Annotated in this window: 52 protein-coding genes (1 of these 52 running past the window's edge); 26 read left to right on the plus strand and 26 right to left on the minus strand. The window is 62.7% G+C overall.

What is annotated here, in order from left to right:
- Nucleotides 1-39: 39 nt before the first annotated feature.
- The gene (gene oleC, locus ABB27_RS06590) at nt 40-1,683 is read right to left on the minus strand and encodes an olefin beta-lactone synthetase (RefSeq protein WP_057627574.1); all 1,644 of its coding nucleotides are present in this window, start codon (nt 1,681-1,683) and stop codon (nt 40-42) included.
- A gap of 104 nt (nt 1,684-1,787) precedes the next feature.
- On the opposite strand from oleC, the gene ABB27_RS06595 reads away from it, so the two are divergent.
- Nucleotides 1,788-2,219 (plus strand): YkgJ family cysteine cluster protein, encoded by a 432-nt coding sequence (locus ABB27_RS06595; RefSeq protein ID WP_057627575.1) that lies wholly within the window; start codon nt 1,788-1,790, stop codon nt 2,217-2,219.
- A 56-nt stretch (nt 2,220-2,275) separates the two neighbouring features.
- On the opposite strand, the gene ABB27_RS06600 is transcribed toward ABB27_RS06595, so the two are convergent.
- The 5 genes from ABB27_RS06600 to ABB27_RS06620 form a co-directional block, all read right to left on the minus strand.
- Nucleotides 2,276-2,965, minus strand: coding sequence for a phospholipase D-like domain-containing protein (locus ABB27_RS06600; RefSeq protein WP_057627576.1), 690 nt, complete (start codon nt 2,963-2,965; stop codon nt 2,276-2,278).
- Between the two features lie 477 nt (nt 2,966-3,442).
- Nucleotides 3,443-4,336 carry an alpha/beta fold hydrolase gene (locus tag ABB27_RS06605; RefSeq protein ID WP_057627578.1) on the minus strand — a complete coding sequence of 298 codons (894 nt, stop codon included), beginning with the start codon at nt 4,334-4,336 and terminating at the stop codon, nt 3,443-3,445.
- Nucleotides 4,337-4,544: 208 nt separating this feature from the next.
- A complete protein-coding gene (locus ABB27_RS06610; RefSeq protein WP_057627580.1) occupies nt 4,545-5,561 on the minus strand; it encodes a 3-oxoacyl-ACP synthase III in 1,017 nt (338 codons plus the stop codon).
- A gap of 122 nt (nt 5,562-5,683) precedes the next feature.
- Nucleotides 5,684-6,001 carry a DUF4156 domain-containing protein gene (locus ABB27_RS06615; protein WP_057627582.1) on the minus strand — a complete coding sequence of 106 codons (318 nt, stop codon included), beginning with the start codon at nt 5,999-6,001 and terminating at the stop codon, nt 5,684-5,686.
- Between the two features lie 299 nt (nt 6,002-6,300).
- Nucleotides 6,301-9,156 (minus strand): M16 family metallopeptidase, encoded by a 2,856-nt coding sequence (locus tag ABB27_RS06620; RefSeq protein WP_057627584.1) that lies wholly within the window; start codon nt 9,154-9,156, stop codon nt 6,301-6,303.
- A 352-nt stretch (nt 9,157-9,508) separates the two neighbouring features.
- On the opposite strand from ABB27_RS06620, the gene ABB27_RS06625 reads away from it, so the two are divergent.
- A complete protein-coding gene (locus ABB27_RS06625; RefSeq protein WP_057627586.1) occupies nt 9,509-9,913 on the plus strand; it encodes a hypothetical protein in 405 nt (134 codons plus the stop codon).
- 37 nt (nt 9,914-9,950) lie between these two features.
- Complete coding sequence (trmL, locus tag ABB27_RS06630) at nt 9,951-10,430, plus strand: tRNA (uridine(34)/cytosine(34)/5-carboxymethylaminomethyluridine(34)-2'-O)-methyltransferase TrmL (protein WP_057627589.1); 480 nt, start codon at nt 9,951-9,953, stop codon at nt 10,428-10,430.
- Nucleotides 10,431-10,996: 566 nt separating this feature from the next.
- On the opposite strand, the gene ABB27_RS06635 is transcribed toward trmL, so the two are convergent.
- Genes ABB27_RS06635 through ABB27_RS06655 form a run of 5 tightly spaced genes read right to left on the minus strand, consistent with a single transcriptional unit; the run spans nt 10,997 to nt 17,789 of the window.
- Nucleotides 10,997-12,241 (minus strand): CaiB/BaiF CoA transferase family protein, encoded by a 1,245-nt coding sequence (locus ABB27_RS06635; RefSeq protein ID WP_057627591.1) that lies wholly within the window; start codon nt 12,239-12,241, stop codon nt 10,997-10,999.
- Entirely contained in the window at nt 12,238-13,635 is a 1,398-nt protein-coding gene (locus tag ABB27_RS06640) for an amidase (protein ID WP_057627592.1), read from the minus strand. Before ABB27_RS06640 ends, ABB27_RS06635 begins: the two co-directional genes overlap by 4 nt.
- A 10-nt stretch (nt 13,636-13,645) precedes the next feature.
- Entirely contained in the window at nt 13,646-15,043 is a 1,398-nt protein-coding gene (locus tag ABB27_RS06645; protein ID WP_057627593.1) for a phenylacetate--CoA ligase family protein, read from the minus strand.
- Nucleotides 15,040-16,431, minus strand: a complete 1,392-nt coding sequence (locus ABB27_RS06650) for an MmgE/PrpD family protein (protein WP_057627595.1) — start codon at nt 16,429-16,431, stop codon at nt 15,040-15,042. Before ABB27_RS06650 ends, ABB27_RS06645 begins: the two co-directional genes overlap by 4 nt.
- Complete coding sequence (locus ABB27_RS06655; RefSeq protein ID WP_057627597.1) at nt 16,431-17,789, minus strand: MmgE/PrpD family protein; 1,359 nt, start codon at nt 17,787-17,789, stop codon at nt 16,431-16,433. Before ABB27_RS06655 ends, ABB27_RS06650 begins: the two co-directional genes overlap by 1 nt.
- A 134-nt stretch (nt 17,790-17,923) precedes the next feature.
- Here ABB27_RS06655 and ABB27_RS06660 point away from each other — a divergent pair, with 134 nt between their 5' ends.
- The 3 genes from ABB27_RS06660 to ABB27_RS06670 all read left to right on the plus strand — a co-directional run bounded on the left by ABB27_RS06660 (nt 17,924) and on the right by ABB27_RS06670 (nt 20,708).
- On the plus strand, nt 17,924-19,168 hold the full coding sequence (locus tag ABB27_RS06660; RefSeq protein WP_161809619.1) for an acetyl-CoA hydrolase/transferase family protein: 1,245 nt from the start codon (nt 17,924-17,926) through the stop codon (nt 19,166-19,168).
- Nucleotides 19,169-19,184: 16 nt separating this feature from the next.
- Nucleotides 19,185-19,925: a GntR family transcriptional regulator gene (locus tag ABB27_RS06665; RefSeq protein WP_057627602.1), complete on the plus strand. Its 741-nt coding sequence runs from the start codon at nt 19,185-19,187 to the stop codon at nt 19,923-19,925.
- Nucleotides 19,926-20,291: 366 nt separating this feature from the next.
- Entirely contained in the window at nt 20,292-20,708 is a 417-nt protein-coding gene (locus ABB27_RS06670) for an H-NS histone family protein (protein ID WP_057627604.1), read from the plus strand.
- Nucleotides 20,709-21,445: 737 nt separating this feature from the next.
- Here the strand turns inward: ABB27_RS06670 and ABB27_RS06675 are convergent.
- The 4 genes from ABB27_RS06675 to ABB27_RS06690 form a co-directional block, all read right to left on the minus strand.
- Nucleotides 21,446-22,837: an aminotransferase-like domain-containing protein gene (locus tag ABB27_RS06675; protein WP_244479164.1), complete on the minus strand. Its 1,392-nt coding sequence runs from the start codon at nt 22,835-22,837 to the stop codon at nt 21,446-21,448.
- 198 nt (nt 22,838-23,035) lie between these two features.
- Nucleotides 23,036-23,569: a DUF6436 domain-containing protein gene (locus ABB27_RS06680; RefSeq protein WP_244479165.1), complete on the minus strand. Its 534-nt coding sequence runs from the start codon at nt 23,567-23,569 to the stop codon at nt 23,036-23,038.
- 68 nt (nt 23,570-23,637) lie between these two features.
- Complete coding sequence (locus ABB27_RS06685) at nt 23,638-23,901, minus strand: hypothetical protein (protein ID WP_244479166.1); 264 nt, start codon at nt 23,899-23,901, stop codon at nt 23,638-23,640.
- Between the two features lie 69 nt (nt 23,902-23,970).
- On the minus strand, nt 23,971-25,383 hold the full coding sequence (locus ABB27_RS06690) for an aminotransferase-like domain-containing protein (protein ID WP_057627612.1): 1,413 nt from the start codon (nt 25,381-25,383) through the stop codon (nt 23,971-23,973).
- 182 nt (nt 25,384-25,565) lie between these two features.
- Between ABB27_RS06690 and cyoA the strand changes: the two genes are divergently transcribed.
- From cyoA to ABB27_RS06715, 5 genes are all read left to right on the plus strand, one after another.
- A complete protein-coding gene (gene cyoA, locus ABB27_RS06695; RefSeq protein ID WP_057627614.1) occupies nt 25,566-26,465 on the plus strand; it encodes a ubiquinol oxidase subunit II in 900 nt (299 codons plus the stop codon).
- Nucleotides 26,466-26,470: 5 nt separating this feature from the next.
- On the plus strand, nt 26,471-28,453 hold the full coding sequence (cyoB, locus tag ABB27_RS06700; RefSeq protein WP_057627670.1) for a cytochrome o ubiquinol oxidase subunit I: 1,983 nt from the start codon (nt 26,471-26,473) through the stop codon (nt 28,451-28,453).
- Nucleotides 28,450-29,079, plus strand: coding sequence for a cytochrome o ubiquinol oxidase subunit III (gene cyoC, locus ABB27_RS06705; RefSeq protein WP_057627617.1), 630 nt, complete (start codon nt 28,450-28,452; stop codon nt 29,077-29,079). The genes cyoB and cyoC overlap by 4 nt, the downstream gene beginning before the upstream one ends.
- A gap of 2 nt (nt 29,080-29,081) precedes the next feature.
- Complete coding sequence (gene cyoD / locus ABB27_RS06710) at nt 29,082-29,414, plus strand: cytochrome o ubiquinol oxidase subunit IV (protein ID WP_057627619.1); 333 nt, start codon at nt 29,082-29,084, stop codon at nt 29,412-29,414.
- A gap of 75 nt (nt 29,415-29,489) precedes the next feature.
- Nucleotides 29,490-30,164: an SCO family protein gene (locus ABB27_RS06715; RefSeq protein ID WP_083491182.1), complete on the plus strand. Its 675-nt coding sequence runs from the start codon at nt 29,490-29,492 to the stop codon at nt 30,162-30,164.
- Nucleotides 30,165-30,293: 129 nt separating this feature from the next.
- On the opposite strand, the gene ABB27_RS06720 is transcribed toward ABB27_RS06715, so the two are convergent.
- A complete protein-coding gene (locus ABB27_RS06720; RefSeq protein WP_083491183.1) occupies nt 30,294-31,661 on the minus strand; it encodes an alpha/beta hydrolase in 1,368 nt (455 codons plus the stop codon).
- Between the two features lie 245 nt (nt 31,662-31,906).
- Between ABB27_RS06720 and ABB27_RS20480 the strand changes: the two genes are divergently transcribed.
- Nucleotides 31,907-32,248 (plus strand): DUF2834 domain-containing protein, encoded by a 342-nt coding sequence (locus tag ABB27_RS20480; protein ID WP_057627621.1) that lies wholly within the window; start codon nt 31,907-31,909, stop codon nt 32,246-32,248.
- A gap of 335 nt (nt 32,249-32,583) precedes the next feature.
- Here ABB27_RS20480 and ABB27_RS19640 read toward each other — a convergent pair whose 3' ends face one another.
- The 4 genes from ABB27_RS19640 to ABB27_RS20315 all read right to left on the minus strand — a co-directional run bounded on the left by ABB27_RS19640 (nt 32,584) and on the right by ABB27_RS20315 (nt 36,712).
- Nucleotides 32,584-33,879, minus strand: a complete 1,296-nt coding sequence (locus ABB27_RS19640) for a hypothetical protein (protein ID WP_152984467.1) — start codon at nt 33,877-33,879, stop codon at nt 32,584-32,586.
- Between the two features lie 142 nt (nt 33,880-34,021).
- Nucleotides 34,022-35,545, minus strand: coding sequence for a TIR domain-containing protein (locus ABB27_RS06735; RefSeq protein WP_057627625.1), 1,524 nt, complete (start codon nt 35,543-35,545; stop codon nt 34,022-34,024).
- Nucleotides 35,546-35,734: 189 nt separating this feature from the next.
- Nucleotides 35,735-36,052 carry a helix-turn-helix domain-containing protein gene (locus tag ABB27_RS20310; RefSeq protein WP_244479167.1) on the minus strand — a complete coding sequence of 106 codons (318 nt, stop codon included), beginning with the start codon at nt 36,050-36,052 and terminating at the stop codon, nt 35,735-35,737.
- A gap of 51 nt (nt 36,053-36,103) precedes the next feature.
- Entirely contained in the window at nt 36,104-36,712 is a 609-nt protein-coding gene (locus ABB27_RS20315; RefSeq protein ID WP_244479168.1) for a DJ-1/PfpI family protein, read from the minus strand.
- A 104-nt stretch (nt 36,713-36,816) separates the two neighbouring features.
- Between ABB27_RS20315 and ABB27_RS06745 the strand changes: the two genes are divergently transcribed.
- From ABB27_RS06745 to ABB27_RS06765, 5 genes are all read left to right on the plus strand, one after another.
- Complete coding sequence (locus ABB27_RS06745; RefSeq protein WP_057627628.1) at nt 36,817-37,365, plus strand: cysteine hydrolase family protein; 549 nt, start codon at nt 36,817-36,819, stop codon at nt 37,363-37,365.
- Between the two features lie 160 nt (nt 37,366-37,525).
- A complete protein-coding gene (locus ABB27_RS06750; protein ID WP_083491184.1) occupies nt 37,526-39,373 on the plus strand; it encodes a PAAR domain-containing protein in 1,848 nt (615 codons plus the stop codon).
- Nucleotides 39,370-40,050 carry a GAD-like domain-containing protein gene (locus ABB27_RS06755; protein WP_057627632.1) on the plus strand — a complete coding sequence of 227 codons (681 nt, stop codon included), beginning with the start codon at nt 39,370-39,372 and terminating at the stop codon, nt 40,048-40,050. The genes ABB27_RS06750 and ABB27_RS06755 overlap by 4 nt, the downstream gene beginning before the upstream one ends.
- Before the next feature lie 116 nt (nt 40,051-40,166).
- Nucleotides 40,167-40,853, plus strand: coding sequence for a GAD-like domain-containing protein (locus ABB27_RS06760; RefSeq protein ID WP_057627633.1), 687 nt, complete (start codon nt 40,167-40,169; stop codon nt 40,851-40,853).
- A 185-nt stretch (nt 40,854-41,038) separates the two neighbouring features.
- Nucleotides 41,039-41,389: a hypothetical protein gene (locus ABB27_RS06765; protein ID WP_057627634.1), complete on the plus strand. Its 351-nt coding sequence runs from the start codon at nt 41,039-41,041 to the stop codon at nt 41,387-41,389.
- Nucleotides 41,390-41,493: 104 nt separating this feature from the next.
- On the opposite strand, the gene ABB27_RS06770 is transcribed toward ABB27_RS06765, so the two are convergent.
- Entirely contained in the window at nt 41,494-42,696 is a 1,203-nt protein-coding gene (locus tag ABB27_RS06770) for a serine hydrolase domain-containing protein (RefSeq protein ID WP_083491185.1), read from the minus strand.
- 1,068 nt (nt 42,697-43,764) lie between these two features.
- On the opposite strand from ABB27_RS06770, the gene ABB27_RS06775 reads away from it, so the two are divergent.
- The 6 genes from ABB27_RS06775 (at nt 43,765) to ABB27_RS06800 (ending at nt 50,588) form a co-directional block, all read left to right on the plus strand.
- Nucleotides 43,765-44,676, plus strand: coding sequence for an STM4015 family protein (locus tag ABB27_RS06775; protein WP_057627639.1), 912 nt, complete (start codon nt 43,765-43,767; stop codon nt 44,674-44,676).
- A gap of 22 nt (nt 44,677-44,698) precedes the next feature.
- Nucleotides 44,699-45,808, plus strand: coding sequence for an STM4014 family protein (locus tag ABB27_RS06780; protein WP_057627677.1), 1,110 nt, complete (start codon nt 44,699-44,701; stop codon nt 45,806-45,808).
- On the plus strand, nt 45,801-46,616 hold the full coding sequence (locus ABB27_RS06785; RefSeq protein WP_057627641.1) for an STM4013/SEN3800 family hydrolase: 816 nt from the start codon (nt 45,801-45,803) through the stop codon (nt 46,614-46,616). Before ABB27_RS06780 ends, ABB27_RS06785 begins: the two co-directional genes overlap by 8 nt.
- A complete protein-coding gene (locus ABB27_RS06790) occupies nt 46,613-47,974 on the plus strand; it encodes an STM4012 family radical SAM protein (protein ID WP_057627643.1) in 1,362 nt (453 codons plus the stop codon). Before ABB27_RS06785 ends, ABB27_RS06790 begins: the two co-directional genes overlap by 4 nt.
- A gap of 7 nt (nt 47,975-47,981) precedes the next feature.
- Entirely contained in the window at nt 47,982-48,878 is an 897-nt protein-coding gene (locus ABB27_RS06795; RefSeq protein ID WP_170183050.1) for an STM4011 family radical SAM protein, read from the plus strand.
- Nucleotides 48,879-49,127: 249 nt separating this feature from the next.
- The gene (locus tag ABB27_RS06800; RefSeq protein WP_083491186.1) at nt 49,128-50,588 is read left to right on the plus strand and encodes an arylsulfatase; all 1,461 of its coding nucleotides are present in this window, start codon (nt 49,128-49,130) and stop codon (nt 50,586-50,588) included.
- Between the two features lie 448 nt (nt 50,589-51,036).
- Here ABB27_RS06800 and ABB27_RS06805 read toward each other — a convergent pair whose 3' ends face one another.
- The 5 genes from ABB27_RS06805 to ABB27_RS06825 all read right to left on the minus strand — a co-directional run bounded on the left by ABB27_RS06805 (nt 51,037) and on the right by ABB27_RS06825 (nt 55,220).
- Nucleotides 51,037-51,864, minus strand: coding sequence for an SEL1-like repeat protein (locus ABB27_RS06805; RefSeq protein WP_152984468.1), 828 nt, complete (start codon nt 51,862-51,864; stop codon nt 51,037-51,039).
- Nucleotides 51,865-52,194: 330 nt separating this feature from the next.
- Nucleotides 52,195-53,172 carry a zinc-binding dehydrogenase gene (locus ABB27_RS06810; protein ID WP_057627647.1) on the minus strand — a complete coding sequence of 326 codons (978 nt, stop codon included), beginning with the start codon at nt 53,170-53,172 and terminating at the stop codon, nt 52,195-52,197.
- Nucleotides 53,173-53,376: 204 nt separating this feature from the next.
- A complete protein-coding gene (locus ABB27_RS06815; RefSeq protein WP_057627649.1) occupies nt 53,377-53,787 on the minus strand; it encodes an organic hydroperoxide resistance protein in 411 nt (136 codons plus the stop codon).
- 115 nt (nt 53,788-53,902) lie between these two features.
- Nucleotides 53,903-54,580 carry a type 1 glutamine amidotransferase domain-containing protein gene (locus ABB27_RS06820; protein WP_057627650.1) on the minus strand — a complete coding sequence of 226 codons (678 nt, stop codon included), beginning with the start codon at nt 54,578-54,580 and terminating at the stop codon, nt 53,903-53,905.
- A 10-nt stretch (nt 54,581-54,590) separates the two neighbouring features.
- The gene (locus ABB27_RS06825) at nt 54,591-55,220 is read right to left on the minus strand and encodes a TetR/AcrR family transcriptional regulator (RefSeq protein ID WP_057627652.1); all 630 of its coding nucleotides are present in this window, start codon (nt 55,218-55,220) and stop codon (nt 54,591-54,593) included.
- A gap of 543 nt (nt 55,221-55,763) precedes the next feature.
- Between ABB27_RS06825 and aroQ the strand changes: the two genes are divergently transcribed.
- The 3 genes in view from aroQ to accB are tightly spaced (at most 55 nt apart) and all read left to right on the plus strand, a layout consistent with a single transcriptional unit that may run on beyond the window.
- The gene (aroQ, locus tag ABB27_RS06830) at nt 55,764-56,210 is read left to right on the plus strand and encodes a type II 3-dehydroquinate dehydratase (RefSeq protein ID WP_057627656.1); all 447 of its coding nucleotides are present in this window, start codon (nt 55,764-55,766) and stop codon (nt 56,208-56,210) included.
- On the plus strand, nt 56,207-56,635 hold the full coding sequence (locus ABB27_RS06835; protein WP_057627658.1) for a lysozyme inhibitor LprI family protein: 429 nt from the start codon (nt 56,207-56,209) through the stop codon (nt 56,633-56,635). Before aroQ ends, ABB27_RS06835 begins: the two co-directional genes overlap by 4 nt.
- A 55-nt stretch (nt 56,636-56,690) precedes the next feature.
- Nucleotides 56,691-56,873: the beginning of an acetyl-CoA carboxylase biotin carboxyl carrier protein gene (gene accB / locus ABB27_RS06840; RefSeq protein ID WP_057627660.1), read on the plus strand. Its footprint extends 294 nt past the window's final position; the window shows 183 of its 477 coding nt (coding positions 1-183); the start codon lies at nt 56,691-56,693; the stop codon falls past the right edge of the window.

Here is a 56,873-nt window from a genome sequence, read left to right on the forward strand (position 1 = left end):
GAGGGTTGGGAGGGGTGCTTCTGCTTCAAGCCTTCGTCTTCAACCCAACTGCGCCTGCGCCCACACCGCCAGCTTCTCGCGCCCGATCTTGGCGTTGTGGCGGATATCGACGGGGAACTCCGGATGCCGCAGGAACGTGCCAATCCCCGCCAACGCGGACCGCGAGGCACCCAACAACCGTAACTGCGATTCCACGGCTGCAGCATCGGCACCGGGCAGCAGCTCGTAGCACAGCACCGGCACCTGCTGGCCCAACGCACCAACACCCACCAACGCAGTCCGCCGCACGCCCGCCACGGTGTTGAACACCGGCTCCACCTGCTCGGTGTACAGCGGCCCGGCGGCCGTCTCGACGCGGTGGGTCTTGCGCCCACAGAACCACAACCGCCCCTCCACATCGAACCAACCCACATCACCCATGCGATGCACGATGCGTTCGTTGCCATCGGCCAGTACTTCGCGGATCTTGGCCGCGGCGGTGGCCTGCGGTCGGTTGAAATAGCTGTCGGTGGTGGTCGGGCCGACCACGGTGATCTCGCCTACCTCACCGGCCGGCAACTCACGCACGCCATTCCAGTCGGCAATCGGCGCATCGGTGATGGCGATGATGCGTACTTCGTTCGGCGCGACCACGCGGCCGACGCAGGTGCCGGCACCGGCCTCGGTCGCTTCCCGCGTATCGACCAGCTCACGGCCTTCGATCACTGCCACCGGCAGGCATTCGGTTGCGCCATACGGGGTCCAGAACTGGCCCTCGGCCGGCATCAGCGAGCGGATCTTGGAGACGATCTGCGGCGGCACCGGCGCGCCGGCCGAGGTCGCGCGGGTCACCGTCGGCAATGGCTGACCATGCTCGGCCAGCACCCGCATCAGCGCCGGTGAACCAAACAGCTGGGTCACCCCGAAACGGGCAATCGCATCATGCAGCTTGCGCGGATCGGCGCTGCCGGGCCGGGTCGGGTCCATGTCCGGAATCACCGAAGTCAGCCCCAAGGCCGGGTCGAACAAGGCGAACGGCGGGAAGGTTGGCAGGTCGATGCCGCCGGGCTGCATGCCGAAGGCATTGCGCAGCAACTCCACCTGGCCGACAAAATGGCGGTGGCGATAGACCACGCCCTTGGGCACCCCGGTGGAGCCGCTGGTGAACAGGATCGCGGCCGTGTCATCCGGAGCTGTTGCAGCCAGCTGGCTACCCGCACCTGCGCCATCGGCCTCGATCCTTGCCAGCGTAGTGCCGCCCCAACCCCAACGCCGGCCTACCGTGACCGTGAGCTTGGCCGAGCGGGCCCAGCCCAGCAGCACCCGCGCGAACTGCGCCAAGGGGATGCCGATGAAGGCCTGTGGCTGCGCCTCGTCCAGGCACTGCTTCAGCGCGCGCTTATCAATGCCCGGGTCCACCAGCACCGGCACCGCGCCGATCTTGAACAGCGCGAACATCAGCAGGAAGAACTCCGGGCCCGGCCGCACCATCACCACGGCGCGGACGCCACGGCCGATGCCATGCGCGGCAAGGCCAGCGGCAATGGCGTCGCTGCGGGCGTCCAGCGTGCGGTAATCCAGGGTCACGTCGTAGGCGGCCATGCCATTGGCGGCCGGCTTGCCCGGGCAGCGGATGGCGATCTGGTCGGGCCGTTCACGCGCCAGCTCGGGCAGGCGCGCGGCGATATTGCAGGTTTCGTTCATCTTCCTATTGTCGCCAATGCAGAAAAATCTTGCGCGCCGGCCGTCAGCGTGGAAAATTTCCCACCTTCCTTTTGTCCTATTGCTGCCGCCAAGGCCGGCATCCCATGCCCCATCCCTGCCTTACCTGCGGCGCCTGCTGCACCCAATACCGCGTTGCCTTCCATTGGATGGAATCGGACGAAGTCACCGAAGGCGGCGTGCCCCACCAGCTGACCCAGCAACTGGACCCGCATCGCCTGTGCATGCAGGGCACCTATTCGGACCCGATCCGCTGCGTGGCGCTGGATTCGGAGATCGGCGTGTACTCGCGCTGCACCATCCACCCCAACCGGCCCAGTGTGTGCCGTGAAGTGGACGCGTCCTGGGAGTACGGCAAGGCCAGCTCGCAGTGCGACCGCGCCCGCATCGCCCATGGCATGCCGGCACTGACCCTGGCCGATTGGCGTTGGCGCGATGGCGCCGACAACGATGACGACCATCCCGACGACAACGGCAACAGCCCGGCCTCACCGCCGAATACGCCAATCGCGGCCTAAGCCACTCGCCTGCCTGGCTTGTTCCCGCGCAGGCAGGAACAGCCGGCAGCGCTGCCTCAAAGCGCCTTGTAACGCCCCCACAGCAGCTCGAACTGCTGGGCGAAGCTGCGCACCAGGTTGCGGTCATTGCTGACCACCAGATTCTCATCGTTGTGCTCGGTCGCGGTGCGGGTCCAGTTGAAGCTGCCATTGGCCAGCAGCTTGCCGTCGAACAGCGCGAACTTGTGGTGCATGTGGTATTCGCTATGGTCCACGCGCACCGGAATATCCGCATCGTGCAGGCGGCGGACGTCGTTGCCGTCGTCGTAGACCTTGTCGTTGTCGCTGATGATGCGCACCACCACGCCGCGTTTGTGCGCGTCCAGAATGACGCTGCTGAGGCGGTCATCGGAAATGGTGAACACACAGATATCCATCGTCTTTTTGGCCCCTGCACAGAGGGCGCGCAGGCGCTGCATGCAGGCATCGCCGGGCGAGAAATAAGTGCTGGTGAGGGTCTCGACCGGGCCGGCATTGGCGTCCAGGGTGCGCACCACCTGCTCAACCCACTTCAGCATTGGCAGCGCTTCGGCGGGATCGGCACCGATCTGTTCGCGGGCGATGTCGAAGGCACGGTTGCGCAGGAAGCGCAGGCGATCGGGCGGAAGTTCCTCGCCCAGTTCGCGTAGCGCCGAGCGTTCCTCGTTGCTCAGAACAAGATCCTGCGCACTGTCACGCAGCTGACGGTCCAGACTGTCGAAATCCATCCTTCACTCCCTGTGCAAAGAAGCACAGAGCTTCGCATACCCAAGTGTGTGTGGGAGCGGCGTAAGCCGCGAGGCTGGTGGAATGGGAGAGGCCACAAGAGCTTACCCCTCCCCAGCCCGTCCGGCCCGAAGGCACAGCCTTCGGTCGTTCATCAGGCCGCGCGCCAGTGGCGCGCAAACTGGCCTTCTTCACCCCCTCCGCCTTCGGCAAGGGGAGGGAGCGTAGTGCCGAGCCATGCTCGGCAGGAGCCTCACCGGTAGAGCCTCTGCCGAGCATGGCTCGGCACTACAGGGCATGGTCTTGTAGGAGCGGCGTAAGCCGCGAGGCTGGTGATGCTTCAGACGGCGAGAAGAACAATCGCACACGTTGTGCGAAGCGCCGGAAATTGGCCTGCTGAATCCAGAGGTGGCCACCGCTGATGTGCCCCTTGCTTCGCGGCTGACGCCGCTCCTACAAAGGCTCTCAAGGCCCCCGTCTCAGCCCAGCGGGTTGCGCTCCAGGAAGGCGCGCACTGCCGGCACGATGACCTCGTGCTTGTCTTCCAGCACATAGTGGTTGGCGTCTTCAAACTCGGTCACTTCAGCCTGCGGCAATGCCTTCTTGAAGCCAGCCAGGAAGTGATGGTCGAAGCAGAAGTCACGCAGGCCCCAGGCGATATACACCGGGCGATCAGCAAACGACGGCAGCGCCGCCGCCGCACGCTCCAGCAACGACCAGGCCTTGTCGGCCGGCGACAGCGGAATGTCCTGCATGAAGCGGATGGTGGAGATGCGGTTGTCCCAGTTGTTGTACGGGGACACATACGCACGCCGCACATCGGCCGGCATGCGCCGGCTCACGCCCAGCCATGAGGCACCGGCGGAGAAGGCATTGAAGGTGCGGATGAACCACTCGCCCGGCTTCCAGTGCCGGCCCATGGCGATCTGCCACGGCATCGGTTTTTCCGGCGGCAGGGGGAACGAGGCGGTATTGGTGATGACCAGACGCTTGACCTGCTCATGGTGCGACAAGGCCCAGCCGAAGCCGATCATGCCGCCCCAATCGTGCACCGCCAGCGTCACCGGGCCGGTGATGCCCAGGTGCTTGAGCAGCGCATCCAGATCGTCCACGCGCGACTGCAGCGTGTACTCGTAGCGGCTGTCGTCAGGCTTGTCGGACAGGCCCATGCCGATGTGATCGGGCACGATGCAGCGGTATTTGTCGCTGAGGCCGTTGACCAGGTGCCGCCACAGATAGCTCCACGAAGGATTGCCGTGCAGCATCACCACCACTTCGCCATCGCGCGGGCCTTCATCGATGTAGTTCATCGACAAACCCGGACGCACTTCGAAACGGTGGGTCTTGCTGGGGTAACCGGGGAGTTTGTTCATCGGGTTGCACCTGCGGCTGCTAAGCCCCTCTCCCGTCGGGAGAGGGGTTGGGGAGAGGGTTGGCCGGAGTGGAGGTGCTTGAACAAGCGCTCCAACCCCAGGCACATGCGTGCTGCGCACGCGCTCCCTCTTCCGCCCTTTGGGCACCTTCTCCCACAAGGGGAGAAGGAAAAACATGCGATCCCGCAGTTCGCGGCAAGGCCGGAACTTACCAGACCACCTCGGCCATCGTGCAGTTCAGGCCCGAGCCAATGCCCATCAGCGCGACGCGGTCGCCCTTCTTGAGCTTGCCCAGCTGACGCAGCTTGCTCAGCACGATCGGTACCGAGGCCGGGCCGATGTTGCCGTGCTCGCCGAAGATGGTCATCACCTTCTTCGGGTCGATGCCGAAGGCCTTGATGAAGGCATTGGTATGCGGCTGGCTGACCTGATGGATCACGAACTGGTCGATCTCGTCCACCGCCCAGCCCAGCGCGACGCGCGTGGCTTCAAAGGTCTTGGTGGCCAGCTTGATGCCTTCGATCAGCAGCATGCGGGTATCGGTGACCATGCGGTCCAGGTTGCCCACGCACAGTTTGTTCCACTGGTTGGCCGCACGGGTCACACCGCCGCGATAACGCGGGGCGTCCGGCACCAGCTCCGAGCGCGCCATCACCATCGCTGCCGCACCGGAACCGGTGGTCAGCGCGGCAACTTCGTCGCGCATCTGCTGGGCGGTGATGTCAGGGGACATCATGCGTTCCAGGGTCTTTTCATAGACCAGGTTGGAGGTTTCGCCATCGACGATCAGGGCGTAATCGATGTCGCCGCGCTCCAACATGAGCGCCGCCATGTCCATGCCATTGATGAAGGCAAGGCAGGCGTTGGCGATGTCGAAGGTGACGCACTCTTCGCCGATGCCCAGGTTGCCGGACACGATCGAAGCAGTGGAAGGCTCCAGGTAATCACGGCTGACGGAGGTATTGACCAGCAGGCCCACCATGTCGGCGGTGATGCCGGCATCTTCCAGCGCCTTGCGGCCAGCCAGCGTGGCGACGTCCGAGGCCTGCGTACCCTGGTCCCAAAGACGGCGCGCATGGATGCCGGCGATATCGCCAAGCACGTCGGCACGAATGCCCAGGCGTTCCAGCGTGGGCTGGAGCCGCTCGTTGATTTCCTTTGAGGTCAGCGTATGCGGCGCATCAATATGCGCCAGTCCCGCGATCGAGACATTTTGAAAAGGCATCAGAAAGCGCCAAGACTCAGGCGAAGGGGTCGCTATTCTAGCCCCTGCGCCTTTTTACCGCATCTTTACAAATCGGCGGCCCGGCGTATGGAGTCGCCGGGACCGTAAGAAGGCCTGAAACCTCAGCGTGGCGGGCACTGGAAGGCGGCAAAGCGCTGGCTGCCATCGGCCGGCTGGCCTGCGGCCTGTATGGCATTGGCACCGGCACTGGGGGCCTCGTTGCGGGCCAGGGTTTCCAGTTCTTCCTGCACGCGCAGCGGGTTGCGGTTGTAGAAACCGACCTTGCTCTTCACCGACACCACGATTTCGCCCTTGGTCACGCAGCCCGGGGCTACCGGACCGGCGGGCAGAACACGTACGGCCTTGCCGCTGGACTCAATCGGCACCCAGGTGCAGGCAGCGGTGCTGGCGATCAGGGCGGACAAAAGCAGGACGCGCATGGACTATTCCTTGTGAAGATCAGCACGGATTGTGCCGGGAATGGATGAACAGGTGGTGATCCCAAGGTTTGGGATGGGCACAAACGGTGGCGGCGGGCCGTGTTTGGCGGGGGATTTGGCAGCGAAAAGCTCACCCCTCCCCAACCCTCCCCTTCGCTACGCGAAAGGGAGGGGGCGAAAACTGTAGTGCCGAGCCATGCTCGGCATGGGGCTTTACCAGCGAACGGCTGCCCTCACCCCAACCCCTCTCCCGCAGGCGGGAGAGGGGCTAACGCACACGGCGGCTTTCGCCCTACCTCTTACTTCTTCTCCACCGGCTTGCCGTCGGCGTCGATCACGGTCACTTCGCCCAGCTTCAGCGCGCGCACCGGGGCTTCGGTCTGCTTCAGGTCGCCTACCACTACCCAGGTCAGCTTGGACGGATCCAGGGTCTTGGCCGCTTCGGCTACCTGCGCCGGGGTCATCGCTTCGATCTCGGCCTTGCGCTTGAACACGTAGTCGTCCGGACGGCCATAACGCACGATGCCGCCGATGGTGCTCATCACCGCCGATGCGGTCTCGTAGGCACCGGGCAGGCTCAGCGTCTGGATGTTGCGGATGCGGCTGACTTCGGCATCGGTGGGCGGGCGCTGGCCGCTGGCGAACTGGCTGATCTCGGCGTTCATTTCCTTCATCGCCTCACCGGTCTTGTCGATCTGCACCGGTGCAACCGCCATCCACGGGCGCTGGCCCAGGGCATTGGAGGCCGACGAACGCGCGCCGTAGGACCAATGCTTGTCCTCACGCAGGTTCATGTTCAGGCGCGAGGTGAAGTCACCACCCAGCACGCCATTGGCGATGTCGAAACGGGTGGTGCCCGGGTCCATCGTCGACGGCGCTACTTCACCGGCGAACAGGTTGGCCTGCACCGCGCCCGGCTGGTCGATCAGGAACACGCGTGCGGTCTGCGGACGGTCCACATTGTTCGGGGCCTGCACCTTGGGTGCGGCGCCCTCGCCCTTCCAGTCACCGAAGCTGCGTTCCAGCAGCGGCACGATGTCCTTCAAGGTGGTGTCGCCGACCACGATCAGGGTGGCGCCTTCCGGACGCAGCCACTGCTTGTGGAAGGAGGTCAGGTCTTCGCGGGTCAGCGACTGGATCGCCGCTTCGTTGCCGCTGCCGGTGAACGGAATCGCATACGGGTGGCCAGCGCCGTACAGCAGCGGCGGCAGCACGCGCATCGCCACTGCATTGGGCTGGGCCTTTTCCTGCTGGATGCCGGCAATCCAGGTGGCCTTGATGCGGTCGATCTCGTTCTGGTCGAAGCGCGGCGCGCGCACCACGTCGGCATACAGTGCCAGCGACGGTGCCAGGTTCTCCTTCAGTGCCGACAGATACACGCTGGAACCATCCAGCGAAGCGCCGGCATTGACGCTGGCACCCAGGCGTTCAACCGCATCGGCGAACGCCAGCGAGCCGAGCTGGCCAGCGCCTTCGTCCAGCATGCCCATGGTGAAGTTGGCGGTGCCCGGCTTGCGGCCCTGGTCGGCGGTGAAGCCACCCGGGAATTCATAGCTGAACTGCACCACCGGAATATCGTGGCGCTCGGCCAGCACCACCTTGGTGCCGTTCTTCAACGTGGCGCGCTGCAGCTGCGGGAACTTCAGCTCCGGGAAGCTGGTGGTCTTGGGCACGCCGGCGCTGCGGTCCACCTGGCTTGGCAGCGTGGTGTACTTGGGGTCCACGGCCGGCACGTTGAACGGTGCCGGCTTGACCGAGGGCAGCTCGGCCAGGGCAACACGCTCGCCCGGCTCGACCACGATGGTGTGGTCGCCCACGCCCAACCACTTGGCACCGGCCGCCTTTACATCAGCCGCGGTGGCAACATCCACATTGGCCAGCGAGGTGCGGAAGCAACCCGGGTTGCCTTCATAGACGGCGCACTGGGCCAGCGCGTCGGCCTTGCCGCCGAAACCGCCGATGCGTTCGATGCCGCGCACGAAGCCGGCACGCGACTGCACCTTGGCACGTTCGAGTTCATCGGCGGTCGGGCCTTCGGCGATCAGGCGCTTGAGCTCTTCGTCGATGGCCTTCTCAACCCTGGCCGGATCAACGCCCTGCTTGACCGTGGCGATGATCAGGAAGTTTGAACCCAGCTGCGAGGCATCGGTCATCGCGCTGATGTTGTCCACCAGCTTGTCGTTGTGCAGCAGGCGCTGGTCCAGACGCGAGGACTTGGCGCCGCCCAGCACGTAGGAGAACAGGTCGAGCTGATCGATATCGGTGGTGCCTACCTGGGCAACGTTCCAGGCGCGGTAGATGCGCGCCTGCGGCACCTTGTCGCTCATTACTTCGCGGGTGCTGGCTGCGCGCTGGCCAACGTTCACTGCCGGCTGCGCCATGCTCGGGCCGGCCGGGATATCACCGAAGTACCTGGCGGCCTTTTCCTTGGCGGTAGCCAGGTCGATATCACCGGCCAGCACCAGCACTGCATTGTTCGGGCCGTACCAGGTGTGGAACCAGGTCTTGACGTCATCCAGCGAGGCGGCGTTGAGATCGTTCATCGAGCCGATCACGCCGTGATGGTAGGGGTGGCCGGCCGGATACATCGCGCGGGTCAGTTTGTCCCAGACCTGACCGTAGGGCTGGTTCTCGCCCTGGCGCTTTTCGTTCTGCACCACGCCGCGCTGCTCATCCAATGCCGCCTGGTCGATGGCGCCCACCAGGTGGCCCATGCGGTCCGATTCCATCCACAGCGCCATGTCCAGCGCGGTGGTCGGCACGTTCTGGAAGTAATTGGTGCGGTCGGTATTGGTGGTGCCGTTCTGGTCGGTGGCACCGACCTGCTTGAAGGGTTCGAAGAATTCGCCGCTGTGGTTTTCGCTGCGCTGGAACATCAGGTGTTCAAACAGATGCGCGAAGCCGGTGCGCCCGGCCGGTTCGTCCTTGGCACCGACGTGGTACCAGATGTTCACCGCCACGATCGGCGCCTTGCGGTCGGTGTGCACCACCACGCGCAGGCCGTTGGGCAGGGTGAACTCTTCATACGGGATGTCTACCGACGCAGCGGCGGCAGCCGGCTTGGCCTCCGCAACCAGCGGGACGCCGACGAATCCGCCGAGGGCGGCACTCAGGGCCAGGGTCAACAAGGCGGTACGGGGCATAGCTGCGTTCATTCCATTTCCCTTGGGTATGAAGGTGAACGCTGATCCTAACCGGGCGCCGTCACAACGGCATACGCCATGCGTCATGGGTAGCGAAGTGACCGCCACAGCGTCCGTCCGGTCACTGCCTGGGCGGCAGGTGTCCGGACAGCGGACACTTTCCAAAAACAACAAACCCTTATTTATCAATCAGATGCGATTGGCACGCATCCTGCTGCCTATTACTCGCAGCAAGATCCACTCAGACGATAAATGACTGAAAGCTGAACAAACAAAGAAAAATCGAAAAAGTTCTTGCAGTTCGAAGTTCACTGTACTACCTTACTACCACACCACTGCCCACACACACCAAACAGGTCCCGCCATGAACGCCAAGTCTCTCGCCATTGCCCTCGCCCTCGTCGCCAGCGCCGGCTTTGTTTCTTCGGTCCAGGCCTCGGATATCGTCACCCTGGAAACCGTGCAGGTTCGTCCCTCCGCTGATCAGCTGGTGCAGGCCGAGCACGAAGCCAACAGCAACATCCCGACCCTGGCTGCCGTGCAGGTTCGCCCGACCGTCGGCCAGATCGTCGAGCTGATGGCCGAACAGACCGCCAGCCAGCTGGCCTCGGCCAACCCGGTCGCCATCGGCACCCGCGCCGGCAACTGGATGGTGTCGCTGCCGGCCATCACCGTCCGCCCGGACGTGGAGCAGGTGCAGGCCATGGCTGCTGAAGCCGCTGCTGAAGCCATCGGCAAGGTTGTCGCACAGGGCCTGGTTTCGAACTAAGCCAGCCTTGACGCAACACCCGGCGTAAACTGCGCCGATGACTTCTGCCCCTGTTTTCGATGTAGTGCTTTACCAGCCCGAGATCCCGCCGAACACCGGCAATGTGATCCGGCTCTGCGCCAACACCGGCGCGCGGCTGCACCTGATCGAGCCTTTGGGTTTCGACCTCAGTGACAAGCAGCTCAAGCGCGCCGGCCTGGACTATCACGAGTACGCACAGATGCAGGTCCATCCGGACCTGGAAACCGCCTTGGCACGCATCGCGCCCAAGCGGCTGTTTGCCTTGAGTACCCGCTCCAGCGTTCGCTATGACACCGTGCAGTTCGCCGATGGCGATGCCTTCCTGTTCGGCCCGGAAACCCGTGGCCTGCCGCAGGATCTGCTGGATTCCTTGCCGGATGGCCATCGCCTGCGCCTGCCGATGCAGCCCAACAACCGCAGCCTGAACCTGTCCAACTCGGTCGCCGTGGTGGTGTATGAAGCGTGGCGGCAGCAGGGCTTTCCTGGCGGCGCGTGAATTTGGGTGCTTTGTGGGAGCGGCATCAGCCGCGAAGCTATGGATCTGTCCGGTTGCTGGCATGCCGGTGATTTCGGTGCTGCCAGCTTCGCGGCTCACGCCGCTCCTACAGGTTTGATGCTGCATCGGTAACGCCCCTGCCGAGCATGGCTCGGCACTACCAACTACGCCGCTGCGTGACTGCTTTTGTAGGAGCGGCGTCAGCCGCGAAGCTATGGATCCGTCCGGTTGCTGGCATGCCGGTAATTTCGGTGCTGCCAGCTTCGCGGCTCACGCCGCTCCCACAGGTCTGATGGTGCACCGGTAACCCCCCTGCCGAGCATGGCTCGGCACTACCAACTACGCCGCGGAACGTGACTGCTTTTGTGGGAGCGGCGTCAGCCGCGAAGCTGGCAATAAGTCAGCTGAGGATTGATCGCTCAGAGCACCCCTCCCCAACCCTCCCCTTGGCTGCGCCAAAGGGAGGGGGCGCAAGCCTGCGATCTGTCAGATCACCGCGCCCCGCTCTGCTCCCTCCCTTTGGCGCAGCCAAGGGGAGGGTTGGGGAGGGGTAACGCTTTTAGCTTTTAGCTTTTAGCTTTACCAGCAAACCCAACCACCCCCAACTCCCGCAACACCCGCAGCCGCTCACCATCAATGGCGAGCACTTCCTCCAGCACTGCCGACGTGTGTTGCCCCAGCACCGGCGCGGCCTGCTCATAGCGCAGCGGCGTGGCCGAGAATTTCAGCGGATTGCGCACCATCGGTACGTTGCCGCCGCCGGCATGCGGCAGTTCGATGCGCAGGCCACGCGCCTGCACCTGCGGGTCGGCAAATACCTGATCGATGCGATTGACCGGGTTGGCCGGTACCACTGCCTGTTCCAGCGCCGCCAACCACTCGGCTGCCGGCCGTGTGCTCAAAATCTGCTGCAGCTGCGGCACCAACAACTCGCGATTGGCAACCCGTGCATTGTTTGTTGCATAGCGCGGATCCGTGGCCAGACCGGGCTCGCCAATCACCTCGCACAGACGCGCGAACTGGCCGTCGTTGCCCACCGCCAGCATGAAATAGCCGTCGGCGGCCGGCATCACCTGGTACGGCACGATATTCGGGTGCGCCGTGCCCTGCCTGGTTGGCACCACACCGCCAACCAGGTAATTCGAGGCCTGGTTGGCCAGCCAGGCAACCTGCGTATCCAGCAGCGCCAGATCGATCTGCTGGCCCACGCCCGTGCGCTCGGCATGCCGCAACGCGGCCAGGATTGCGGTGGCCGCATACATGCCGGTCATCAGATCGGTCGCGGCCACGCCAACTTTCTGCGGGCCCGCGCCGGGCGCGCCATCGGGCTCACCGGTGACGCTCATCAAACCACCGATGGCCTGGATGGCGGCGTCGTAGCCAGCGCGCTGCGCGTAGGGCCCGTCCTGGCCGTAGCCGGTGATCGAGCAATACACCAGCTTGGGATTGATCGCCTGCAGGCTCGCGAAATCCAGCCCGTATTTCTTCAGGCCGCCAACCTTGTAGTTCTCCACCAGCACATCGCAATGCACCACCAGCTCACGCAGCAAGGCCTGGCCTTCGTCAGTCGTGAAATCAATTGCGACCGAGCGCTTGCCACGGTTGGCGCACAGGTAATACGCCGACTCGCTGCTGTCATTGCCAGCAGCGTCCTTCAGATACGGCGGCCCCCAGGTACGGGTGTCATCGCCCACGCCGGGACGCTCGACCTTGATCACATCGGCGCCGAAGTCGGCCAGCACCTGGGTGGCCCACGGACCGGCCAGGATGCGTGAGAGGTCGAGAACACGGACACCATCGAGCAGCTTCATTTCGGCCACCAGTTGCTGCAGGCCTGCGGCAGCGACGGCTGCCAGGCGATGGCCTGCTGGAAGGCTTCCGCCAGGGCGATCAAGGTGAGCTCATCGCCGATGTTGCCAACCAACTGCATGCCGGCGGGCAGTTCGTTGGCGGCCACCGGCAGCGGTACCGACAAGGCCGGATTGCCGGCCAGATTGGCATAGGCAGTAAGGTCGGCCTGGCTGGCAGGCGCGGGTTGCCCGAAGGCGAACGCACGTTGCGGCGCAGTCGGCATCACCACCACGTCGCACTGCGCCAGCCACTGCTGCAGCTGTACCTGGCCACGGTCGGCCAATTGCGACGCAGCGGCCAGTTCGGCTGCACTGCGGCCTTCGGCCCAGGACATCAGCTTGACCAACAACGGCGAGAACTTGCTGCGGTCGCCGGCCCAGGCATCGGCATGCTCAACCAGCATCTCGGCCTCGCTCATCAGCAGGCCGGCGCGACGGGCGCGGGCTGACGCAAATGCGGGAGCCGGCAAAGGTTGCAGGCGATGACCGAGGCCCACCAATACGCGCAGGCCATCCTCGAAGGCTGCCTGCACATCCGGCGCCACGTCGGCGGCATCACCAAAGTCGATCACGCCGATGCGCAGACCTTCGGCATCGGGCGCGGCGTAACTGATGGCGCGCGATTGCGCGCAGTCCGGATCGAAGCCGCTCATCAGCTGCAGCAACAGGCGCAGGTCGCGGGCAGAACGGGTCAGCGGGCCGATATGATCCAAGCGCCGGCACAAGGCGACGGTGCCGCGCGTACTGATCGCGCCCCAGCTCGGTTTGAGCCCGACCACACCGCAGTAACTTGCGGGAATGCGCACCGAGCCCATGGTGTCGGTGCCCAGCGCCGCCGAACACAGGCCGGCGGCCACCGCCGCGCCGCTGCCGCCACTGGAACCGCCCGGCGTGTAACCGTGCCGGTGCGGGTTGTGGCAGGCCCCGTAGAACGGATTGTCGTTGTCGGCGCCCATTGCCGCTTCGTGCATATTGAGCTTGCCGACGATCACCGCGCCGGCCGCGCGCAAGGCAGCCACCGCAGGGTTGTCGCTGGCCGCAGCTGCGTCGTGGCGACGGGTCTCCATGCCAGCGGTGGTAACCATGCCGGCCACGTCGATATTGTCCTTGACCGCGATCGGCAGGCCTTCCAGCGGGCGCGCAGTGCCGTTGGCACGGCGCAGGTCCGACGCTGCTGCCGCAGCCATTGCGCCTTCGGCATCAACGTGGATGTAGCTGTTGACCTGCACTTGGCTGGCGGCAATGGCTGCCAGCTGCTGGCTGACCAGCTCGGTGCTGCTCAGGGCAGCGGACGCAAGCAGGGCCGACTGGGTACTCAGGTCAGAACTCAACAATGACGCATCGGCCTTGCTCACGCGGTCTTCCTCAAGCGAAACGTTTGTCGATCAGACGTACCGGCTTCTGCCGTACCTCGATACCGGTCAGCGCGGCCAGCGCACCCGGCGCGGCCAACACGATGCTCATCTCAACACCCAGACGCTGGCGCAGCAAGGCGGCAAACTCCGCCGCCAGCTGTGCGTCATCCAGCGCACCACGGGTCTCGACGTGCACGGCCAGGTCATCGCGACCACCCTCATCACGGCTGGCCACGCAGATGAACTCACCGGCGAACGAGGCGTGTTCTTCCAGCACCGGCGCCATCGCCTGCGGGAATACGTTGATGCCGCGGATCTTGACCATGTTGTCGCTGCGGCCGAGGAAGCCCTCGATGCGCCGCAGGTTCATACCCAGCGACGAGGGCGTGGTCAGTACGCGGGTCACGTCGTGGGTGTTGAAGCGGATGATCGGGTAGATGTCGTCCTTGTACAGGCAGGTGACCACCATGTCGCCGGTGCCGCCATCGGCCACCAGTTCGCCGCTGTCGACGTCGAGGATTTCCACGTACTGCGCGTCTTCCATCAGGTACAGGCCATCCTGGTCCGGGCCCTGGCCGGCAATCGCGCCGGTATCGCCCACGCCGTACCAGTCGTACAGCTCGACGCCACCCCAGGCAGCGGACAGGGACTCACGCGACTCGCGGCCGAGGTGGCCACAGATCATCCGCACCGGGATGTCCTTGCCCGGCACCAGGCCATTCTCGCGGGCCACGTCGGCCAGCTTCTTGATGTAGTCGGCGAAACCAACAATCACGTTGGTGCCCATGCTCTTCATCAGCTGCACCTGCTGCGCCGAGCGCATCTCGATGCCGGTGCCGGCCGAGCAGAACAGGGCCTGCGTGTAATGGGTGATGGCCTCGCGCACGTAGTGGCCGCCGTTGATCATGCCGTGCCCATATACCGAGTGCACCACATCACCGGGCTGCATGCCCTGCCAGCGGTACAGGCGCGCCAGCAGCAGGCTCTGCACTTCGCGCGAATGCGGCGAGAACACCAGCGGCTGCGGGCGGCCGGTGGTGCCGGAGGTGGTGTGGAATACCAGCGGCTTGTTGCCGGCTTCGGTGCCGTCCTGCCAACCGTGGAAATCGCCCAACGGTGGATGCGCTTCGACCGAGGCCATGATCTCGTGCTTGCCGAACACCGGCAGCTTGGTGATGTCATCCAGGCTCTGGATGTCTTCAGGCGTGATGCCGGCATCGCCCCACAGGCGCTGATAGAACGGAATCTGCCAGGCGCGCGCCACGCAGCGCAGGAACATCGCGTTCTGTTCGGCGCGCAGTTCCTCGCGGCTGATGTTCTTGAACTTGTCGGTGAAGGCCTGGTCCAGCGGGAACTGCTTGAGCAGCTCCTTGACATCGAAGGATTCGAAATAAGTGGCGTAGGTCATGGGGTCTCGACAATCAGCAGGTCGACCAGCCGCCTGACATCGTCGATGTCCTGCAGATGGTCGAAGTGGGAGATCAGGGCATCACGGTGGCCGCCATCGAACGGACGCGCGGCGTGATCAAGGCAGTGGTGGAACTTTTCCAGTTGCTGGGCGCGCGACAGCGGCCGCTGCGGCGAACCGATGGCAGCGTCGCGCTGTTTGTGCAGCACGCGGCCATCACGCAGGGTGACCGTCATCGATTGCGGCACCAGCGCATTGGGATCTTCGCAATCGTTCGGCACCAGGCTGACCTGCGCGGCGAACGCGGCAAGGCGCGCATCGGCCAGTTTTTCCGGCGCATACGCCGACAGCCCGACCCTGCCATCCAGCAGCACGGTGCCGAGCAGGAACGGCAGGCATAGCCGCGCGTAGCTGGTTTCCATCGCCGGCTGGTAGCTGCGGCCGACCAGGCGGCGCACCAGCGGTGGTGCCTGCAGTTCAATGCTGGCGACGTTTTCCAGGTTCAAGCCGTGCTGCTGGCGCAGCTCCATCAGCATGTCCTGCGCGGCGTGCGCGGCACCGCCGGTGGGGAATACCTTGTGGCTGACCGTGAGGATCTGCGCTTCACGGGCGGCCAGTTTCTGCAGCGATGGGCCGGTATCGAACTCACCTTCAATCAAGGGCAGATAGCCGAACGGGCCTTCCAGCATTTCGCGCGGCGCAGGGAAACCATTGCGCGCCAGCTCCCAGCAGCTGACTGCGGCGCGGGCATTCAAGGCGACCTGCAGTGCCAGGGTGGGCGAGCCTTCCACATGCGCCTGCATGGTGCCGGACAGGTGGCTATAGGTCAGGCCGAGCACGCGCCGCAGCAGCTCCTCATCGGCACCGTACAGATGCGCGATACCTGCCGCCGCACCCAGCGCGCCGCACATCGAGGGGCGGAAGAAACGCATCGGTGCGCGGCCACTGATGCCAATCAGCGTGGCCACATCAACCGCCACATTAAGCGCGGTGATCAGCGCCTTGCCATCGACCGGCAGACCGTCGACGTTGGCACGTTGTTCGGCGGCGGCAAACACCGCCGATTGAATGACTGCCAGCGGATGCACCACCGCCGGCATGTGCACGCAATCAAATTCCTGGCTGTGGATCTGATAGCCGTTGACCATGGCCGCGCTGGCCGCAGGCAGCGCTTCGCCGGTCACCCAGGCGCGCGCGGCATTGCCGCTGCCGTAACTGGCGGCGCTGCAGCGGACCAGCTGGGTCAGCGGCACCTGCGGACCGGAGCCGGAAATGCCCACTGCAGCCGAATCCATCACGAACACGCGTGTTGCGGCGACCGCCTCGGCGGACAGGTCTTCAAAACGCAGCGTGCCGGCATGCTGCAACAGGGCTTCGGTAAATCGCATCACGCCACCCGCGCCAACATCGAGTTCAGGGCGTCCAGACTGCCGCCATCGGCCAGCGCCTGCACCTGCCCAAAGAGGGGTTGCGCCAGGCCGGCGGATACGCCACCCCAGTGCGCCAGGGCCATTGCCTTGGTCAGCACATCGTCGGCCGACATCGGGCATTCCGGGTCGCCCCAGGCGTCGATGCGCTCGGCCTGCACGCTGCGGCCATCGGCCAGCAGCAAGCGCACGCTGGCGCCGTAATGGGCGGGGAAACGCTGGCTGCAGGCCGCATCCTCGATCAGCTGGATGCGTTGCCGCCACGGTGTCAGTTCGGCATCGCTGCAGGCTTCGGCGGTGTAATGCGCCAGCTGTGGGCGGCCGTGCACCAGGATCGAAGCCAGCGCGTGTTGCAGGCTGAATTTGGCTTCCAGCTCGGTCTGCGGCTGCGCACGGTCGCAGAAGCGCAATGCCTCGGCGTAGCTGCGCACTTCGATGTGTTGTATCTGCGCCTGCTCGCCGGCATCCAGTTGCGCCAACGCATCAAGCATCGCGTCGATCGCCGGGTGCGCATGCCGGCACGCCGGCCACGGCTTGAGGCTGGTGCTGTGGATCAGCCAGTCGGCTTCCTCGGCAATCACCAGTTCCGGCACGGCATCTGCCGCGGTGGCGGCAAACAGGCCCTGCTCGCCTTCCAGTATCCTGCGCGGCCCACGCATGCCCGCCAGCGCCAGTTGCGCCGCCAGCCAGCCACTGCGTGCGGCTTCGGCGTTGTGCAGTGATTTGGTCGGCACCGGCTCGTGGCGCATCTGCCACAGGCCGCCCGTGCGACTGCCGGCATTGCCCAGCGCATCGGCCAGTGACTCGGCCGGCAAGCGCAATACCGATGCCGCCGCTGCGGCTGCGCCAAACGCACCTGCAGTGGAGGTGGGATGCCAATAGCGGTAATGCGCCTTGCCCAGGGCGCGGCCGACGCGGATGGTGGCTTCATAGCCGCGCACGATTGCATCCAGCAGTTCGCCGGCGTCTGCGCCCTCGGCCTGCGCCGCGGCCAGGGCCACCGGGATGACCACCGGGCCCGGATGCAGGATGGCGCCACGATGCACATCGTCCATTTCCAGCACATTGCCGAGCGCGGCATTGAGCAGCAACGCATCGGCGGCGGTGCGCCGGCCCGCGCCCAGCGCAACCACAGAACCGCTGACCTGCGCCTGCACCACCGAGCGCAGCTGGCTGGCGATGGGGTAGCGCAGCGCGGCCAGGGCACAGCCCAACCAATCCACCAGCAGCAGCGCCGCGCGTCGCCGGGCGGCATCATCCACCGGCCGTTGCAGGCGCTGGGCAAGCTGTTCGGTAAGGCTGGCAGCAGGCAGGGTCATCGCGCGATGAGTCTCGGTGCAGGCCCGCAACAGCGGGTTCGGGTAGGAGGGAACAGCGACCGCGTGAAAGGAGCATAACCGACTTTGTCCGGACATATCATATGATCCGCTCCCCGAACGCCGCAATCAGCCCCATGCCCCGAATTCTGGATGCCGACACTTTTTTCGACTACCTCGCACAAGGCCCGGAGATCTTCGCGCCCGGCTGCGCCGGCCATTCCCTGCTGTTCGAACACTGGCTGCGCAGCGGCGCTGAACGCTGCGCCGGCCTGCGCTTCACCGGCGTGCATATCCCCACGGTCAATACCTTCGACTTTGCCGGCCTGCACCCGCAGGCACGCCAGCGCACAATCTTCCTGAGCAGCGAGCTGCGCAATTCCTGGCTGGATGGCCGGGTCGACTATCTGCCGATGACCTATACCGCCACCTGGCGCTGGTTGCGCGAAAACGTCGCCTTCGACACCGTGCTGGTGCAGGTGGCGCCGCCGGATGAGGACGGCAACTGCTCGCTGGGCATCGCCTGCGACTTCACCCCGGCCGCATGGCCGCGCGCCACCCGCATCCTGGCCCACATCAACCCGCGCATGCCGCGCACGCGCGGCCCATCGATCCCGCTGTCGCGGATCACCGCCGCCATCGAGCAGGACGCGCCGTTGCTGGACATCCCCGATCCGCCGGCCGATGCCGCCATGGAGGCAGTCGCCGCGCAGGTCGCCACGCTGGTGGAAGACGGCGCCACCCTGCAACTCGGCCTGGGCAGGCTGCAGTCGGCGGTGCTGCGCGCGGTGCGCGAGCGGCGCAACCTGCGCATCCACAGCGGCATGGTCTCCGACGGCCTGCTTGGCCTGCTGGAATCAGGCGCACTGTCACCGGCGCCGGATGCGGTGGTGGCAGGCGTCGCACTGGGTACACAGGCGCTGTATGACATTGCCCCGCGCAGCATCAGCTTCCGCGAGGTTGGGCATACCCACGACCACGGCGTACTAGGCGGTATTCCGCGCCTGACCGCCATCAACAGCGCGCTGTCGGTGGATCTGCTGGGCCAGGTGAACGGCGAGTTCCTGTCTGGACGCCAACTGAGTGGCGTCGGCGGGCTGCCTGATTTCCTGCAAGGCGCTCGCCAATCGACCGCTGGTCGCGGCATCATTGCACTCCCTGCCAGTACCCCCAAGGGCGAAAGCAGGATCGTCCCGATGCTCCCCGCCGGTCCCGTAAGCCTTGCCCGCGTAGATGCCGACTGTATCGTCAGCGACTATGGTGTAGCTGATGTACGCCATCTCGATGTCCATGCAAGGGCCCAGGCCCTTATTGCCATCGCCGCACCCGAACACCGTGAAACCCTGCAGCGCAGCTGGCAGGAACTCTCGCTCAGACTTTGAACAAGGATCTGTACATATGACTGGTACGCGACGCAGCAAGCCCCGCTATGCCGAACTGGGCGATCTACTGCAGGCGGCAATTGAAAAGGGCGAGTACGCCGTTGGTACCCTGCTACCTACCGAGCTGGAACTGTGCGAACGCTTCAGCGTCAGCCGCCATACCGCGCGTGCGGCGCTGGCGCAGCTGATCAGTGCCGGCCTGGTACAGCGCCGGCCGGGCGCCGGCACGCGGGTGATCGCGCAGAGCGCGGCCATGCGTTACGAGCACGAGATCGACACCGTCGACCTGCTGATGCAGTACGGCAACAGCACCCGCCTGAAGGTGCTGGAAGCCGAGCGCAAACTGGCCGATGCAGCCATGGCGCAGCGCCTGGACATCCACGAGGGCAAGGAATACCTGCGCCTGCATTGCCTGCGCCTGGAAGAACAGACCCGCGAGCCCATCGCCGTCACCGAGATGCTGATCCCGGTGCGCAGCGGCGTGCCGACCGACAAACTGCTGGAAGTGGCCGGCGCCGCCCGTGCCCTGGCCAAGTTCCTTGACCCGGCCAAGCTGTCGCGGGTGGAACAGGTATTCGATGCTGCCTCGTTCGAGGCCGCCGACGCCAAGCTGCTGGACATCAAGAAGACCGAGCCGGCAATGCGCGTGCAGCGCCGTTATCGCGATGCCAATGGTCGCCTGCTGTTGATCGCCATCAGCCTGCATCCGCCGGGCCGCTTCGCCTACTCGATGGTGCTTTCGCGCAACCACCGCTGATCGAAGCCAAGCCCGCGCTTGAAGCACCTCAAACCCGATGCCGGCCTCGGCCATCGGGTTTTTTGTGCCCTCGCCGGCAATGAGGTAGCCCGGGTAAGCGCAGCGCACCCGGGGAGCCATGCATCTGCCGAAGTTTCAGCCTGCCCGCGAACCGCCCCGGGTGCGCTGCGCTTACCCGGGCTACGGCACTTGGCCTGGGATGGCACCGGAAGAAGCCAGCCCTGCCCTTGCCTGTCTGCAGGGCAGCCACCCACCCCGGCCAGGGGCACGCGCACTTCCGGCCAGAGCGCCAAAGGCAGCTGTGCTGGTGTCAAAAGCTGCCAACAATGGCTTGACACCCCTGCGGCAAGAACTGACGCTAGCGCCATGAGTATCGATCTGAACACCCTTGACCTCCGGGAGCTGAACACTCTCATCCGCGCCGCACAGGACAGGCACAAAGCGCTCACCCAACGTCAACCTGCCGAAAAAGTCAGGCGCAAGCTGACCGCGCTGGCCAAGCAGACCGGTTATACAATCGAAGAGCTGTTCGGTCCGGCCGCAGACACCGCAGCGCTGAAGAGCAAGCCGGCCCGCCGCAAGGGCCCGAAGATCAAGCCGAAATACCGTGACCCCGAGAACCGCTGGAACACCTGGACCGGCCGCGGCAAGATGCCGCTCTGGCTGGCCTCCAAGATCCGCTTCGGGCAGACCCCGACCGACTTCCTGATCCCCGGCGTGGCAAAGCTGACACCCAAGGAAAAGGTATTGACCGGCAAGCGCAAGCTGTTCAAGCAGAGCTGAGTGCAGTTGCGGGCAGGACAACCCTCGCTCCACCCGCTCTTGCTCCCTCCCTTTGCCGCAGGCAAGGGGAGGGCTGGGAAGGGGGTGCCGTTCGCGGTGATCTTTAGCTGATGCACTACCAGCTTCGCGGTTTACACCGCTCCCACAACCATCCGCCCCGGCTTTTGTAGGAGCGGCGTCAGCCGCGAAGCCCAAGACAGCAGAACAACGGCACGGCAGGATTACCGCTGCTGCCATTCCGCCAGCTTCGCGGTTTACACCGCTCCCACATCCATCCAGACCGGCATTTGTGGGAGCGGCATCAGCCGCGAAGCCGGTGAACCAACAGCCGCCTCGCGCCATATCGCGCAACAGTTCAATTGCTGTCGGCTTCGCGGTTTACACCGCTCCTACAACCATCCGCCCCGGCATTTGTGGGAGCGGCATCAGCCGCGAAGCTGGGGAGCCAACAGCCGACTCGCGCCATATCGCGCAACAGTTCAATTACTGTCGGCTTCGCTGTTTACACCGCTCCTACAACCATCCGCCCCGGCATTTGTGGGAGCGGCATCAGCCGCGAAGCTGGGGAGCCAACAGCCGACTCGCGCCATATCGCGCAACAGTTCAATTGCTGTCGGCTTCGCTGTTTAGACCGCTCCTACAACCGTCCGCTTCGGCTTTTGTAGGAGCGGCGTCAGCCGCGAAGCTGGGGAACCAACAGCTGCCTTGCGCCAAGCGGCGCTATCGTTCAATTGCTGTCAGCTTCGCGGCTGACGCCGCTCCCACACCGCATCAGCATCGCTGGTTGAATCTGCTGCATTCACCAGTTGATTGATGCGGCGCAGGGCGCTGTGCAGCTGGCGCCGGTTGCTGGCCTGCCCCAGCGAAAGACGAAAGCCACGGCTACGCTGCGCGCCGTCCGGCCGGAACGACGACGAAGGCGATATCGCCAGGCCCTGCAGCTGTGCCGCACGCACGAAGCCGGCATCCGTCCATGGCTCGGGCACCGTGCACCAGGCATGCAGGCCAGCGGCCTGCACATTCAGCGCAGGCACCAGCAGGTGCGCTGCCAAAGCGCTACGCTCGCGCGCTTCTTCCAGCACCTGCCCCAACAAGGCGGTCGCAGAACCATCCAGCAACAACTGGCTGACCATTGCCATCACCAATGGGTGCCCCATCAAACAGATCGAACGCAAGGCAAGCGCAAGCCCTTCTGCATGACGAACGGAAGGACAACGCACGAAAGCAGTACGCAAGCCGGGACTGATCGCCTTGGACAAGGTTGATACGTAATACACCTGCGCCGGTGCAAGCGCGGCGATCGGTGTTGGCGCATGCACATCGTGATGCCAATACGGATCGTCTTCGATGGCGAGCAGATCCAGCTGCTGCAGCACCCGTGCCAACTCAACCCGACGCTGCAGCGGAATCGTCAAGCCGGTCGGATTGTTGCAGGTGGGGTTGAAGTACACCACGCGTGCGCCGCTCTGCCGGGAAGCGCGCTCGAGCGCGTCCGGGCACATTCCGTCGGCATCGCCAGCAACCGGCAGCAAGCGTCGGCCCAATGATCTGGCGGCCTGCAGCAGGCCGGGATAGACAAGGTGGTCGCACAGAATCACTTCGCCTTCCTGGGTCTGGCTGATCAGGATCGACGCCAAGGCCGACTGCGCGCCTTCAGCAAGTACCAAACCCGCATCGGCAACATCGCCCAGCATCGGCTGCAACCAGCTGATCGCCGCATGTCTGTCGGTCGGGCTGCCGCCGGCCAGGTGATACGTCATCAGGTTGGGGGCATTGCTGCGTGCAAGCACCGCAGCCGCGCCACGTCGCAGCGCATCGTTCAAAGCGGTCGCGTCCGGTACCGGCGGCACGTTCATGCTCAGGTCCACCGGCTGGCCGAAGGCGGCTTTCGGCGGCGCGATGAAACTGCCTTGCGGACCACGCGCTTCAATCAAACCACGTCGACGTGCTTCATCGAACGCACGCGTCACCGTGGTCAGATCGATGCCGAGCTGCTTGGCCAATGCACGTTGCGATGGCAGGCGATGGCCAGGCACCAGCTCGCCGGTGTTCACGCTACGCTCGATGCTGTTGACGATGCGCAGGTAGATCGGGCCGTTGCTGAGCAGCGCGCTGTCCATCCAGGTCATCGCGAAACCCCGCATTTACCGGTAAAAACTGCGACAACCTGTCGCACCATGTATGGACGATGTAGCCCCGTATTGTTTACATCAGCGGCGGGTGCCTGCTCACAACCATCGGTCGGTTGGAGTGGGTGCCCGCTGTTTTTTGTGCGCGGACAAAACGTCCACGCACGCTGGGGTGCACGCAGGTTCATCAAGCCGGCTTCAAGGTTTGCTTTGCCAGGGGCAGTAACAGCCCACCGCCAACAAGCCGCGCGGCCGTACCGTCTGTCCATCGACGAGTTTGTCGAGGATGGGCTCTACAAAACTATTGGCCGAATTGCAGACCATGCCGATGCTATATGGGCCGGCGTAGGCCAGATGCCCTTGTCGATCCCAGATCACAACCGCAGGGCTGGCCGGGATATGTTCGGCACCTTCGATCGTCGGCAGTTCTTTCAAACGACCACGCAGATATTCGGGCAGCTCACCTGTGGTGCCCGGACGGCGCACCGCATAGAAATCGATGTTGGCGCGGCGGTACATACTGATCAGGTAGCTCAGATGCGCGCCGGTTTCGCGGTTGCAGACCTTGCAGGCCGGGTCCCAGAAATGCACGACGCGGATGCGTCCATTCGCACCAGCCAGTTCCGGCGGCAGCTTGAGTTGGGTGTCGTCGAAGACGATGGCCTGCTCTGCGAACGTGGCCTGCTCGCTGAGGCCGAAGTACTGCCACAGCGCGATCGCAATACCGGCCATCAGCACACAGCCGGCTGCAATCCACAGCCGCATCCCGCGCCTGCGCGGCGATGCGCCGTTGTGCGGGCTCACGAGGCGGCGTCCGCGCCGAACTTGTGCTCGTACTGTTCCAGCATCTCGGCGCAGGAATCGGCCTGGGCTCGGCGGTAGATCTCGGTACGCTCCGGCGCGCGGCTGCGCTGCAGGCACTGCTCGATGGCCGCGCGCTCACTGGCCTGCACATCGGCGGTCTGCGGCCGCGAGCAGACATAGACCAGCGACGCCAGCGCCAGCACCACGAAGCCGGCACAGCCCAGCATCACCAGATGAAACTTCAGCTTGTCCCGACGCACAGCAGCTACCCGCATATCCATACAAGATATGCAATGTATCACTTTTGTATGGATATGACCGGAGCGCGGCTAAACGATGGCTTGCGTCCGCGTCTCAGGCGCTGCCGAGATAACCTCGGTCAGCTTGGTCAACGCCGCCGCCAGGCTGTGCTGGTCCACCGCCCCGCCCAGGGACAGGCGGATAGCGTTGCCGGCCTGCTCCTCGATGCTGAAAGCCTCCGAGCTGGCAATGCCCAGGCCCTGCGCCTGCGCGGCCTGGATCAGCCGGTACTGGTCGAGCCGCGGCGGCAGCGGCAGCCACACATGCAGGCCGGACGAGTGCGCCTGATAGGGCTTGGGCAGGATACGCGCGGCGATCTGCTGGCGCTGGCGCAGCTCCTGCTGGAAGCGGCGCACCATCTCATCGGCCTGGCCGCTGCGGATCCAGTGCGAGGCCACCGCCACCATCGATTGGGTGGGCATCAGCGCGATCGAGCGCAAGGCGTCCAGCAAGGGCTCCATCGGCTCGCCCGGCGGCACCACCAGGTAGGCGGTGCGCAGGCCCGGCGCCAGGCACTTGGAAAGGGTGGAAACGTAGTAAACCGGGGCGTCCGGGTGGCTATCCACCGCCAGCGGCGCGGCCGCATCGGCGGCCAGCAACCAGTACGGATCGTCCTCAACCACCGCCACGCCGTGGCGGCGGGCAATGGCCAGAATGGCGCCGCGACGGGCCTGCGACATGGTCGCGGTGGTCGGGTTCTGGATGGTCGGGATCAGGTAGATCAGGCTGAGCTTGCGCTGCTGGCAGGCCGCTTCCAGCGCGTCCGGAAGCATGCCCTCGGCGTCCATGGCGATGGGGACGATGCCCCGCTGCAGCACGCGCGCGGCGGCCAGCAGGCCCGGATAGGTGAGCTGTTCGGCGGCAATCAGGTCGCCGGGCTGGGTCTTGGCCAGCACGATGGCGCACAGCGCGGCCTGCGCGCCGGGGCAGATCACCACCCGCTCGGCGGAGACGTTGCCGAGGATCGGCGCCAGCCATTGCACGGCGGCGGCGCGGTCATCGCGGGAGCCGGCGCCGACGTGGTAACTCATCAACTCGCCCTGCCCCAGCTGCTGGCTGAGCTGCTGGAAACCGCGCTCCATGCTCTGCGCGAACGGGCTGCTGCCCAGCAGCGGCGGGATGTTCATGCTCAGGTCCACCGAGGTGGCGCTGTTGCCGGCCGACATGGCGATGAAGGTGCCGCCGGCGCCCTGTGCATCGAGCAGATCGGACTGGCGCAGCTCGGCATAGGCGCGGGTGACGGTGGTCAGGTCCACGCCCATCAGCTGGGCCAGATCGCGTTGCGGCGGCAGGCGGTCGCCGGGTTGCAGCACGCCATCGTCCACGGCATCGCGTACCTGCTGGGCAATCTGCAGGTAGAGCGGACCGGTGCCCTCGGCGAAGGGACGGACCCAGGTCCGGTTGGGTTTTTTCAGGCGTCGGCCTGCGGCTGGCTGCGGCATCGGGTAAACCTTCCCTGCGTTGTACGTGCACCAACCCATACAATGATGTATCTTGTATGGACTTGACTGGATCGGCAATCCTTTTGTAGGCACCGCCGTACGGACAGTGTAGCCGCTCCCGGCCTATGCGCCGGGCAGAGGCGGTCCCCGCTCAAGAGCTCCTTCAACAGGGTCGACCTTCAATGAATATCTGCTGGAAACGCATCCGCCCAGCGCTGGCCGCTTTGGCATGCGTGGGATTGTCTGGCTGCAACTGGGTACTACTGGACTCCAAGGGCGACGTGGGCATTGCCCAACGCGACCTGATCATCATCTGCATCGCCTTGATGCTGATCGTGGTGATACCGGCCATCGTGCTGACCTTCGTCTTTGCCTGGCGCTACCGCTCCAGCAATACCAAGGCCAAGTACATGCCCGATTGGGCGCACTCGACCAAGGTGGAAATCGTGGTCTGGGGCGTGCCCCTGATCATCGTTGCCGTGCTTGCCGTCATCGTGTGGAAATCCACCCACGAGCTTGATCCTTACAAGCCGCTGGATATCCCCGGCGAGCCGCTGCATGTGGAAGTGATCGCCACCGACTGGAAGTGGGTGTTCGTCTACCCGGACCTGGGCATTGCCACGGTCAACCAGCTCAACTTCCCGGCCGGGCAGCAGCTGGCCTTCGACATCACCTCCAACTCGACGATGAATACCTTCTTCATCCCGCAGCTGGGTGGGCAGATCTATGCGATGGCCGGCATGCGCACGCAGCTGCATCTGGTGGCCAACGAGCAAGGCAAGTTCGACGGCATGTCGGGCAATTACAGCGGCCATGGCTTCTCCAACATGAAGTTCGTCGCCACCGCGATGAGCCAGCAGCAGTTCGATGACTGGGTTGCGCAGGTGCGGCAGTCGCCGGATCAGCTGAGCTTCGCCGAGTTCAAGCGCTTGGCAGCGCCGTCGCGCAAGGAACCGGTGCACCACTTCGCCAGCGTCGAGCCGCTGCTGTTCAAGAAGGTCATCGACCAGTTCATCGGCGTGGGTGAGAACACCGCGGTCCCGTCGGGCCACAACGCAGATACCAAGGCCTCCCAGGAGTAATGAGCATGTTCGGTAAGTTGACGTGGGACGCCGTGCCGTTGCACGACCCGATCGTCGTGGTGACATTGGCGGGCATGGTGCTTGGCGGCATCGCATTGCTCGCCGCCGTCACCTATTTCAAGTTGTGGGGCGTGCTGTGGCGCGACTGGTTCACCACCGTGGACCACAAGAAGATCGGCATCATGTACATCGTGGTGGCGCTGGTGATGCTGGTACGTGGCTTTGCCGACGCATTGATGATGCGCGCGCAGCTGGCCGCAGCCGGGCCAGGCAGCGATGGCTTCCTGCCACCGGAGCACTACGACCAGATCTTCACCGCGCATGGCGTGATCATGATCTTCTTCGTGGCAACGCCATTCGTGGTGGGCCTGATGAACATCGTGGTGCCGTTGCAGATCGGCGCGCGCGATATGGCCTTCCCGTTCCTCAATGCCTTCAGCTTCTGGATCTTCGTGGTCGGCGCTGCGCTGATGATGATCTCGCTGGGCCTTGGCGAGTTCGCGATGACCGGCTGGGTGGCCTACCCGCCGCTGTCTGGCATCGAGTTCAGTCCAGGCGTCGGTGTTGATTACTACATCTGGGCGCTACAGGCCTCCGGTGTCGGCACACTGCTGACCGGCGTCAACCTGTTCATCACCATCCTGCGCATGCGTGCGCCGGGCATGACCTTGATGAAGATGCCGGTGTTCACCTGGACCGTGCTGGTCACCAGCGTGATCATCATTGCCGCGTTCCCGATCCTGACCGTCGCCCTCGGCGCGCTCACCTTGGACCGCTACCTGGACTTCAACTTCTACACCAATGACCTGGGTGGCAACCCGATGATGTACGTCAACCTGGTGTGGGCCTGGGGCCACCCGGAGGTGTACATCCTGGTATTGCCGGCGTTCGGCATCTTCTCCGAGATCACCGCCACGTTCTCGCGCAAGAAGCTGTTCGGCTACAAGTCGATGGTGGGTGCAACGCTGGCGATCGGCATCCTGTCGTTCGTGGTGTGGCTGCACCACTTCTTCACAATGGGCTCCGGTGCCAGCGTCAATGCCTTCTTCGGCATCATGACGATGATCATCGCGATCCCGACCGGCGTGAAAATCTTCACCTGGTTGTTCACCATGTACGGCGGCCGCGTCGAGTTCAGCGTGCCGATGCTGTGGACCATCGCCTTCCTGGTCACCTTCACCATCGGCGGCATGACCGGCGTGCTGCTGGCCATCCCGGGCGCGGACTTCCTGTTGCACAACAGCCTGTTCCTGGTGGCCCATTTCCACAACACCATCATCGGTGGCGCGTTGTTCGGCTACCTGGCTGGCTTCGTCTACTGGTTCCCGAAAGTATTCGGCTTCACCCTCAACGAGCGCCTGGGCAAGTGGTCGTTCGCCTGCTGGATCATCGGCTTCTACCTGGCCTTCATGCCGCTGTACATGCTCGGCTTCATGGGCATGACCCGGCGCATGAACCAGTACGACAACCCGGCGTGGACGCCCTACCTGATTGCCGCCTTCGTCGGCGCGCTGTTCGTGCTCGCAGGCATCGTGCTGATGCTGGTGCAGATCTACGTCAGCGTGCGCGACCGCAAGCAGAACCAGGACATCACTGGCGACCCGTGGAATGCGCGCACGCTGGAATGGCAGACGCCCTCGCCGCCGCCGTTCTACAACTTCGCCGTGGTGCCCAAGGCCGACACCCTGGACGCCTTCCACGAAGCCAAGAAGCAAGGCCTGCCCAAGCCGCCCAAGCAGTACGCACCGATCCACATGCCGCGTAACACCGGCGTGCCGCTGATCCTCAACATCTGGATCCTGGCGCTGTGCTTCGCCTTGATCTGGCACATCTGGTGGCTGGCCGGTGCGAGCTTCGTGGCGATGATCGTCACCTTGATCGTGCGCTCCTACGACGAGGACGTGGATTACTACGTCAGCGCCGAAGAGGTGGCCGCCATCGAGAACCAACACCAGAACAAGCTCAAGCAGCACAGGGTGATTGCATGAACATCATGTCCAACGTCGCCGTAGAAAACGCGCAGGCGGCCGAGCACAGCCATGACGACCATGGCCACGACCAGGGCGGCATGAAGGTCTTCGGCATGTGGGTCTACCTCATGTCGGACCTGGTGCTGTTCGGCTCGCTGTTCGCCTCCTACGCGGTGCTCAGCAACGCGTATGCGGGCGGCCCGACCGGTGCCGAGCTGTTCTCGCTGCCGTTCGTGCTGGTGGAGACCTTCCTGCTGCTGGTCTCCAGCATCACCTACGGCCAGGCCGTGCTGGCGATGCACCGCCAGGACAAGCGCGCGGTGCTGACCTGGTTGGGCGTGACCTTCGCACTGGGTGCCGGCTTCATCGGCATGGAAGTGTATGAGTTCAACCACCTGATCCATATTGGCGCCGGCCCCACCACCAGCGCCTACCTGTCCGCGTTCTTCGCGCTGGTTGGCACGCACGGCCTGCACGTGGCCAGCGGCCTGATCTGGATGGCGGTGGTGATGCACCAGGTGAAGCGTCGTGGCCTCACCCCGACCAATGTCACCCGCATCTCCTGCCTGAGTCTGTTCTGGCACTTCCTGGACCTGGTCTGGATCTGCGTCTTCACCTTTGTCTATCTGATTGGAGTGTTCTGAACATGTCCGACAACGACACCTCCCGCGCCGGCAGCGGACATGGCTCCACCAAGTCCTACCTGATCGGCTTCGTGATCTGCGCTGTGCTCACCGTCATTCCCTTCATGCTGGTGATGAACCCGACGCTGTCGCGGCCACTGACGATGGCCCTGCTGGTCGGCTTTGCCGTCGTGCAGATCATCGTGCAGCTGGTGTACTTCCTGCACATGAACCGCTCCTCGGAGGGCGGCTGGAACCTGGCCAGTTTTGTTTTCACCCTGGTCATTCTTTTCATCGTGGTAGCACTCTCCATCTGGATCATCTGGAGCATGCATTTCCACATGATGGTCAACTGACGCATGCAAGGGGCCGGCACACACTGCCGGCCCGTCGCATGTAGTTCGGCTGTCTGTCCTTCATCGACCATAGCCATGTCCCGCACCAACATCCCCGCCACCGGCCTCGCCGCACTGGCCCGCAAACTGCACCTGTCCACCATCGCGATAAGCGCCGCCACCCTGCTGCTGGTGGCCTGCGCCGCAAAGCCCAAGGTGGACTACTACGGCAAGGACATCACCTGCGAAGCGCTCGGCCAGCACTGGACAATGCCCGACAGCACCGGCGTAACCCGCAGCCCGGCCGACCTCAACGGCAAAGTGACCTATTTGTTCTTCGGCTTCACCAGCTGCCCGGATGTATGCCCCACCACCATGGTGGAGCTGAACCGCGTAAAGCACCTGATGGGCTCGGACGCCGACAAACTGCAGGTGATCTTCGTCACCGTAGACCCGGCCCGCGACACCCCGGCCGTCGCCGAAACCTATGTAAAAGCGTTTGACCCGACTGCGACAGCGCTGGTTGGTGACGATGCGCAACTGGCCGCAATGGCAGCATCGTTCAAAGCCTTCTACGACCGCGAAGAAGGCAAGCACCCCGGCGCCTATTCGATGAGCCACACCGCAGGCGGCTATGTATTCGACCGCGAAGGACGGCTGCGTTTGTTCGCGCCGTTCGGCATGCCGGTGGAGCAGCTGTTCTCGGATGTGCAGCGACTAACGCTGGAGCCCACACGCCCAAACCCAGCAATCTGTGACGCAACCGGATAGCCTCGACCCCGCAAGACCAAAGCCCCTCTCCCGCCCGCGGGAGAGGGGTTGGGGTGAGGGCAGATCGAAGGCAGCAATGCCTCACCTCCAACACCCCAACCAAACTCAGCCGCAAAACCTAAAGCAATCTCACCGCTCAACACACCTATCACCAACCTCCCCGCCCGCAACAAAAACCCCAACTGCCTCAACAAAACACCCAGGCGCAAAGTAAGACAGCAAATGCACCCCACCCTCCACCGTACTGAAGCTCACCTCCCCAGCCTTCCCCAGCACAGCCGCATGCTCCACCGCCCCCGCATACGCCGTATTCGGATCCAGCGTCCCATGCACAACCAACGTCCTCGGTAGCACCCCAGGCGACTTCCCAAACCAGGCATCCTTGGCATAAGCAGGCACAGGCGCCCCCACCAGAAACCCGGGGATTGCACTGACAAACAAAGCCCCAGCAGCCTCCTGTTCCACCAGCTCGCGCGTAAGCCCCGGCCGCGCATTGTTCTCCGACGCCGAGATCAACATCACCAGCGGCAACGAAGGCTGGTTGTTACCACCCTGCCCCATCCCCGCCATCGCCGTCTTCAGCTCCGCTACCGTCGCCAGTAGCGCTGACGTATCGTCCACCGCCAGCCCATCAACGATGTCGGGAATACGCGCACGCAGCGCAGGGAAGTTCAGCAGCGAGCCCAGCAACCGGCGCAGATCACCACCCGGCACATCGTCCTTCCAAGGCGCCGTCGGCGCAGCGGCCAGCACACGCTGATAGACCGACACCTTCTGCTCGCCCAGCACCGCACGCCCCACCGCATCCACCAGCGCCGTGCGCCGGCTCAGATCCCACTGCTCGGTGGTCTCCAGCGGCACCAGCCCATCCAGGATCAAACCGTCCAGCGGCATTGGCGCCACCTGCAGCGCACGCAAGGCCAGCTGCGTGCCATACGACACCCCGTACAGATACGTCGGCCCACTGCCGCGATAGCGCGACATCAGCAGCGCAAGATCCTGCGCCGCCTCGGTCACCGAGAACGCCTGCGTGCGCGCCGCATCCGCATACATCGCACCAATGCAGCCACCCCACTCGTCCCCAGCCAGCGCAACACCATCGGCGCTGTCCGCCGCCTCCTGCACCGGGCAGATCCGCTCCGACCGGCCCACGCCACGGTGGTCCGGAATCACCAGGTCATAACCGGGAAACGCACGCCGGAACGTGGCAACCACCGGATACAAGGACGCCCCGGACTCACCAGGCCCCCCAGCCAACAACCAAACCTCCCCGCGCCGCTCCACGGTCTCGGCCGGAAACCACCGCACGAACAGCTTCAGCGAACCATCGCCCGGCAATTCATGCCGCAGCGGAACATGGGTGGTGACACAGAGACTGCCTTTCAGCGCAGGAGACGAATCCGCATCGGCGCAGGCCACCGGCGCCTCGAGAGCCAGCTCCGCGCGCGCAGGAAGCGCTGCAAACAATGCAGCCGCAAGAACAACAGATCGAAACATCAACCTTCATCCCCTGATGAGCAGGCGACAGCATGCCAGTGTGCTGGGGTGGCGGGAATGTCCATCGGTAACGGGCGATTGCGGGCTGAGCGCGCCTATGTGCTGTCTGGTGTCGCAGAGCTCTTACGGGGTTCAGAAATAATTGCGGGCTAGCCTTTCTCGATCGCGCTGAAAATCCCGAGCGCGCCGCTCAACAAGGCCCAAGATTTCTTGGTCCAAGCGATAATCCGCATCAGAGATAACCAATCGACTCAGCCGGAGAGCAACATGCGGTTGTTTACCTATTTCTCTGCATCGCAGGCACTGCCCTGCCCCTCGCCCAGTTTGTGCCATGGCTATCCGCCAACGGCCTTAACGTGCCGCTCCTGTTGCAGCAGGCTACGTCCAGTAACATTGCAGCGTTCGCCTGGGCGGATGTCCTCATCTCCGGGCTTGCGACCATTACACTCATTTGCGTCGAGGGGCGTAGGCTGGGGATGCGTCGCTTGTGGGTGCCGCTGTCCAGCATCGTAGTTGGCCCGTCGTTGGCGTTGCCCTTGTTCTTGTTCCTCCGGGAACAGCATCTGGCGAGGCCGAAAGCCCACTGATTCGCGGGTGGCCAGGCGGTAGCAGTAACAGAATGGAGCGCACCGTGTGCCCTCCGATTGCGATGGTTAGCATCAGAGTTCGGTAAGTTTCATCCCCAGTGATTACCGCCTATCAGAAACTTGGCTTATGCATTGACCGGAGATACCCGAAAAAACCGAGTGAATTCAACTGGACCTTTTCGGGCTATCCAAGCCCAGAGTACAGTTGCGTCGCCGCCGCTGCTCGGCGCGACCAGCGGCCATCAGCACAACTGGGCCACACTTTCCAATCGTGACCCACCACCTGAAATTTCCAAAATATTTAACCAGATATTCCCAGAGCTTTTCCGCCATAGCTATGGAACTTCGAGTTCGCCCATCCAAATGTAGTTCGATCTAGTAACAAATGGCACCTGAATCCAGGGAATCTGCTCGAATACTTGACGTGTCAACTCCCTTAACGAGGACAAATACTCTCGACATGCTGCCTCACCCACGTCCTTGATCAATGAAGAAGTGTGTATATCCGGGTCAATATCATTCGCCACCTCTTTTGCATGCATAAATTTATTGCGTAACTTCCGAACACGTTCGAGAAGGAGGTAGGGATTGGCAGCCTCCTGCAGAGGCACATATAGCACCTGCCTGCTAGCTGCAATTGATTGAGCTGCAGCATTGATCTTTGCCAACGGCGTACGCATATCCGCTCGGAGTGGATGAAAACCAGTCTGAACAAGGACCAGATAGTTCCCGACAGCTTCAAGGCAGGCTGCGACAGCAATAACGCAGTAAAGCCCATGAACAAGTCCATTATCGGCCCCGCCAGAAGCTGCACTTGTCTTTAACTCATTGAACTCAATAATGGCTTTCTCATAGTGAATAAGTGCGAAAGAGACTTCAACTTTTGGCCTCCCACTTTCGTCATGTGTAAGGCGCTCATACTTTGTTAGCAGAGGCGGCCTATAATTACTCGAAGGTAGACTAGGGACACGCCCAGCATGGTATTCGTCGGCAGCTGCAAGGCTTAGCTTGTTTTCCTCGAAACTCATATCCAACAACGACGCAAGTTCAGCTAGATCTTCAGATCCATCTCGGGGCCCGTTGAAAAACTCCGCATAGTAGCGCCGCTGCATTATCGTCAATAATGTAAAATCAAAACTCTCTGAAACCGAATAGCTATGACTCTCCGTAGAAACGAGCTCGCCATATTTATACTGAAATAGATCACCATCATCTACAAAAATCATTCGCACCCCCTCCGCCAGCCACGGGGTACTTCCAATCGATAGCGCCGGGTTCATATCAAAAAGATAGTTGACCTCTGAATTAGCCTTTCCTTCGACGAAGACATTACTCCTATCCCCCAGACCTGCTGTCGTACCACCCCCTCCAAAACGATCCATAAGCCTCAACCCAAAGTCCATAGGGCGCATGTTTTGGCATAATATAGAACGTGAAAACACGGGGAAACGGGTCAACCCATGCAGCCTAGAGCGCAACCTCACGCGGTCGATAGCAAGAAATGGCCATTCAGGCTTGATAATCCAGCTATCCCGGTCACTCTGAAGTACGTGATCAACTTGAAGCCTATGCAGATCAGATTTGAATACGAGCGGCGCTCCAGATCTAGTTCTATAGGTGTCAACTGACATTATCTGCACCTTGATCAATTTGAAATTTCGAGATCCCACCACCCAAGCGGACAATATAACTTAATAACCATCACATTCACTGATGATTCGATGCCCCATCCAAGAGATTTCGTGCCATCATCTTCCCGATAACGTAGTCATTTCAATTCCTAGCCACCTTTTCAGCCAGAATATCAGCCGCCGCCTCAATGCCCACCTGGTTGAGATCAAGATAACCGATGGTGGATTTAATTCCCACCACATTCACATTATCAATCCGCAACGGAAGCAGGTACTCCTCGGTCCTCTTTGCTGCAGCAGCCTTTCCAACCTGTAGTTCGAAATCAGTCCAATCGCGTGCCGGGTAGCTATCAGACAAGAAGACGACCATATAGAGCGCCTCCTCTGCGTAAACCTCAGACAGCTTTACCCGCACATCCTTCCCCCATAGCTGCGCCTGTTGATCAAAATCGTAGAACACACTGAGACCCCTAGCCTTAAGTGCCACTACAAACTGCTCTACAGTTGCCCGCGCATCCCCAGCAAATGAAACCGCCACGTCGTAGGGATACTCGCCCCCCCTTAGATTAATTCTAGATTTTATTTCATCCACATCAAGGAGGGAAAGATAGAATCTAAACGAGGGGTCCTCAATAGAGACAGACTTACTCCCCTTGTTATACAAGATCGTGTCCGCCAATCCTTGTTGATCTATAACCTCACTGAAGTTATTCATGCAATTGTAGAAAGACGTCGCCTTCTTTGCTCGTTCCTTTGCATCCTCTATATTCCCAACAATTGCGTGATATAGATTCTCCTGCGGAATCTCTGAAGCCTCTGACTTTATTATGTAATTCACAATATCAAAATAGGTATTATGAACAGCTCGAGCTTGCCTTTTCCCCTTCGCCAAGGCAACAACCTTATCCCGGTATTTCCCGTGAAATATGCGCAGAACCTCATCACGCAGATCCCTTAAATTCAAATTGAGGACAACCAAACTCGCCTGAGTCCCCTCAATATCCTTACTTATGCAGCAAATCCTTGCTATCACATGGGCTATAGATGGCACACCATTACATGCCTTGACGATTTCATCCATCAGCCCCCCTGAGAATTCTATATTTAGCGCCTCTGCGCCCAAAGAAAGCAACTTATTGATAAACTCAGGATTCTGCTTCTTGAAACTGTATGGGTCATTCCTTATACCCAATTCGGGATCGACCTGCAGCAATTCATCGGCTGAAGATGCAATTCCGATAATTACAAAACGGACATTTTTCTCGTGCCAAAGCTTCAGATTCTCTGCAACTTCCTTCCTGGCAGCCGGATGTAAAAAATGAAAATCATCAATAATCACATACTTGACTGTATTCAGCAGCTCAGTGATTTCATTAAAGTTTGTAGCACAGCCTAGCGATTGCGCTAGAACGGCAAGCCCCGACTCAATTCCGGCGTACTGCCTTCCGTTCATCCAATGGAAATCCGCTTCTGCGATTTCGAGATCCCGTAAAATACGACGGATCAAAGTGGTTTTCCCCGTTCCCGATGGCCCAGCAACGGTTACATGCTTCCCTGGAGTCTGTAACGATGCGCGAACGTATTTGAACTCCGCTGGAGGAACAAACACCACTTCGGGGAAAGCTGCCTCGTTGAACACCTGCGGCAGCGAGTATTGGTTCGTCATGACTTTCCTCCTTGAGTACGGGCGAAAATTGAAGCATCACCCACATGCTTTAGGCTTTTCTGGCCGAACACGGCCATTATCAGGAAACGTAAAAGGCACACTGTGTCTATTCTGAAGTATAAATGGAACTGGGCCCAATCCTGAGTTGAGTTTTACCGACTTCCCCTTCCATGAGTTCCGCATACTTAGTCACAACCTCGCACCAAACCGTCTCCGATACTCTCCAGGCGACAACCCAACAATCCGACTGAACACCTTCCGAAACGAGCCCGGGTCGCTGTAACCCACGTCCCAGGCAATCCGCTCCAGCGGCACACTACTGGTCTGCGCCATCTCCCGTGCGCGGGCCACGCGTAGGCGCTGGCAGTATTCGGTGGCGGTCATCCCGGTGGTTTTCTGGAAGCGGCGCAGGAAGGTGCGCTCTTCCAGTCCTGCGCGCTGTGCGAGCTCGGCGGATGCGACCTGTTTGGCATGGGTGTCGTGCAGCCATTGCTGCACGGCCAGCACGGCGGCGTCGCCGTGCGTCAGGCGCGGCGAGAAACTGCTGTAGTAGCGCTGTTAGCGGCCGGGTGGATCGATCAATAGTGTGCGTGCGGCATCCAGCATCACGGCGGCGCCGAGGTAGCGGTCTACCAGCCGCAGGCCGAGGTCGGTCCAGGCCATGGCACCGCCTGCGCTGAAGATGTCGCCGCCGTCGATGAGCATCTGGTCTACGTCCAGCGTCACGTCCGGAAATCGTGCGGCCAGCAATTCGGCGTACTGCCAGTTGGTGGTGATGGTGCGGCCGGCCAGGCGCCCCGTTTCGGCCAGCAGGAATGCGCCGGCGCAAACCGATGCGAGCGTGGTGCCGTCGTCGTGCAGTGCGCGCAGCCAGCCCAGGTAGGGCGCGGCGGCTTCGGGCGAAATCGGCGGCTGCATGCTGGGCGGCAGGATCATTACCTGCGGTGTACCGGTTGGCGGCTGGCTTGAGCTGTAAACGGCCTGCGGCGCTTGGCCAGGCGCTTCGATGCGCCAGTGCGTGACCTGCAGTTCGGGCGCGGCGGGTGCTGCGCGTTCGCTGGCGAGCCTGCCAGCCAGGGCGAACAGGTCGGTCAGGCCGAGCACTGCCGCCAGCTGGGCGCCGGGATACAGCAGGATTCCCACTTGGATGTGACCGTCGGTGCGCATCTGTCGGTACAGCCCTCAAGAATGTCGGTAACGCCTCTTCGTGGTGGCAGGCCGGTCGCGGAGACTTCTACCACACCATTCAACCACCCATCAGGGAGCCGTACATGAGCAAGCGCGCCATTATCGTCGTCGATCTTCAGAATGAATACCTTGCCACCGGCAAGCTGCCCTTGGTGGGCATTGATGCCGCCACCGCCAACGCGGTGCGCGTGATTGCCGATGCGCGGACCAAGGGCGTGCCGGTGCTGCATGTCCGCCATGAATCCGCCAGCAGTGACGCACCGATCTTCGTGCCGGACTCGGACGGGGTGCGGATCATGGCCGCTGTCGCGCCTATCGGCGATGAGCCGGTGATCGTCAAGAACCACGTCAATTCGTTCCGCGATACCGATCTGAAGCAGCAGCTTGAGGCGCGCGGGATCGAGGACGTGGTGGTGGTTGGTGCGATGAGCCATATGTGCGTGGATGCGGTGGTGCTTGCGTCGGCCGACATGGGCTATGCGGTCACCGTGCTGCACGACGCCTGCGCTACCCGTGACCTAGAGTTCAACGGGGTTGTGGCGCCGGCTGCGCAGGTGCATGCGGCGATGATGGCGTCGTTTGCGTTCGGGTATGGGCGGGTGCTTGCTGCGGATGCGTATCTGGCTGGTTGATGGTCAGCAACAACAGACGAACAAGCGTGCAGTGCTTCGTCGTCGAATACCCAAGCAACGCTGGCATTCCCGTTCGATAGATAGGAATCGTCTGGAAAGAAAATTGACCCCGTCCTACCGCCTTTAGACTTGTTACCTGACGTCCAAGGAGGACCGATGGATGGCAAGAACATGGATTGTGGTGGGCGATGCCACCACAAGCGGCGGCAGGGTAATTACTGGCTCGCCTGCAACGGATATTGAAGGCAAGCCGGTCGCGCGCATCGGCGACAAAGCCACCTGCCCCACCGTGCACAAGGGCGTATTTCCGATCATCACCGGTGACGCGAGCATCGTCATTGATGGTCAGCCGGTGGCGCGCCAAGGCGATAGCCTTGCTTGCGGCTGCCGCTTGTTGGCAGGCAAGCAGAACCTGGTTTACGTGGATCAAGGCGCCTCCACGGCACCCGGGGCTGGCCAGCTACCGCTTGCGGCAACCAACCTCCGGCAGGCGACACCTGCATCAACCGGCAGCGGCTTCGCCCCGGCCCCAGCGCTGCAAGCTGAAGACCTGACACTGCACTATCACTATGGCGATCTGGACAAGACGCCCGTACGCGGTGCCAGCTACCGGGTGATGCTGGCCGATGACAGCATACGCTCAGGCAGCCTGGATGACGCAGGCAAAGCCGTTCTGGGCAACGTCTCGGTCGGCCCGATCCAGGTGCTCTACCAGCACGATCTGGATGACAGCGACGACGCTGACATCCTCAGCGCAAGGGAGCAGATCAAGCAGGCACTGGATGCAATCGTTGCACAGACGAGAGCGGACTTCGCTGCGGAGTGGACGCAGTGGAACAACGCGGGTTGGGCAAAGAAGAAAGCGCTCAAAGCCGGAAACATTGCGTTGGGAACAGCACAAGGCGCCTGGGACTATGTCAGCGGCACCGCTGAGACCATCTGGCAACTGGCGGTGCTCTATTACAAGACCGATGCCGAACTGCATCAATGGAAGGTGCTGCTACTGACCGGCGACAGAGCTGGCTTGGATCGCAAGATCGCGGACTACCGTGCCCAAGGCAAACAGGTCATGGCCGCCGCTAGCGAAATGAAGGAGATGTTCAACCTACTGATCGACGATCCGGCGATAGTGAACATGCTGCCGCAGTTTGCCGAAGACTGGTGGACTGCCATTCCCCCGGACGAGGCAGAGAATCTGAAGTCCCGCTTCAGCGGCCAGATCGCCCTGGACATGATTGTTACCATAGTGCTGGCTGCGGTCACCATTGAAGTCGGCGGTGCCGGCGGAATCGGCTACGTTGCCGCCAAGGCTGGTACAACAGCGGCCCGTGTCGGCCAGAAGGTATTCAAACTTCTGGAGCAGGTCGAGGATGCATTCAAGGCGCTTGCCAAGGCGTTGCGCGTGCGCAAGCGACGGCAGGCCGACAGCAACCGCCAAGCCAACGTGAAGCGCGAGGTGGTCACGGTAGCGACGCCGAAGCGAATGCCGCAAAAGAGGTTGCCATGCTTCAGCCCGCAGAACTTGCCCGAAGAAAAGTTCCCGGAGATGGACCGGCAGCTGGAGGGGCAACAGCAAGGCCTGAACGATATGACCGTGCAGGAGTATCTGGATGGTCGGGCTGCATTTGATCCAAAAAACAGAGATAGAAAGGTAGCGAGAGAAGCTCGAAAAGACTATGCCCGCGAGCTAACTGCAGAAAAGACCAACCATCACATATCTCAAGGGACTCCACCGGCTGAAGCGAAGCGCTTGGCCAAAGCAGAGACCGAGGAAACCCTGAAGACCCTCAATGCCTTGCACAATCCCGATATGGTCGCTGGTGGAAAGGACATAATTGCGGACTTTGGAGACGGTGAGGTCAATACCACCATTGGCAGGCAGTGGACCCAGAAGAAGAAGGACGAGGTGTCACGGATACAACAGCTCGATAAAGCCGCCAATGAAGTCCCTCACGCAGAACGGGCAAACAGTAAAATGAACGGGAAAATGGAGCGCTGCAAAAAATGAGCCTGATACTGGATGAGAGCTTCGACTACTTCTATAACCAGGAGGGTTTTGGGCCGCAGATCAACAGCACACCCGTACCCGAATCCATTGTGGAAGCTTATCGCGGGAAGTTGCCCGACGCACTGCTGACCTACTGGAAGGCGATGGGCTGGGCAGGCTTTGGCAATGGTTTGCTCTGGTTGGTGGACCCACGCGAATACGCTAACGTTCTCAACGCATGGATACATGGCACCGATTTTTACAGCAAAGATCGGTATCACGTCTTCGCCCGGGGAGCGTTTGGCAATTTGTACGTCTGGGGCGAACGAACTGGCCCAAGCCTGCATATCAACGCGCCCAACTCAATGATTTTCCCTTCCGACAAGTCAGCGGCCATGGCAAGGGGCGAGGCTGACCTGCTGCTGCAAACCTGGTTTGTCGTGTGCGATAAGGACGCATTCGATAAAGATGACGGTGACGACAAGCCGCTCTTCGAGCGCGCTGTAACGCTACTCGGCCGCCCAGGACCGGAAGATATGTTCGGCTTTGTTCCAGCGCTGGCCCTCGGCGGCCCGCGCCGCTTGGACCATGTACAGAAGGTCAATGCAGTAGAGCATCTAATGTTCCTGGCGCAGATCCACCCGCCTCGAGTGATGCTGGACATTGTGAAAGAGGCTAAGTCTCGCGGACTTATGTAGAGCCGGCACGCGCGACTTGGGCGGGACCACTGGCCTTTCAGCGCGTCCCTACTTACCTGTGCTAAAGCCTTTGATCGCAGGGCGCCGACCTGAGGACCAAACACAGCGCAGCCCCTATGACGCCCACGCCATTTCAAGACGATAGATTCGATTACTTCTACAACGACGAAGGGTTCGGCCCACAGATCGACAGCGAACCTGTGCCGATCTCAGTCATTGAAGCCTATCGAGGAAAGCTCCCCGATGCGCTGCTCACCTACTGGGGAAAAATTGGCTGGGGCGGGTACGGCAATGGACTGCTCTGGCTTGTGGACCCCGGTAAATATGCGGGGGTACTGCGCGCCTGGATCCACGGCACCGAGCTGTACAGCAAGGATCGTTACTATGTCTTTGCCTACAGCGCATTCGGCGATATTTATGCTTGGGGGGAGCGCACTGGACAAAGCATCCTTATCAACGCTCCAAATTCGCGCATTTTCCCAACTGACAGCTCGGAAAAGATTGCGCTGGGGAAAGCCGACTCCATGCTAAGAAGCTGGTTTTCCTCTCGGGACAAGAAACAGCTCGACGAGGAAGACGTGGATAACAAGCCACTCTTCGATCGCGCGGTGAAGCTGCTCGGCCGCCCAAAACCGGACGAGATGTTTGGTTTTGTGCCTGCGCTGGCCCTCGGCGGGCCGAGCCGCCTTGACCATCTGCAAAAGGTCAACGCAGTTGAACACCTGATGTTCCTGGCTCAGGTCCAACCTCCTCGGGTGATGCTGGACATCGTCAAAGAGGCTAAGTCTCGCGGACTTATGTAGAAATCAGCAATTGCACGGAACAGCGTCGGCCGGATCGATTGATCATCCACTAGTACGCTGACCGTGGCTTTTTGCCGCTGTTGTCTGGTACAACGCGGCACGGAGTTGCGGAGCAACTCAGGCCCGAACTATTGGACTCATCGATGCGATTCAAACTGCCTCACCTAGCTACCCTATTTCTTTTCATGGCTGCTGCACCCGCCTTCGCTCAAACAACCATCTGCAAGGTCGAGGGTGACTCGACCGGCCCGGAACTGATTTCCTGGGACACCAAGACACAACGGGCGGAAGTGAAGATGCTGGGCGAAGCCCTGCAGGGAAAGCTGACCTGGCGGAGGAAGCACGATGATCTTGGCGACAAGGTCAACCTGAGCTTCACGCCTGCTGATCCGCTGTTTGGGGATGAGTATGAGTTTGTCGTGTTCCCGACCGAGAGCGGGCACCGGGTGATGGGCGTGGGCTACAAGTACTACGGCGGCGTCAAATATCTCAATATCAGCCAAGGGAACTACAGCGCTACCTGTAGCTCGCTGTAGTTCCGCCGATAGCGTGGTGGCTACTGCTTCGATGTGTGGGCACAGCAGAAGCAATACTGGGAACTCGGCGCTGATCTTGGCCGTCTGGCTCGACCAGGCGGCGGCTATTTCGGGCACGCCGTGGCAGGGTCCGCCTTTGCCACGTCAGCGCCCCACAGGCAGACAATGCGGTCCAGCGCCAAGCCGCTGCGCGAGTTGCTGAAGAACACGATGCCATCGCCCGTTGCAGGCCGCATCAGGAACTTGGCGCGGAAGCCTGCCTGGTTACGGCCATCGTGACCGACGGCGACGCTGCCGTCGGGAAGCTGCTCAATGAAATGGCCCAGCCCATAAACCATTTCCTTGGGTGCGCGTGGCGCACTCAGCTCTGAAGGTGCATGCAGTTGTGAAAGCTGCGCGTGGTTCAACGGGTGTGCGCCGGGGGTGCCATCCATGCCTGCGATCATCCAGCGCGAGAAGTCGCGCACGCTGGTAGTCAGCGTTGAAGGCGCCTGTTCCACGTAGTAACGCATGGGCACCGGACTGCCATCGTCGCCATGCCCTTCAGCGGCACCTGCAAGCACGGTAGGCGTCATCGCCACGCTACTGTGCGTCATGTGCAGCGGCTTGAATACCAGATCACGCGCCAAGTCCTGGTATCTGCGGCCCGTGGTGCGCTCGATGGCCAATTGCAACAAGGTATAGCCGCCGCCGGAGTAGTTGAACTTGCTGCCCGCCGGTGCAATCAGCTCGACCGCACCGCGCCCGTTGGTCTGCCCCGCCAGCGATTGCTCCAGTGTTGGCAATGCCTTGAAATCAAGCCAGCCTTCGTAGCCGCCCACACTGGTGCCAGCGCTGTTGGAAAGCAGGTGACGAACCGTGATCTTGCGGTAGTCGTATGGACCCTGCGCCACCGGCCATGGCGAGAGTAGATCCGCCACTGGCTGATCAAGCTGGATACGCCCTTGCTCGGCCAGGCGCATCGTTACCCAGCTGGCGATGGGTTTGGATAGTGAGGCTGCTACGAATACGGTGTCGGGAGTTACCGGCACTTTGCCCGCGTGATCTGCATAGCCAAAGCCCTGCGCATACGCCAGCTTGCCGTCAACGATCAGGCCCACGGCCACACCTTGGATCTTGGCCTCCTGCATGATGGCAGGAACCTCTCGCTCGATGACCTGGGCGAAAGGTGGGGGGTTCTGTTTGGTGGATGCGGGCGCGGCTTGGCTGTTGGTGCTGAACGCGGCCAGCAGCATCAAGGCTAGGCCGGGTTTGATTCTTGAGTGCGGGTGACGGAGCGGTGGGCGTTGAATGCGTTTGGGATGCATGGCTTCGGTCTCTGCCTGGAGTTTGTGAGCTGCAGCGGGATGCTTGAGTGGATGGAGTCTTCACGGGCTGGAGGCCGTAGCTCTGGGGTGTATGGCGCTGCCGGCTTTGGCAAGCTTCCCTCGGGCGGGCGCTGCTATAGCGCCGGCGTCCTTTGAACGGCTCCGAAGGGTGGGTGAACGTCTCCGGGCTTTTGTAGGAGCGGCGTGAGCTGCGAAGCTGGGGATGTTTGGGGTGTTGGGCTATTGCGAAGTGCACCCCTCCCCAACCCTCCCCTGCGCTTTGCGCAAGGGAGGGGGCGAAGCTGGCTTCGCTTGGTGCTGCTGCGCTGCTGGCGTGCTTTTGTGGGAGCTGCGTTAGCTGCGAAGCTAGGGATGTTTGGGGTGTTGGTCTATTGCGAAGTGCACCCCTCCCCAACCCTCCCCTGCGCTTTGCGCAAGGGAGGGGGCGAAGCTGGCTTCGCTTGGTGCTGCTGCGCTGCTGGCGTGCTTTTGTGGGAGCTGCGTTAGCTGCGAAGCTAGGCATGTTTGGGGTGTTGGTCTATTGCGAAGTGCACCCCTCCCCAACCCTCCCCTGCGCTTTGCGCAAGGGAGGGGGCTCAAGCTGGCTTTGCTTGGAGCTGGTGCTTTGCTGGCGTGCTTTTGTAGGAGCGGTGTTAGCCGCGAAGCTGGGGATGCTTGGGGTGTTGGGCTATTGCGAAGTGCACCCCTCCCCAACCCTCCCCTGCGCGTTGCGCAAGGGAGGGGGCTGAGCTGGCTTTGCTTGGAGCTGCGGCGTTGTTGGCCTGCTTTTGTAGGAGCGGTGTTAGCTGCGAAGCTGGGGATGTTTTGGGTGTTTGGCTATTGCGAAGTGCACCCCTCCCCGGCCCTCCCCTGCGCTTTGCGCAAGGAAGGGGGCTCAAGCGGGCCTCGCTTGTTTTGGTTACTTGTTTTTTGTGCCTGATTGCTGCGGTAGCACGGGATGATTACCGAACGACGACGGCTCCGTGTGCGCTAGCAAACGTGATGCCCCGCTGCCAGCGCGGCCAATCTCTCGGTTATGCTACGGCACCATTCCGGCAAGGACGTACCGTGACCATTGGCGAATACACGCAGGTTTATCGTGGCAAGAAAGTCGTTGATTTCAAGATGGGGGGCTCCGCTGTAGCCGGCGATGTCGCTTACCGCTTGATGCAGGAATACGACAGCGACGAGAGCCAGGAAGAACTGCTGGCTAATTTCTTCGAGCGCGTTGATCCGAAATCAGTTGAAGTGCTGATCATCGGTGCATGGGATGAAGCATCTGGCGAGGGCCCGCAGGGTCTGATCGATGGGCTGATTGCGCGCCGTGCCGAGCTAGGCAACCTGAAGGCGCTGTTCGTGGGCGATATGACCTACGAAGACTGCGAGATGTCGTGGATCAACCAGATCTCCTACAACCCGTTGCTGGAGGCCTTCCCGGGCCTGGAATCGCTGCGTATCCGCGGCACCTCCGAACTTGAACTGCAGCCCTTCACGCATGCGTCGCTGCAGGAACTGGCGATCGAGAGCGGTGGCCTGCCGAACGAGATCGTCATTGCCATCGCCAACTCCACGCTGCCGGCCCTGCGCCATCTCGAGCTGTGGCTGGGTGATGACGGCTATGGCTTCGATGGCGATGTGGCGGTCTACCAGCGCCTGTTGTCGGCGATCGGGCCGGAGCGGCTGCAGTACCTGGGCCTGCGCAATGCAATGATCAGCGACGAGCTGGCGGTGTGGCTGGCCGGTGAGCCCTGGCTGGGCTCGCTGCAGACGCTGGATCTGTCGCTGGGCACCATCGGCGATGTGGGTGCGCAGGCGCTGTGCGAGAGCCAGAACCTCGGCGGCCTGCAGCGCATCGACCTGAGCCACCACTTCATTTCCGAGGAATGGCAGAAGAAGCTGCAGGCGCTGCCGTGCACCGTGGTGCTGGACGATCCGGAAGAAGAAGATGACGGTGACCGCTACGTGGCGGTGTCCGAGTAAGCCGAAGATGGCGGATTGGCTGTTGATCGGCCCGCGCGGCAGCCGCCGTATCGCGTGGTTGCAGCGCGCCCTGCACGATCAGGGCGCGCCTGCCGCGCATGTGTTCGATTACGAAACCCTGCTTGCCGAGCCTGCGCGACTGCCTGAGGCACTCGCGCAGCTGCCCGGCGCCATCGTCAAGCTGGAATCGCCCGGCGAAGCGCCCGAGCTGCACCAGGCATTGGTGCGGCGCGGCTGGGAGTTGTCCGGCGCTGCGGGCGATGCCCCGCAGCCGGCCGCGCATGGTGAGCTGGTCCATCAACAGTTCTGGTATGCCGGCTTTGCCGATGTGCTCACCGCGCTTCCGTATGGTCCGCGCTACCTAAATGCACCGGCCGATCTGGCCTGCATGTCGGACAAGCTCCGCTGTCAGCAGCATCTTGCGGCAGCGGGCGTTGCGGTGCCGCCGTTGTTCGGCGTGATCCGCAGCTACGAAGAACTACGTGAACGCCTGCGCGATGTCGGCTGCGAGCGCGTCTTCATCAAGGCCCGCTACGGCTCGTCCGGCGCGGGCGTGCTGGCTTATGCGCGCAACCGCGATGGACGCGAAGTTGCCTATGGCTCTGCGGAGCTGGTTGAGCAGGATGGCCGCTGGCGGGTGTTCAACTCGCTGCGGCAGCGCCGTTACGACCGGCATGACGACATCGCACGACTGGTGGACCTGCTTGCCGTGCAGGGCGCTTATATCGAACGCTGGATTCCGAAGCCGACGGTGCCGGGCAGCGATGGCCGCCGCTACGACGTGCGGGTGGTGGCGCTGGATGGCCAGCCGCGGCAGCGAGTGGCGCGGATGAGCGCAGGCGCGCTGACCAACCTCCACCTTGGCAATGCACGCACCGGTTTGGATTTTCTGCTGGACGCAGAGGCCATCAAGCATCTGGAAGCGGCAACGGCAACAGCAGCGGCCGCATTCCCGAACAGCCGCATGATCGGCTTCGATCTGATCGTGCGCGGCACGCGCAACTGGGTGCTGGAAGCCAATGGCTTCGGTGATCTATTGCTGGATCTGCGCCACGCCGGCCGCACCACCTATGAGGACCAAGCCTTGCTGACGCCCGCACGGCCCGCAATCAACGAGTACGCCCATGCTTGAGACCCCCATGCCGGACATGCACCGCATTGTCGGCAGCCATGACGTGGTGATGATCACCCTGGACGCCCTGCGCTTCGACGCCGCCCAGCGCTGCTTCGAACGCGGCGAGCTGCCGGTACTTGCGCCGCATCTGCCGACCGAAGGCTGGGAGCTGCGGCACACGCCGGGCAGCTTCACCTATGCGGCACACACGGCGTTCTTTGCCGGCTTCCTGCCCACGCCTGCGCGGCCCGGCCCACATCCGCGCCTGTTCGCATTGGAATTCGAAGGCAGCGAGACCATCGTGCCGCAGACCTTCGTGTTCTCCGGCCGTGCCGATATCGTCGGCGGCTTCCGTGATCAGGGCTATCGCACCATCTGTATCGGCGGCGTCGGCTTCTTCAACCGTCGCAATTCGCTGGGCTCGCAACTGCCGGGGCTGTTCGAGGAAAGCCATTGGCAGCCGGAGTTCGGCGTGACCGCGCTCGATTCCACCGAGCGGCAGGTGGCACTGGCCTGCGAGCGTCTGCAGGCAACGGGCGACCAGCGCTGCTTTCTCTTCATCAATGTCTCGGCCATCCACCAGCCCAACCGGCATTACCTGCCCGCTTGCGAGACCGATGGCCCGGACAGCCACTGCGCCGCGCTGCGCTATGTGGATGGCGAGTTGGCCGCCTTGTTCACCGCCCTGCGCGCGCGTGGCCCGGCCTTCGTGATCATCTGCTCCGACCATGGCACCGCTTACGGCGAGGATGGCTTCCACGGCCATCGCCTCGCCCATGAGACGGTGATGAACGTCCCCTATGCGCATTTTGTGTTGAGCCCATGACCGCCCATCGATTGTCCGAACTGTTGCAGCTCGAGCCTTACCAGGCCTATTCGTACTCCTATCCGCACAAGTCCGCGTACCGGCCGATCACCCAGCCACCGCCGCTTGCCGATGCCTGGGCGAGTGAGCCGCGTGATGCGCTGTTCCTGTACCTGCATGTGCCGTTCTGCAGCTACCGTTGCGGCTTCTGCAATCTGTTCGCAATGGCGCGGCCGGCGCCGGCGCAAGTGGAAGCCTATCTGGCGCAGATGGAGAAGCAGTTGCGGGTGACCGCCGATGCCCTGGGCGAACATCGCTTCGTGCGTTTCGCGCTGGGCGGCGGCACGCCTACCTACCTGGATGCGCCGCAACTGCAGCGGCTGTTCGATTTCGTACAGCGCCACGCCAACATCGACCTGCATTCGATTCCCGCCGGCATCGAGGTATCGCCGGAAACCGTGGACGCGGCCAAGATGAAAATCTGCCGCGACGCCGGCATCGACCGCGTCAGCATGGGTATCCAGAGTTTCAGCGATGCTGAAGTGCGCTCGCTGGTGCGGCCGCAGCAACGCGCGGTGGTCGAGGAGGCCATCACGCAAATTCGTGCGGCGGGCATTCCAACGCTCAACCTGGACCTGATCTACGGCATCGCCGGGCAGACCGTGGCCAGCTTCCTGAGCTCGATCGACAGCGCTCTCGCCTTCCAGCCTGAAGAACTCTATCTCTATCCGCTGTACGTGCGCCCGCATACCGGGTTGGACCGCATCGGTGCGAAGGAAGGCGGTAAGCGCTCCTTCGTCATTCATCCCGAGTCGGTGGACAACCGGCTGGCCCTGTATGAAGCCGGCCGTGAGCGTTTGCTTGCCGCGGGCTATGTGCAGGTATCGATGCGTATGTTCCGTGCGGCGAACGCACCAGACTCCGGTGGCCCGGCGTACTGCTGCCAGAGCGATGGCATGGTCGGCATCGGCTGCGGCGCCCGCTCGTACACCAGCGGCCTGCACTACTCCAGCGAGTACGGCGTCAGCCGTCGCTCGGTGGCGGATATTCTTGCGCACTACCTGGAGCGCGATGAGGCCTCCTTCGCCAGCATTGATTACGGCGTGCGCCTGGATGAGGACGAGCGACGTCGCCGCTTCGTCATCCAATCGCTTCTGGCGCAGCCGGGCCTGGACCTTGCGCAGTACCGCGAGCGTTTCGGCACGGAGTGCTTCGATGATCTGCCGCAGCTGGACCAGTTGTTCGAGCAGGGCCTGGCCACGCGCGAGGATGCACTGGTCGCGTTGAACGACACCGGCCTGGCCCGCGCCGACACCATCGGTCCCTGGCTGATCTCCGCCGGCGTAGCCGAGCGCATGCGCGACTATCAATTGGATTGAACCACGCATGCATCTCTCCATCCTCTATCGCGGCCGGTTGAGCAGTTGCAACTACGACTGCCCGTACTGCCCCTTCGCCAAGACTTACGACACCCGCGCCGCGCTGCGCCGCGATGCCGAGGACCTGGCGCGCTTCGTCGAATGGGCGGGGCAGCAGACGATGGAACTGTCGGTGCTGTTCACGCCATGGGGCGAGGGCCTGGTGCGCCGCCACTACCGCGATGCGATGGTGCAGCTCAGCCATATGCCGCATGTCCGTCGCGTGGTGATCCAGACCAACCTGTGCATCGGCACGCGCTGGCTGGACGAGGTCAATCTCGACAGCTTCGCGCTGTGGTGCACGTATCACCCGGGGCAGGTAAGCCGCACTACCTTCCTGGCCCGCTGCCGCGAGCTGGACAGGCGCGGCGTGCGTTATACGGTTGGCATGGTGGCAATGCGCGAGCATCTGCAGGAGATCCAACTGCTGCGTACCGAACTGGGCGACAACGTGCCGCTGTGGATCAACGCCTACGACGAACGCCCTGCCGGCTACTACAGCGAGGCGGAAATCCAGCAGCTGCAACGTGTGGACCCGCACTTCCTGTTCAACCTCGAACCCTCGGCCAGCCTGGGCGCGCCCTGCTTCACCGGCGAGAACGTGATATCGGTGGACGGTGATGGCAACGTCAAACGCTGCCACTTCGTCGCCACGCCGCTGGGCAATCTGTACGACGGCAGCTTCGCCGGCCAGCTGCGCGCACGGGCCTGCCCGAACCAACGTTGCGACTGCTATATCGGCTATGCGCACCGCAAGGATCTACCATTCCAACAGGACTATCCGGCCGGTGTGCTGGAGCGCTTTCGCGATACACGAGGCGAAGGCATGACGAGGACAGGTTTCAAGATCGAAAGGCCGCTCTGAACCAGGGCTGGCAGCGCCAAGGCGACCAGTAGAAATACTGCAGACGGGTGGCTTTCATTACTTAGATCCGCCGCAGCGGAACTTCATAGACTGTGCTGGATCGCCGCAGGCCGTTGATACCGCCCGAGTGCGCAGCGCGCTTGCGGGCTGCGCAATGACGGTCATCGTGGCGCGCACTGCCCTTCGAGGTGAACCATGCTTACCGAACCGAGCACTGCAGTCCACACGCACTGGAACGGGGCATCCGTCATGCGCCGCGTCCTTGCGTCCAGCCTGGCCCTGGCCTTGCCGCTATGCGCTGGCGCGGTGCAGGCAGCCAACAGTGCCAAGCCCAATATCGTCTTCATCCTTGCCGACAATCTTGGCTACGGCGAGCTTGGCGTGTACGGCGGCGGTATTCTTCGTGGTGCGCCTACCCCGCGGATTGATGCACTGGCCAGCCAGGGCATGCGGCTGCTGAATTTCAACGTTGAAGCCCAGTGTTCGCCGAGCCGTTCGGCCTTGATGACCGGGCGCTTCTCCATGCGCTCAGGCACCTATGCGGTGCCCGTGGGCGGACAGACCGATGGCTTGACGCTATGGGAAATCACGATTGCCGAGCTGCTGTCCGGGCAAGGCTACCGCACCGGCATGTGGGGCAAGTGGCATCTGGGCAGCGCGGAAGCGCGGCTGCCCACTGGCCAGGGATTTGACGAGTGGTACGGCATTCCGCGCACCTATGACGAGGCCATGTGGACGGCGCAGAACCAAAGCAACAGCATGTGGCCGTCATTTGGCAACAAGCAAGGCTGGAACGCCGATGTCGTCGCGCCGGAGCCGATCTACGAGGCCCGCAAGGGCCAGAAGCCACGTCAGGTGGGTACGCTGAATCTGCAGGCGCGGCTGACGATGGAGGCCGGGATCACCGATCACGCAGTGGCCTTCATCCAGAAAAACGCACGCGAAGGCACGCCCTTCTTCGCCTATGTATCGTCGTCGATGGTGCATATGCCGGTGCTGCCCAATCCGGAGTTCGCCGGCAAGACAGGCAATGGTGACTGGGCCGACTGCCTGGCCGAGATGGACGCGCGCACTGGCCAGATTCTCGATGCCATCCGTGACGCAGGCATCGAAGACAACACCATCGTCATTTTTGCCAGTGACAATGGCCCCGAGGCAACCGACCCCTGGCAAGGCGACAGCGGTCCCTGGCGCGGCACGTACTTCACCGCAACCGAAGCCTCGTTGCGCGCGCCCTTCATCATCCGCTGGCCGGGCAGAATCCCGGCAGGCACGGTCAGCAATGACATCGTGCATATCGTCGACATGTATCCAACCCTGGCCGCTGTTGCCGGCGCCAAGGTGCCCACCGACCGGGCGATTGACGGGGTCAACCAGCTGGCGTTCTTCGAGGGCAAGCAACCGCATTCCAATCGCGAGGGCTTTCCGGCTTACGTCGCTGATCGGCTTTCAGCGGTGAAGTGGCATGACTGGAAGATGCATTTCATCTGGCAGGAAAACATGTATGACGCGCCCATCACCCTGGCCGAACCCAGGATCATCAATCTCCTTACCGACCTGAAGGAAGAGCGCGATGTCGGCGCCAAGGCCTCGTGGCTGGCCACACCAATGATGAAGATTGTCTACGACTGGGAGGCGAGCCTGAAGAAATATCCTCCCATCAAGATGGGCACGCCGGATCCTTATACGCCGGCAACGTCCAGGCACTGAGTTCGCCTGCGCCTATGGATGACGACCTTGTTGCAGCGCCGGCTGCATTCACGCAGGCGACGTGCGTCCGTGCCTTTCCCCGCGTGCTGAAACGCCATTCACCCAGGGGCGCGCACCTTGCCGTTGCGCCCCCGGCAACAGACTCGCCGCCACTGCTGCGGCAACGTTAGCCTGTCCATAGATCGCCTTTACTGGCAGTTTCAGCTCGCCACTCAGTACCCGCTGCAACAGCTCGCCGGCAACATGTCGTCTGCCGCTCGATTGGATGGCTGAGTTTGGCCGGTAGATCGTTCAACCAAACAATGTTCGCGATGGCAGCATCAACCGGACGTGGCTGCAGGCGACCACAGCTGATAACGAAGCTCAGGCGCAGTACGGCCAGGGATTGATCTTCCCTCCGCATCCGTTGTTCGAGTTACAACGGATGTGGAGCGTGCGAATCGCAGGGTTACTTCTTCTCACGTTCGAGCGCCAGCAGCGCCTGGGACTTCCCGTCGCCAAGCGCTGCACCACGCTCAAGCATGGCCAGGGCAGCGCTTCGATCTCCTGCTCCTCCGCGTTCCAGTCGCATGATCGCTGCGTTGTATGCGGCAACCGCGCTGCCAAGTTTAGCCGCATGTTCGAAGCCGCCCAGGGCGTTATCCGGACAAAGCATGAAGATGTCCCACCCCGCCGCTGCGCGCAGCTGCAAAACCGCATCCTGTGCGGGAAGAACGTCCTGCGCCTCGGAGTACCAGCCAACAACAAGGGGGGCCAGCAACTCTTCGCCTTCAGGCACAAAGTAGGATCCCCCACCGTCGCGGATGGTGAATGCCTGCTGGGTGGTGCGGCGCGAACCATCCTTGCGCAGCCACAAGAAGCCGTCTTCCCCGCTCACAGGAAAACCACCCAATGCGCTGGACAGACGATCCGCAAGGGATGGAACACCAGACGTTGGCGAAGCGCCGGTCCATGAGCCAATCAATTCGACCCGCGTCACTTTGCCATCAAGCGCTGGCTTGATGGATGCAGCAAATTCGTTGACGGGCAGGATGCGCATATCTGCGTCATAAAGACGCCAGGGGCTGGAGTGAAGTGCAATGATCAGCACCTCGTCGCTATCCGGAATGGCCTCCATATAGGTGTGGAGAAGTTGTCCGGAAGAAACACAGTTATCGACACCCTGTCTCGGGGGGCAGTGGGGGACCGACACCGCCCCCGCCAGTGGTAATTGCGTGGTCTGGCAGCCCCACGCAGCAGGGCTTAGCAGGCACAGCATCAGCAGGGCAGGCTTCATCGGGTAGTCCGGGTTCGATCGCGGAGCGCGTGCTGTACAGACTGCAGGGTGGCATGCGGCTGTGCAAGATGGGTTTCATGGACGTAAAGAGCGCGGGAAACGAATAGCCTCGCCCCCTACTCCGGAGCCCTGCTGCATTTTCCGGCCGGTTCCATCCCAGCATCCAGCGTTGATTCTCGCAGGTTTGTCAGTGGATACCTGCGCGCGGGTCCCCGTGACGCGGCCCGCCACGAGTTCCCGTGTCCTGATTGAAAGCCCGGATCGAAGCGGACCTTCTTATCGAAAGACGATGCTATCGCGCTTCGCTTTCGAGTTCCGCAACAGCATAGATCAGGGCTTCAACAACACCTTGCCCTTGCGCCCCGGCAAAAGACTCGCTGCCACTGCTTCGGCAACATCGCCAAGCTCGTAGACCGCCTGTACCGGCAATTCCAGCTCGCCACTCAGCACACGCTGCAGCAGCTCGCCGACCAGACGACGCTTGTTGTCCACCGACATCTGCTGGCTGACCTTGCTGCCCCAGAAGCCTTTGACCGTGGCCTGTTTGAAGATCAGGTCGCCGGAGGGAATCTGCATCGCTTCGCCGGCCATGGTGCCGAACGAGACCAGCGTGCCGTTGTCGCCGAGCAGTGACACCAGATCCGCGCTGGCCTGGCCGCCGATGGAATCGACTGCGGCGTGTGCGAGCTTGTCGCCAAGCAATGCCTGCGCGCGCGATTTCCAATCCGGCTGTGTCGTCGACAGAACGTTATTGATGCCGAGCGCCTTGAGTTCATCGACGCCTGCATCGCGACGCACCAGGCCCAGCACGTTTACACCGCGAGCGGCAGCGAGCATGGCGAGGGTCTTGCCGACCGCACCGTTGGCGGTGTTCTGCACGATCCATTGGCCCGGTTCGGCCTGCAGGAATTCCAGCAGCATCAGCGCGCTCAATGGCATGGCGATCAATTGCGCGGCGGCTTCGTCGGCGATGCCGTCCGGCACCGGGATGACCATGCGTGCGGGGGCGATGAAATATTCGGCCCAGGTGCCATGTACCGAAGCAGCCATGACGCGCTGGCCGATGGTGATGCCCTGCACGCCTTCGCCCAATGCTTCAACGATGCCTACTGCTTCACTGCCACCGATGGCGGGCAGCGTGGGCTTGTAGCCGTACTTGCCGCGCACGGTCCACAGGTCGTGGTTGTGGATGGGCGCAAGCAGGGTCTTGATCCGGACTTCGCCGGCGCCGGGCTGTGGGATGGGGCTGTCGCCGAGTGCGAGTACTTCGGCCGGTTCACCGAAGGTGGTGTGGATGGCGCTGCGCATGTTTGTCTCCTGTTGTGCGGGGGGAGAGCCGTGGTCAGAGTTCTGGCATCAGCTTCGTTTTTGTGGGAGCGGCGTGAGCCGCGAAGCACGCACATCTTCAGATGGCAGGGATGCCGTTCGCCTAAACAGCATCGGCTTCGCGGCTCACGCCGCTCCCACAAGCACTTGCCAGCGCCATGCACTGACTCGGTGTTGATGCGTGAATCAGACCGCGCTTACGTGCAGGCGCACATCGACGTTGCCGCGGGTGGCATTTGAGTACGGGCAGATCTTGTGTGCGGCTTCGACCAGACGCTGGGCGTCGGCCTGCGGCAGACCCTTCACTTCAACGTGCAGGTCGATGTCCAGCGCGTAGACGCCTTCAGCCGTCTGGCCGATGCCCACTTCCACCGAGGTGGCGGTGCCGGCCGGCTGCAACTGGAGCTGCTTGGCCGCTACCGGCAACGCGTTGTCGAAGCAGGCGGCATAGCCGAGCGCAAACAGCTGCTCGGGATTGGTGCCAGCCTTGTTGGAACCCGGCAGTGCCAGATCGAAGCCGAGGCTGCCGTCGTCCAATGCGGTGCGGCCGGCGCGGCCACCGGTGGCGGTGGCGCGGGTTTTGTAGAAGATCTTCATTGCCGATTCCTTGTGGGGTGCGTTGAGGGTGCTTTGGTGGAACGCGGATTGGCGACTGTTTGATTGTTTGTTTCCCCGGGTGCGCTTCGCTTACCCGGGCTACCGGTCATGGGGCTCAGGCGAGTTGGGCGAGCAGGGCCTTGGCGACGGCTTCGGAGCTGGCCGGGTTCTGACCGGTGACCAGGTGGCCGTCGCTGAGCACGTAGGGCTGCCAGTCCGGGCCCTTGCTGTAGTTGCCGCCGAGACGGGCGAACTCGTCTTCGATCAGGAACGGCACCACCGCTGTCAGGCCGACGGCTTCCTCTTCACTATTGGAGAAGCCGGTGACCTTGCGGCCGGCAACCAGCGGTTTGCCGTCGGCAGTGCGTGCGGCAATCAAGGCGCCGGGCGCGTGGCAGACCAGGCCCAGCGGCTTGTTGGCGCGGTCGAAGGTTTCGATAAGGGCAATGGAGTCGGCATCGCGGGCCAGATCCCAGAGCGGGCCATGGCCGCCGGGGTAGAACACCGCGTCGAACTTGCTGGCGTCGACCTGCTTCAGCGGGAGCGTGCTGGCGAGTTGCTGCTGGGCGTCGCGGTCGCTGCGGAAGCGGTCGGTGGCCGGGGTTTGTGCATCGGGCTCATCACTGCGCGGGTCCAGCGGCGGTTGGCCGCCGGCTGGCGATGCCAGGGTGATGTTGGCGCCGGCGTCCTTGAACACGTAATACGGTGCGGCGAATTCTTCCAGCCAGAAGCCGGTCTTGTGCCCGGTGTCGCCGAGCTGGTCGTGCGAGGTCAGTACGAACAGAACTTTCATGGCAATGCCTTCAGTGGGTGGGGGAAGCAGCTGCGACGGTGTTGTCGCAGGTCAGCAGGTGTTCGGTGGCCTCGTGGGCCTGTTGCAGTGGCAGGCGGTCCTGGCTGAGCTTGGACAGCAGGGCCGCGCCCAGCCACATCTGGTACAGCACGCGGGCAACCTGCAAGGCGGGCTTGCCCTTGGGCAGCGAGCCGTCGGCGCGGCCTTCTTCGACCAGGGCGGCAATGCGTTGCAGCAGGCGCTGCACGCCCTGGTCGAGTACGCGGCGCATGTCTTCGGAAAGGTCGGACACCTCGGCGGCCAGCTTCACCACCAGGCATTCCTCGGCCCAACCCTGCGCCGGGTCGGCCGGGTCATGCGCCCAGGCACTCCAGTAACGCATCAGCCGCTGCCGGCCGTTGCCGGGTTCGGCCAGCAGCTGCTCCAGCTTGCGCCCGTAGTCGTCTACGTACTGTTGCAGCAGCTCGCAGCCGAAGACTTCCTTGGATGCGAAGTAGTGATAGAAGGAGCCCTTGGGGACGGCGCAAGCCTTGAGGATTTCCTGCAGACCGAGCGCGGCGAAGCCCTTCTGCAGGACCAGCCGGTAGCCGGTGTCCAGGATGTGCTGGCGGGTGGCCTGGGCTTTGGGGGAGAGGTTCATGGGGTGGATGCTACTCCGAATAGACCGGTCGTCTATTAACAGGTGATTACCGGGAGAAGGAAGCAGGAGCCAGCCATCCCTTCTCCCGTTGACGGGACTGCAGCCCCCTTCTTGGGGGAAGGTGCCCCGAAGGGGCGGATGAGGGGGCTTTGGCTTTGGCTTTGGCTTTGGCTTTGGCTTCATCGTTTGAAGCCAGGTGCGGATAGCTTTCTGGAAATCCAGGATGACTGCTTCGCTCTGCCCTCACCCCAACCCCTCTCCCGGGCGGGAGAGGGGCTCTGGATGTCGCGGTTTGCCGGGGGAGGCCCAACTTCGCTCATTTGCTCGCAAGTTCCGCGCATCGTGGGCGCGCGCGGCCTCTGGCCCATGCCGGGAAGTTGCCCCCTGCTATTACCCCAGGCAGCGCTGACGCACCGCCCCGCAAGCCACTCCAGCATCACCACAAAATTCAAACAGTCGATTAAAACACGGCTAATTTCGTCGAACTGGACAGTATTCCCCGCTTCCCTCACACTGCCGCCCTTCCCCGCCGACCCTTGGCACATGGCAAAACTGCTGGTCCTTCACGGCCCCAACCTCAACCTGCTGGGCACCCGCGAGCCCGACGTCTACGGCCACACCACGTTGGCCCAGATCGACGCTGCGCTGGCCGCGCAGGCACAGGCACAGGGGCACCAGAGCGAACACCTGCAGTCCAACGCCGAGCATGTGCTGGTGGACCGGGTGCAGGCTGCGCGCGCCGATGGAACCGCTTTCATCCTGATCAACCCCGCCGCCTTCACCCATACCTCGGTGGCCCTGCGCGATGCGCTGGCCGGGGTGGCGATTCCGTTCATCGAGATCCACCTGTCCAATCCGCATGCGCGCGAACCGTTCCGCCAGCACAGCTACCTGAGCGACAAGGCCGTCGGCGTGATCTGCGGCTTTGGCGCCGACAGCTACCGCTACGCGATGGACGCCGCATTGGCCCGGGTGGGAGTGGCTGCGTGAACACCCTGCCGCGCTTGCTGACAGCTATGGGCATGGCCTGCCTGCCGCTGGCCGCTGCCCATGCGCAGAACATGGAGCGCGCCGCCGAGGGCATCGATTGCGCGAACCCGACCAGCACGTCGGAAAGCGACCTGTGCGCCTCCGACCGTGCTACCGATGCCGATGCGCTGTTGAACACAACTTACGGCCAGGCACGCCGCCAGCTGCAGCAGCAGGCCGCCGATGGGAGCTGCTCGCAGTGCGCCGAAGCCGAGCAGCAGCTGATCGCAGCGCAACGCGCCTGGATCCAGCTGCGCGACAAGGACTGCGACGCGGTCTACGCCTTCAATGCCGACGGTACATCGCGCAATGGTGCGCAGATGCGCTGTCTCATCACCCACGCGCAGGACCGTACCCGGCAGCTGCGCGCTTTCTACGAACTTTGACCCGGGCGCACCGCGCCTTCTCCTTACTGACTTACTGCAACCCAAAGAGGCCCTCATGGATCTGCGCAAAATCAAGAAGCTCATCGACCTGCTGGAAGAGTCGAACCTGGCTGAAATCGAGATCAAGGAAGGCGAAGAATCCGTACGCCTGTCGCGCAACCCGGTAGGCACCTATGTCGCCGCACCGGCACCGGTGTATGCCGCCCCGGCCGCAGCTGCTGCCCCGGCGATGCCGATG

Source organism: Stenotrophomonas terrae (assembly GCF_001431465.1).
GTDB classification, from domain to species: domain Bacteria; phylum Pseudomonadota; class Gammaproteobacteria; order Xanthomonadales; family Xanthomonadaceae; genus Stenotrophomonas; species Stenotrophomonas terrae.

Coding starts and splice junctions, on each gene's coding strand:
- ABB27_RS06635 (WP_057627591.1), bottom strand. CDS start 12,241: ATGAAGCTGCTCGATGGTGTCCGTGTTCTCGACCTCTCACGCATCCTG.
- ABB27_RS06600 (WP_057627576.1), bottom strand. CDS start 2,965: ATGGATTTCGACAGTCTGGACCGTCAGCTGCGTGACAGTGCGCAGGAT.
- ABB27_RS06805 (WP_152984468.1), bottom strand. CDS start 51,864: ATGAAGCCTGCCCTGCTGATGCTGTGCCTGCTAAGCCCTGCTGCGTGG.
- ABB27_RS06605 (WP_057627578.1), bottom strand. CDS start 4,336: ATGAACAAACTCCCCGGTTACCCCAGCAAGACCCACCGTTTCGAAGTG.
- ABB27_RS06790 (WP_057627643.1), top strand. CDS start 46,613: ATGACCGCCCATCGATTGTCCGAACTGTTGCAGCTCGAGCCTTACCAG.
- ABB27_RS06690 (WP_057627612.1), bottom strand. CDS start 25,383: ATGCCGCAGCCAGCCGCAGGCCGACGCCTGAAAAAACCCAACCGGACC.
- ABB27_RS06750 (WP_083491184.1), top strand. CDS start 37,526: ATGGCAAGAACATGGATTGTGGTGGGCGATGCCACCACAAGCGGCGGC.
- ABB27_RS06680 (WP_244479165.1), bottom strand. CDS start 23,569: ATGGCCGGTATTGCGATCGCGCTGTGGCAGTACTTCGGCCTCAGCGAG.
- ABB27_RS06715 (WP_083491182.1), top strand. CDS start 29,490: ATGTCCCGCACCAACATCCCCGCCACCGGCCTCGCCGCACTGGCCCGC.
- ABB27_RS06610 (WP_057627580.1), bottom strand. CDS start 5,561: ATGCCTTTTCAAAATGTCTCGATCGCGGGACTGGCGCATATTGATGCG.
- ABB27_RS06760 (WP_057627633.1), top strand. CDS start 40,167: ATGACGCCCACGCCATTTCAAGACGATAGATTCGATTACTTCTACAAC.
- ABB27_RS06625 (WP_057627586.1), top strand. CDS start 9,509: ATGAACGCCAAGTCTCTCGCCATTGCCCTCGCCCTCGTCGCCAGCGCC.
- oleC (WP_057627574.1), bottom strand. CDS start 1,683: ATGAACGAAACCTGCAATATCGCCGCGCGCCTGCCCGAGCTGGCGCGT.
- ABB27_RS06650 (WP_057627595.1), bottom strand. CDS start 16,431: ATGCGATTTACCGAAGCCCTGTTGCAGCATGCCGGCACGCTGCGTTTT.
- aroQ (WP_057627656.1), top strand. CDS start 55,764: ATGGCAAAACTGCTGGTCCTTCACGGCCCCAACCTCAACCTGCTGGGC.
- ABB27_RS06675 (WP_244479164.1), bottom strand. CDS start 22,837: ATGACCTGGATGGACAGCGCGCTGCTCAGCAACGGCCCGATCTACCTG.
- ABB27_RS06755 (WP_057627632.1), top strand. CDS start 39,370: ATGAGCCTGATACTGGATGAGAGCTTCGACTACTTCTATAACCAGGAG.
- ABB27_RS06615 (WP_057627582.1), bottom strand. CDS start 6,001: ATGCGCGTCCTGCTTTTGTCCGCCCTGATCGCCAGCACCGCTGCCTGC.
- cyoD (WP_057627619.1), top strand. CDS start 29,082: ATGTCCGACAACGACACCTCCCGCGCCGGCAGCGGACATGGCTCCACC.
- ABB27_RS06785 (WP_057627641.1), top strand. CDS start 45,801: ATGCTTGAGACCCCCATGCCGGACATGCACCGCATTGTCGGCAGCCAT.
- ABB27_RS06620 (WP_057627584.1), bottom strand. CDS start 9,156: ATGAACGCAGCTATGCCCCGTACCGCCTTGTTGACCCTGGCCCTGAGT.
- ABB27_RS20315 (WP_244479168.1), bottom strand. CDS start 36,712: ATGCGCACCGACGGTCACATCCAAGTGGGAATCCTGCTGTATCCCGGC.
- ABB27_RS06660 (WP_161809619.1), top strand. CDS start 17,924: ATGCCCCGAATTCTGGATGCCGACACTTTTTTCGACTACCTCGCACAA.
- ABB27_RS06765 (WP_057627634.1), top strand. CDS start 41,039: ATGGCTGCTGCACCCGCCTTCGCTCAAACAACCATCTGCAAGGTCGAG.
- ABB27_RS19640 (WP_152984467.1), bottom strand. CDS start 33,879: ATGTCAGTTGACACCTATAGAACTAGATCTGGAGCGCCGCTCGTATTC.
- ABB27_RS06810 (WP_057627647.1), bottom strand. CDS start 53,172: ATGCGCAGCGCCATCCACACCACCTTCGGTGAACCGGCCGAAGTACTC.
- ABB27_RS06800 (WP_083491186.1), top strand. CDS start 49,128: ATGCGCCGCGTCCTTGCGTCCAGCCTGGCCCTGGCCTTGCCGCTATGC.
- ABB27_RS06795 (WP_170183050.1), top strand. CDS start 47,982: ATGCATCTCTCCATCCTCTATCGCGGCCGGTTGAGCAGTTGCAACTAC.
- ABB27_RS06720 (WP_083491183.1), bottom strand. CDS start 31,661: ATGTTTCGATCTGTTGTTCTTGCGGCTGCATTGTTTGCAGCGCTTCCT.
- cyoA (WP_057627614.1), top strand. CDS start 25,566: ATGAATATCTGCTGGAAACGCATCCGCCCAGCGCTGGCCGCTTTGGCA.
- ABB27_RS06770 (WP_083491185.1), bottom strand. CDS start 42,696: ATGCATCCCAAACGCATTCAACGCCCACCGCTCCGTCACCCGCACTCA.
- cyoC (WP_057627617.1), top strand. CDS start 28,450: ATGAACATCATGTCCAACGTCGCCGTAGAAAACGCGCAGGCGGCCGAG.
- trmL (WP_057627589.1), top strand. CDS start 9,951: ATGACTTCTGCCCCTGTTTTCGATGTAGTGCTTTACCAGCCCGAGATC.
- cyoB (WP_057627670.1), top strand. CDS start 26,471: ATGTTCGGTAAGTTGACGTGGGACGCCGTGCCGTTGCACGACCCGATC.
- ABB27_RS06655 (WP_057627597.1), bottom strand. CDS start 17,789: ATGACCCTGCCTGCTGCCAGCCTTACCGAACAGCTTGCCCAGCGCCTG.
- ABB27_RS06745 (WP_057627628.1), top strand. CDS start 36,817: ATGAGCAAGCGCGCCATTATCGTCGTCGATCTTCAGAATGAATACCTT.
- ABB27_RS06825 (WP_057627652.1), bottom strand. CDS start 55,220: ATGAACCTCTCCCCCAAAGCCCAGGCCACCCGCCAGCACATCCTGGAC.
- ABB27_RS06595 (WP_057627575.1), top strand. CDS start 1,788: ATGCCCCATCCCTGCCTTACCTGCGGCGCCTGCTGCACCCAATACCGC.
- ABB27_RS06665 (WP_057627602.1), top strand. CDS start 19,185: ATGACTGGTACGCGACGCAGCAAGCCCCGCTATGCCGAACTGGGCGAT.
- ABB27_RS06820 (WP_057627650.1), bottom strand. CDS start 54,580: ATGAAAGTTCTGTTCGTACTGACCTCGCACGACCAGCTCGGCGACACC.
- ABB27_RS06645 (WP_057627593.1), bottom strand. CDS start 15,043: ATGACCTACGCCACTTATTTCGAATCCTTCGATGTCAAGGAGCTGCTC.
- ABB27_RS06735 (WP_057627625.1), bottom strand. CDS start 35,545: ATGACGAACCAATACTCGCTGCCGCAGGTGTTCAACGAGGCAGCTTTC.
- ABB27_RS06670 (WP_057627604.1), top strand. CDS start 20,292: ATGAGTATCGATCTGAACACCCTTGACCTCCGGGAGCTGAACACTCTC.
- ABB27_RS06815 (WP_057627649.1), bottom strand. CDS start 53,787: ATGAAGATCTTCTACAAAACCCGCGCCACCGCCACCGGTGGCCGCGCC.